The sequence below is a fragment of the Corallococcus sp. AS-1-6 genome (assembly GCF_020037015.1).
Taxonomy (GTDB): domain Bacteria; phylum Myxococcota; class Myxococcia; order Myxococcales; family Myxococcaceae; genus Corallococcus.
Window position 1 is genome coordinate 56,994 of record NZ_JAIQDE010000016.1, and the last position, 56,288, is coordinate 113,281.

A 56,288-nucleotide genomic window follows, 5' to 3' on the forward strand; every position below is an offset into this window, starting at 1 on the left:
GCTGTCGAGGGACCTTGAGGACCCGCGCCCTGCACGGTGGTGCCCTGGCCTCCGAAGCCCTGCGCGCCCGCGCCCTGCACGGTGGTGCCCGGTCCGCCAAAGCCTTGCGTCGCGGGACCCTGCGCGCCTCCGCCCTGCACGGTGGTGCCCGGACGGCCCGCGGCCTGTGGGGGCGTGGCGAACGCACCGGGCGCGGTGGGTCGACCACCCTGGGCGGAGCCCTGCGGCGCCGCGGCGGGCGTGCCGGCCGGACCCACGGGCAACAGCACGGGCACGGGCTGCGGCGGCGGGAGAGGACGCTCTCCCGGCGGATAGAGCGTCGGCGGCCCGGCGTTCGCTGCCGCGCCCCGGGTCGGGGCCTGCGTGGGCGCCGTGGCGCGCGCGGGCGTGCCCGGCATGTTCAGCCGCAGCGGCTCGCGCGTGTACGCGGGGGGCGGGATGTCCGTGGGCGTCGGCGGCGGGGTGGGGCGCTGGACCGCGCGCGCCGTCGTCACCGGCCCCGCGGAGGTGTTCAGGCGCAGCGGCTCGCGCACGTACGCGGGCGGCGGGATGTCGGCGGGCTCGGGCTCACGCGAGGCGGCGGGACGGGCCGCCGCGGGCACGGGCTCCTGGGCCACGTTGCGCGCCAACTGCTCCACCATGTCCACCGTCATCGACTCGTCGTCCGGCGGCGGTGGCGGAGGCGGCGTGAGCGCTCCGGCCTGCTGGGCGACCGCCTCGGCCAGTTGCACGAAGCGGGGCGGCAGCGGCTGGCGGTAGATGATGGAGATCCACTCGCGCACCCGCAGCTCGATGGCGACCCACAGCTCCAGCGGCTTGCCCAGGAGGAAGCCGACTTCGTCCAGCTCCTTCTTGGGCACCGGATAGGCGCACGCCACGTGCAGCGTGTTGCCGTCCAGGGACAGGGGGACGACGCTGAGGCGCTCGGCGATTTTCGGGGGGATGAAGCTGGCGACCTCGAGGTTGGGCTCGAAGTCCACCAGGTTCACGGGCCGGAAGCCGGAGACCTCGCCCAGCATCGCGAGGACATCCGCTTCGGAGAGGCCGCGCTCCAGGAGCACGGTGTCCACGTGGCCACCCTGGGCCTGGTGCAGACGCAACAACTCCCCGGCCTGCTCCTGGGTCAGGAGGGCGCGCGAGACGAGGTGCTGGGCAAGACGCGAAGGCATGAAGGCCGCGGCATCTTACGGCCGCGGCCGCAAGGCACAATGAGCCGGTTTCAGCTCGGTTGGACGACGAAGGTGGACGTCAGCTTGTCATGAAGCGTCTGTCCGCGCCGGTCGAACAGCGCCATCCAGAAGCCGCCCAGGAAGAGAACAAAGGAAAGCCCGGCGAGCAGCGCCCGGAAGATGGCCCGGCCCGGGGTGGGTGCCATGCCATGGGTGTCCACCAACCGCAGGCCCAGGAGCAACCGTCCCAGGGTGCGTCCATTCCACAGGAAGGCCGCGACCGCGCAGTACACGGTGGCGAGCACCAGCACCAGGACCACGCCCGGCAGCAGCACGGAGTGCAGCGCGCGCAGCCAGGCGACGAACGCGTCCAACCCGGTGAGTCCCGGCTGCGGCCCCTTCACTCCCGCGACCGACGAGGCCAGGGTGATGTAGGCCGCCGCCACGGCGCTGATGGCCGCGGTGTCGACGGTGAAGGACAGCAGCCGGCGCCACAGCGAGGCGGGCCGTGCGTGGACCTCGCCAGCGGCCGGGACCGCCGAGGGCGCGGGGGCCTTCGACTTCGCGGGGGCGGCGGGGGCGGGGACGGGCGAGGCTTCCATGCGGGACACTCCCGGAGCGGGCGCCGGGGACGTCGCGAAGGCCGGCGTCTCCAGCGGGGGCAGGATGGCCGGGTCCACCATGAGGGGAAGGCCCGGAGCGGCGTCCCGGTGAGCATCCATCAAGGGCAGGCCGGACGAGGCGTGGGCCGCCTCCCAGTGCTCGGCGGCCGACGGTCCGGGGGCGGCCGGATGGGGAAGACCGGACGAAGCCGCCTGCGGAAGACCGGAAGCGGGGGCCTGCGCGCCACCCATCCGGGGCAGACCGGGGGCCTGCGCGGGCGCGTCCATGCGAGGCAGACCGGGCGCCCCCTGGACGGGGTTGCCGCGAGGTGCACCCGAGGCGGCCTGCGCGTGGGGGCGAGGAACGTGCGGCTCGGTGCCGTAGGCCGGCGTGGGCGCGGAGCCCGGACGGGGCTCCATGGGAGCCACAGGAGGCGGCGCGGCGCGAGGCGCGGCGACGCCAGGGTTCTGGAAGCTCGCCTCGGACAGGGCCGAGGTGGGCGCGGCGCGCGGAGGCACGGGGGCGGCGGCCATCGGTGGCACGCCCGGAGGCGGCGCGGCGGGGCGCGGAGGCTGCACGGCGCCCGCGGGAGCGTTCCCGGCGGGAGGCGTGGCGCGCGGAGGCATGGGAGCCGCGGCCCGGGGTGCCTGCTGCGCGGGAGCTGCCGCACGAACCGTCGCATCGGCCTGGGGCGGAGCCGTACGCGCAGCGGGAGCCGCCGTGCGAACCGGCGCATCGGCCTGGGGCGAAGCAGGACGCGCCGCGCGAATCGTCGCATCCGCGTGAGCGGCATCGGCCTGGAGCGAAGCAGGACGCGCCGTGGGCGCCGCCGCGCGAATCGTTGCATCCGCGTGAGGGGCCTCGGCCTGGGGCGAAGCAGGACGCGCAGCGGGCGCCGCCGCGCGAATCGTCGCATCCGCGGGGCGAGCCACAGGCTGCGCGTTGGACGCGGCGGGGCGACCCGTCACGTCACCCTGGGGCGCGGACGCGCGCACGGCCGCATCCGTCGGTGGCACGGCGGCACGCGGCGCGGCGACCGGCGCCTGCGCGGGCGGACGTGGCGCGGCGGCGCGCGGCGCCATTCCCGGACGCACCGTCGGCGTCATGCCCGGCGGGGTGATGGGGCCGCGCGGCGGCTCCATCGCGAAGGCCGGCGTGCCGCGCAGCGTCTCCGGCTCCATCGGTTCGCTGTTCAACGTGATGGGGTCGTCGCCGCCAGCGTCCTGGGCCACACGGTCGCCGGACCTGCGGCGATCAATGTGGATGTCGCGGTCGAGCAGGCTGGGGACGGGGGCCACCGCGGGTGGGCGCGCGGCATTGGCGGCGCAAGCGGGGCAATCTCCGACCGGCGGCAGCGAGGCGCCGCACTTCAGGCACTTGGACAACGGATCCTCCCGGTGACGCGGACAACCGTCGCCATGAAAGGCCGCATTCAGGCCTGTAGCAAGAAAAGGACAAGCCCCCGCCGGTCCCTCGGCCGAGGAACCGTCAGGGGCTCGTTCGCACCAGCACCACCGCCCCTCGGGGAACGGCGCGTGTGGGGCGCCTCACGCTAGGCGTGGACGCGGCGCCGTCCCGCTGCTCCCACCAGGAGAAGCACGATGATGGATCCCACGACGGACATGATGATGCCCGAGGCATGCAGGTCGAACAGCCGGCCGTTGCGCTCGAAGAGCGAGCCGATGAGACCGCCCACCAGCGAACCCACCATGCCCAGCAGCGTCGTGGCCACCAGCCCCATGCTCTGCTTGCCCGGCAGGATGGCCCGAGCAATGAGGCCCGCGATGAGGCCGATGATGATGAATGCGATGATCCCCATGAGAGTCTCTCCCGTGTGAGGGACCCGCGAGGTCCCGAATGGCAGAAACGTAGGAATCACCACAAGGATCCGTGACCCGGGATGCAGGGAGGGACTGTCCGCCCGCCTGCTAACCGAGCGACCCGTCCAGGTGCTGCATCACCGCGAGCGCCGCCAGCGCCGCCGTCTCCGTGCGCAGGATGCGCGAGCCCAGCGTCACCGGCCGCGCCCCCAGCTCCCTCAAGCCCTCCACCTCCTCACGAGCGAGCCCGCCCTCGGGGCCAATCACCAGCGCCACCGGCGTCCCCGGCGCCACGCTCCGGAACGCCTCGCCCAGCGGCACCGCGGACTCCTCCTCATCCAGCACCAGCAGCAGCGTGCCCGGCGTCAGCGCACGCGCCGCGTCCAGCAGCGGCCCGGGCGGATGCACCACCGGCACGTCGTCGCGCCGGCACTGGCGCGCGGCCTCCTCGACGATCTTCGCCCACCGCTGGGTGCGCTCCCCGGCGCGCTTCGGCTCCAGCTTCACCACGCTGCGCGCCGTGGCCACCGGATGGAACGCGGTGGCGCCCAGCTCCGTGCCCTTCTGCAGCACCAGCTCCAGCTTGTCCCCCTTGGGCAGCCCCTGGAGCACGCGCATCTCCCGCGCGGGCGGCGTCACCCGCACGGCCCCCAGCACCAGCCGCACGGACTCCGCGCCAAGCCCGGTGACGCGCGCCTCGAAGGCGCGGCCCTTGCCGTCGAACACCTCCAGCGCGTCGCCGTCCGCCAGCCGCAGCACGTGGACGAGGTAGTGGCGGCGCTCGCCCGTCAGCGTCACGTCGGCGGGGGCGGGGTCGGGCAGGGGGACGAAGAGGCGGACCACGGCGGCTTCCTTGAAGGGGAGGGCGCCCGGAGGATAGCCCTCCATGCTATGGCGCGCGAAACGCCCATGGCCACCCTCGTCATCGAGTCCACCCGCTCCGGCTTCGTCGAGTCCCTCCACACCGTGTCCGTCGCGGTGGTGAACGCGGAGGGCGCGCGCGTCGCGTACGCGGGCGACCCGGAGCGCGTCACCTTCTGGCGCTCGGCGGCGAAGCCCTTCCAGTCCCTGCCCATGGTCCAGGACGGCGCGGCGGACCGCTACGGCTTCGGCCCGCGCGAGCTGGCGCTCTCCTGCGCGTCCCACTCCAGCGAGCCCGAGCACCGCGCCCTCGCCATGCGGATGCTGAGCGCCTCCGGCTGCGAGGAGCGCCACCTGGCGTGCGGCCCGCACCCGCCGCTGTCTCCCGCGGTCGCGGAGGAGGCGCTGAGGGCGGGCGTGGTGCTCACGCCCCGGTGGAACAACTGCTCCGGCAAGCACGCGGGGATGCTCGCGCTGGCGCGGCACCACGGCTGGGACGTCCACGGCTACGCCAGCGACGGCCACCCGGTGCAGGAGCGCATCCAGGACGAAATCGCGAAGTGGACGGGCCTGCCGCGCGACGCGCTGGTGAAGGCCGTGGATGGCTGCCTCGCCGTCTGCTTCGGTCTTCCGCTCAGCGCCATGGCCACCGCGTGGGCCCGCTTCGGCGTCTCGGAGGCGCCCGCGGCCCGGCGCCTGCGCGAGGCCATGCTCGCGCACCCGGAGCTGGTCGCGGGCAGGGGCCGCGCGTGCACGGACATCATGACGGCGCTGGGGGGCGAGGCCGTGGTGAAGATTGGCGCGGAGGGCGTCTACTGCGCCGCGCTGCCCCGGGCCCGCCTGGGCGTGGCCGTCAAGGTGGAGGACGGCGACGCCCGCTGCGCCGCGCCCGCCCTCCTCGCCGTGCTGCGCCTCGTCGCGGAAGCGCACGGCCTGTCCCTGCCCATGACGGGCCTGGAGCACCACGCGGAGCCGCGCATCCTCCACACCCGGAACGAAGTCGTGGGCTCCCTGCGCGCGGCCGGAACGCTCGCGTTCGTCTGAGGCCCGCTGTAGCGCGGAAGGTCACACGCGCCGCGCTCCCCGTAACCCGCCCCGCTACAACCGCGCCCGCGTCCTCTTGGAACGGCAAGGCCCCGGCGTCAGGCACGCGGGCTGCAATGTCCGCCAGGCACACGGCGGGACTCGCGAGGTCCTGACGCCAAGGGGGAAAGCCTCGCGAGTCCAGATGGGGTCGGGATGGCGAACCAGTTTTCGCCGCCCGACCCCCTCTTGTTTCTAGCGCTTCAAGTCGATGCGCACCCACTCGCCCTGCTGCGCGCCCTCCAGCACGGTGCACCCCAGGGCGCGGTACGCGGCCTCCACGTCCGCGCGCTGGTGCGCGAGCACGCCGGCCAGCACCAGCCGGTCCTTCGCCTTGGGGACGATGAGGGGCGCCAGCTCAATCAGGGTGTTGGCCAGGATGTTCGCGAGCACCAGGTCGAAGGTGCCCGGCACCTCCGTCAGCTCGCGCCCGGAGATGTCCAGGTCGGGCGTCTGGTTGTCCGCGCAGTTCTCCTGGGCCAGCTCCACGGAGGTGGGGTCATTGTCGGTGCCCACCACGTGGCCCGCGCCCAGCTTCTTCGCCGCGATGGCGAGCACGCCCGTGCCGGTGCCCACGTCCAGCACGCTCGCGCCCGGGTGCGTGGCCATGAAGTCATCCACCGCCGCCAGGCACAGCGACGTGGTGGGGTGGTCCCCCGTGCCGAAGGCCATCTTCGGCTCGATGACCAGCTTCACCTTGTCCGCGGGCGCGTTCGCCACGTCCCAGGGCGGGCCCACCCACAGGCGGCCCACCTGCACGGACTTGATGAGCGACTTCCACTCGTTGCTCCAGTCCTGCTGGGGCTGCTCGTCCAGGGACAGGCGCGCGGTGGGGTGGCTCTCCGCCACCGCGTCGCGGGCCTCCTCCGCGCTCTCGCGGTCCTCGAAGTAGGCCACGACGATGGACTCGCCCTTCGCGGGGGCGCGCACGCCCGGCATGGTGGGCGTCTCCGTGTCGCGGACCTCCAGGCCCAGGGCGCCGGCCTCATGGAGCAGGTCCTGGAGGATTTCGGAGGCCTCCTCCGCGATATCGACGGTGAGTGACAGGTAGGTCTGGGACATGGCGCCCCTTCTACCGCACCCGGTGCGGCGTGGAAGCGCCGTCGTCGTGACGCTTCCACGCTCGCGCCGCGGGCCTCAGGGCCCGACGATGGCCGTGGCCATGCGGTCGAAGTCGATGACCCGGCGGGCCACCTCCCGCACGTCCTCCGCCGTCACCTTCGCCACGCGCTCGGAGTAGTGCAGGAAGTTGTCCAGCCCGATGCCGTAGCAGGTGTCCAGCGCCAGCAGCGTCGCGCGGGCGCTGTTGCGCTGCAGGTCGATTTCATACGCCCCGATGATGTGCTGCTTGGCGCGCTCCAGCTCCGCGGCCGGAATCGGCTCGTCGCGGATGCGCTGCAGCTCGCGGCGCATGCCCTCCACCGCGGCGTCCACCTTCTCCGGGCTGGTGCCCATGTAGACGGCGAAGTAGCCGGGGTCCAACCCGTCCATGGAGAAGCTGCTCACGCTGTAGGCCATGGAGCGCTTGTCGCGCAGCTCGATGAAGAGCCGCCCGCCCTGGCCGGACAGCACCGTGGACAGCACGTCCAGCACCACGCGCCACGAGTCGGTCATCCGCGCCGCCTGGAAGCCCATCACCAGGTGCGTCTGCGCCCGCGCGAGCACCTTCTTCTCCGTGCGCGGCGCGGACGGAGGCGCCTCCGGCCGCACCTGCTTCGGGGCCACCGCGCCGCCGCGCGACTTGCCGAAGTACTCGTTCGCCAGCGCCCGCACCTGGTCCACGTCCACGTCGCCCACCACGCTGAGCGTCATCTGCGACGGGGCCATGTGCGCCCGGTGGTACGCGCGCAGTTGCTCGGGCCCCAGCGCCTCCACGGACGCCTTCTCGCCCAGCAGTGACAGCCGGTACGGGTGCTCCTGGTAGAGCGTGCGCGAGAACAGCTCGAACGCCATGCTCGACGGCTTGTCCTCGCGGGTGAGGATGTCCTGGAGCAGCAGCGCGCGCTCCCGCGCGACCTCCTCCTCGCGGAAGGCGGGGTTCACCAGCACGTCCGCGAACAGCCGGAAGCCGGGCTCGAAGTAGCGCGACAGGAAGTCCGCCTTCAGGCTCACGGAGTTGCGGCCGCCCTGGCCGGTGACGTTGCCCGCGTACAGGTCCCCCAACTGGCTGATGTCATCCGCGCTGAGCGTGGTGGTGCCCTTGGTGAGGGTGCGGCTGAGCAGTGTGGTGATGCCGTTGTCCTCGGGCGTCTCGTAGCGCGCTCCGCCGATGAAGGCCGCGCGCATGGAGAACAGCGGCACGTGCGGCTCCACGCGGATGATGAGCGTGGCGCCGGAGGGCAGCTTCTCCTGCACCACCTCCGAGCGCGCGGACGCGACGGCGCTCCGGGCCGGACGCGCCGGGGCCTCCGGGGGCGGCTGCTTCGCGGAGCGCTCCGGGGGCGTGAGGCCGGGGCCCTTCGCCGCTTCATCCAGCGCGGCGTGCACATGGGCCTCCGTCAGTTCCGCGGCGGGCGGCACCAGCGCGGTGACCACGGCGTGCTCCAGCCGCAGGTACTTCTGGGCCACGCGGCGCAGGTCCTCCGGCTTGAGGTTGCGGATGTCCTCCAGGTAGCGGGCCTCCGACTCCAGGCCGCCGGGGGACGTCTGGTACGAGCCCAGGTTGCGCGCCGTGCCCTGCACCGTCTCCTTGCGGTAGACGGACTCCGCCTCCACCACCGCCTGCACCGCGCGCAGCTCGTCCAGTGGCACCGCCGTGGTGCGCAGCGCCTCCAGCACGCGCGCCGTCTGCGTGAGCGCCTTCTGCGCCTTGTCGGGCGGCAGCGTCAGCGACACGGAGAAGATGCCGGGGTCCTTGGGCGTGTACGCGGACGCGTGCACGTCGTTGACCAGGTGCTGGCGGCGCTTCACCTCGCGCACCAGCCACGACGAGTTGCCCTGGCCGGCGATCATCGCCAGCACGTCCAGCGCGGGCACGTCCGGGTGCTCCAGCTCCGGGATGGCGAAGGCCAGGTGCAGGTAGGCCTCCTTCACGTCCTCCGTCTGGATGAGCACGCGGCGGCCCGTGGGGGCTGCGTCGCGAGGACGCTCCACCGGGCCCGCGTAGGGCCGGCCCCAGTCACCGCCGAAGATTTCGTCCACCCACTGGCGCAGCTCCGCCTCGTTCAGGTCGCCCGCGACGGACAGCACCAGGTTCTTCGGCGTGTAGTGCCGGTGGTAGAACTCCAGCACCTTCTCGCGGGTGAAGCTGCGCACGCTCTCCTCCGTGCCGATGACGGGCAGCCGGTAGGGGTGCGTCTGGAACGCGGCGGTGAACAGCCCCCGGGACGCGCGGCGTGACGGCGAGTCGTAGCTGCGCTTGATCTCCTCGCACACGACCTCGATTTCGCGCGCCAGCTCCTCCTTGTCGAACGCGGAGCGGCGGACGGCGTCCCCCAGGATGTCCAGGCCCGTGCGGGCGAACTGGCTGGCGATGACGATGTGGTAGACGGTCTGGTCGAAGGACGTCCAGGCGTTGATTTCGCCGCCGTGCGCCTCGATGTCCCGGGCAATCTCACCGGGCCCCCGGCGCTCCGTGCCCTTGAAGAGCATGTGCTCGTGCAGGTGGGCGAGCCCGGCCTGGTCCGGCCTTTCGTCCGCGCTGCCGGCCTTGACCCAGACCTGGAAGGCCGCGACCTTGGCGGCGTGCTGCTCCTCGAAGACGACGGTGAGCCCGTTGGGCAGGGTGTAGCGGATGGCCATAGGAGTGGTCCGAAGCTGTCATCCCCTCCCGAGGAGAGGCAAGGCGAGGTGTGATGTTTGCTCCATTGGCTAACGTCCCGCCCCCTCCACGTCGAGCGGACCGTGCCGTCCGCCTCCCACCAGGCAGGCGAAGCGGCGCGGCGGGCATCGCGTAACTGGTGGAAACCCCCCGTGGCCGGTAACCTGGGACGCGCACATGCCGTCTCCCCCGGACGAGGCGGATCCGCTCGCGGACCTGAAGGAACTGCTGGATGACGGCGACGCCCCGGTGGCGGCGCCCGCTCCGGCGTCCCCCAGGCCCCTCGCGGTTCCCAGGCCTCCCCCCTCCGCGCCTCCCCCCCTGCCGCCCCGGCGGCCCGCCGCAGGCTTGCCCGCATCCCCGGCCGCCGCGCCGGCCGCCCGGGTGCCCACGACCCCCGCGCCCATCGGCGGTGGAGGGTTGCCCACGACCACGCCACCGTCCCCGGCGGCCGCGGCGCGCAGCCCCGGCAAGGGGGACCCCTTCGCGGAGCCCGCCGAGCCCCGGCTGCCCATGGGCGGCTCGGCGGAGGACAAGCTGGAGTTCTTCCGGGGCATCCTGAAGCAGAAGACGGAGACCCTGGCCCGGGCGCGCGCGCTGTACGCCGAGCGCGAGGGCGAGCTCACCCAGCTCAAGGCCGCGCTGGAGAAGGCGCGCCGGGAGGGCGGCGGCGGGGGCGCACCGGCGCCGTCCGCGCAGGACGAGCAGCGGCTGAAGCAGGCCCAGGCGCGCATCGCCTCGCTGGAGGCGGAGCTCGCCGCGTCGGAGGCGGACCGCAAGGACCTCACGCGCGCGCTGGCGGAGGTGGAGTCGGAGGTCCCCCGGCTGACGGAGGAGCTCCACGCCGAGCGCGAGTCGCGCGGGGCGATGGCGGAGGAGCTGGTCGGCGCGAAGGAGGCGCTGGGGCTCGCGCAGGACCGCGTGGCGGAGCTGGCCTCCGGCAAGTCCGAGGCGCAGGGCGCGCTGGAGGCGGTCCAGGCGCAGTACCAGTCGGTGCTCGCGGACGTGGAGCGGCTGACCACGGAGCGCGACGCGCAGGCGCTGGCCATCAGCCAGTTGGAGACGGCGCTCGCGGAGGCGAAGGGCGCCATGGGCGCCCTGGAGAGCGAGAGCGACTGGTCGCGCAGCTCGCTGGAGGAGGCGCACGCCCACGCGAAGGGGCTGGAGGGTGAGCGGGACGCCGCGCGCCGGCAGCTCGCGGTGGTGGAGGACGGGCTCAAGACGCTCCAGACGCAGGTGACGGAGCTGGAGCGCGCGCTCGCGCTGAAGGACGCGGACGCGGTGGGCCTGCGCGCCGCGCTCACCGCGCGCACGGCGGAGGCCGCGGAGCTGCCCTCGCTGAGGAGCGCCCTGGAGGGCCGCGCCGCGGAGGCCGCCCGGGTCCAGGCGCGCGTGCGCGAGCTGGAGGCGGAGGTGGCCCAGGCGCGTGAAGCCGCGCGCGCCGAGGTGGAGGCCGCGGAGGTCCGTGCGCGCATGGCCGAGTCGGAGCTGGCCTCCCTGCGCGAGGTGCTGGAGGCCGCGGAGGTCGAGCAGGTCTCGCTGCGCGACCGCATGGAGTCGGACGCGGCGGCGCTCGGCGAGGCGGTGCACGAGGCCGAGGGCCGGGTGCACGAGGCGGAAGGCAAGGCCGCCGCGCTGGAGGCCCAACTGGCGGAGCTCGCCGCCCAGGCCGCGGCCGTGCAGGCCGAGCGCGAGGCGCACCAGGAGCAGCTCGCCGCCGTGGAGCGCAAGCTGGCCACCACGCAGGCGGAGCGCGTGGGGTTCTCCGCGCGCGCGTCCATGCTGGAGACGGCCGCGGGCCAGCGCGAGGCGGAGGTGCAGCGCCTGCAGGCCCTGGTCGCCAAGGCCCAGGAGGAGCTGGCGCTGGAGCGCGCCCGCCGCGAGGCGGTGGAAGCCGAAATCGCGGACGCCCGGGTGCAGGCCGCCGAGGCCGAGGGCCGCGCCGAGGCGCTGAGCGCGGGGCATGACGGCCAGCGCGAGGAGCTGGTCTCCCTCACCGAGCAACTGGAGGCGGCCCGCGCGGAAGCGGACAAGGTGGACCGGCTCCAGCAGCGCGTGAAGATGGTGGAGGGCGCGCTGGAGGCCTCCGAGTCCAAGCGGCGCGTCGCCGAGGCGCAGGCGGCCCGCGTGAAGGACGTCGAAGCGAAGCTCGCGTCGGAGCAAAGCGCGAAGGCCCTGCTGGAGGCCCGGGTCGCGCAGGCCGACGTCACGCTCCTGGAGGAGCAGGGCGTGAAGGCGGCGCTGGAGGCGCAACTCGAGGAGGCCCGCGCCGCGCTCGAAGCGGAGCAGGCGGAGCGGGCCGCGCTGGAGGCGAGGCTCGGCGAGTCCAACGCCCAGGCCCAGGGGGGCGACGCGGCGCAGGCGGACAAGGCCGCGCTGGAGGCCCGGCTCGCCCAGGTCAGCGCGTCGCTCAAGGCGGAGCAGGCGGCCCGTCAGGCGCTCGAGGCGAAGCTCGCGGCGGGGCCCACCGCTGGCGCGGACGTGCCCGCGGACTGGGCGGCGGAGCGCGAGCAGCTCAAGGCGGACGTGGCCTCCATGAAGCGCAAGCTGATGGCGGCCGAGGCAGCGCTCGAATCGGCTGCCAGCACCAAGGCGAAGGTGGCGCGGCTGGAAGCGCAATTGAAGGCCCTGAAGTAGAGGTTGGACCTCCATGTCCTTCGCCGCGCCCACGGACCCGTTGACGGGCATGCAGGCAGCCCGCTTCGGGCTGTACCTGCACTTCCCGTACTGCCTGGCCAAGTGCCCCTACTGCGACTTCGCGGTGGCGGTGGCGCGCCAGGTGCCGGAGGAGCGCTACGCGAACGCGGTGCTGGCGGAGCTGGACGCGCGCCTCGCCGCGGACCCGTCGCTGCGCGTGAAGCCGCTGGAGTCCCTCTTCCTGGGCGGCGGCACGCCGTCGCTGTGGCACCCCCGCTACGTGGCGCGCGTGCTGGAGGGCATCGCCGCGCGCCTGTCGCTCGCCCCCGGCCTGGAGGTCTCCCTGGAGGGCAACCCGGAGCGCGCGGACGCGGAGCGCTTCGCCGGCTACCGCGCCGCGGGCATCAACCGCCTGTCCCTGGGCGTGCAGTCCTTCCAACCCGAGACGCTGAAGGCGCTGGGCCGCGCGCACGACGCCGCCATGGTGGAGGGCGCGGTGGCCGCGGCGCGGAAGGCGGACTTCCCCGTGGTGGCCATGGACTTCATCTACGGCGTGCACGGCCAGACGGTGGCGCAGGTGGAGGCGGACGCGCGCCGCGCGGTGGCGCTCGAGCCGGAGCACCTGTCCACCTACGCGCTGACGGTGGAGCGCGAGGTGCTGGCGGAGTCCACGCCGCTGTCCAAGCAGCTTGAGCGCGGCGAGCTCTCCCTGCCGGAGGACGACGACGTGGTGGCCATGGCCCGCACGGTGCGCGACGTGTACGGCGCGCACGGGCTCACCCGCTATGAGGTCTCCAACCACGCGCGCCCCGGCTTCAGCTCCCGGCACAACGCGCTCTACTGGACCGGCGGCGAGTACCTGGCGCTGGGCGTGGGCGCCACCGGCATGCTGCTGTCCCCCGCGCCCCACCGCTACGTGAACCTCCGGAGCCCGGAGGCCTACCTGCGCACGGTGGAGGAGGGGAGGCTCCCGGAGGCGAGCCGCGAGGACCTGGGCCCCGAGGAGCTCTTCGCCGAGCGGCTGAGCATGGGCCTGCGCCTGGTGTCGGGGGTGGACTGGGAGGCCGTCTGTGAGCGATACGGCCAGCCCGTGGAGCCCCGGCGCGCGGAGGTGGAGCGGCTGGTGGCCCACGGCTTCGCCACGCGTCACGGCCGCAGGCTGGCCCTGACGGAGCGGGGGGCGGACGTGCACAGCGCCATCTGCGCGCGGCTGTTGTAGGCGGCTCGCCGTTGCAGGCGGCTCCAAGGAAGGACGACTCGACCGTGCTGACCAAGTGGTTGATGTGGATGGGGCTCACGATGCTGACGGGCAGCCCGCTCCTGTCCCTGGGGCTGTTGGCCGTGCTGCTGTTCGCGGCGGACCGCTTCACCCTGCAGGTGCTGCCCAGCCCCATGCGCGCCTTCAAGCGCTGGCAGCGCGCGGGCGAGCTCGCGGGCACCATCCTCACCAACACCCACGACCGCCGCGCCCGCGCGGAGCTGGCCGACCTGCGCGTGGGCCAGAAGCGCTACCAGGAGGCCGTGGACCTGCTGCGCCCCAACCTGGACGCGGGCGACGACGACGTGGACACCCTCTACCTGCTGGGCGTGGCCTACCTGGGCGCGGGCGATTCTCCCCGGGGCGAGCTGCTGCTCACCGAGGCCGAGCGCCTGGACGCCGACTACCGGCAGGGCGCCATCGACCTGGAGCGCGGCCGCTTCCGCCTCCTGCGCGGCGACTTCAAGGGCGCGCGCGAGGCCCTGGAGCGCTTCCTCCAGGTGCGTCAGGGCTCCGTGGAGGGGCGCGTGCTCCTGGCGCGCGCGCTGGACAAGGAGGGCCTGGACGTGGAGGCGCAGGAGGCCCGTGACGCCGCCTGGCGTGAGTACGCCGTCGCCCCGCGCTTCCAGAAGCGCCGCGACCGCTGGTGGGCGTACCGCGCCCGCCCGTCCCGCCCGCTGACGTACGCCGCCGTGGCCCTGGTGTTCATGGGCGTGGGGGCGTACCTGACCCGCTACCTGCCCACGCACGACACCTACGGTGGCCCCTACGGCGTCTACGAGGACGAGCCCTACGCCGCGGACGACATGGGCGGCGACGGCGCGGAGTAGTAGGCTTTCCGAGCATGTTCCCCCCGCCGTCCCAGGTGCTGCGCCAGCGCGAGGGCCTGCTGGCGGACACGCCGTTCCCGCTGCTGTTGCACGCGCTGATGGTGGAGGAGCGCACCTGCACGCTGGAGCTCAAGGTGCGCCAGCGCGAGAAGCGCATCACCTTCGAGGACGGCGCGCCGGTGGCGTGCCACTCCAACCTCCTGCACGAGACGCTGGGCAAGTACCTGGTGGAGAAGGGCCGCCTGACGGAGGGCGACTACCAGAAGGCCCTGGCGGAGAGCGTGTCCTCGGGCATGCAGTTGGGCGGGCTGCTCGTGCAGAAGGGGCTCATCAGCCCCTTCGACCTCTACAAGCAGCTCCAGGCGAACCTGGCGCACAAGCTGCTGGACTGCTTCCGCTGGACGGACGCGAAGTACCGCCTCATCGCGGACGTGGAGAACCCGGACGCCACCGTGCGCGCCAACACCGCGCAGCTCATCCTCACCGGCGTCTCCACCCAACTGCCCTTCGACACCGTCGCCACGCACTTCACCTTCACGGACGACCGCCGCTTCGGCCAGATGCCCGGCGTGGAGTCCGCGCCCAAGCTGTCCTCCAAGGACGCGCGCCTGTTCCAGGCCCTGCGCCAGCGGCCCACCTTCAACGAGCTGCTGGACCGCACCGGCTTCGACATGGACGCCGTGCTGCGCCGGCTCTACGCGCTGTGCCTGCTGGGCGTGGCCGGCTTCGTGGAGGACGTGGACGCGCGAGCCGAGGAGCTGGCCCGCAGGGCCCCCGCCACCCCCGTCCCCGCGCCGGAGCCCGTCCCCACGCCGGTGCCCGTGCCCACGCAGGCCCCGTCCGGCACGCCCTTCTCGGACGAGGACGAGGCCGCGCGCAACGCGCTGGTGGGCGCGTTCCTCAACCACCGCGGCATGGACCCCTTCGCGCTGCTGGACGTGCCGGAGGACGTGCAGCCGGTGGCGCTGCGCAAGGCGTTCCTCGCCGCCGCGGACCGCTTCTCCCCGCTGCGCTTCCAGACCGCGGAGCTGAAGGAGAAGGCGGAAGGGATGCTCGCCGCGTACGCGCGGGCCTACGGCATGCTGTCGGAGCCGGAGCAGAACGCGCTGTGGAAGAAGCGCCGTCAGGCGCACCGGGAGAAGGCGCGCAACAACACCGGCCGGCCCTCCACCGCGGAGCAGTTCCGCATCCGCACGGACCTGCTGGACGCCACCACCCAGTTCGACGAGGCCAAACGCCGCCTGGAGGCGCGCAACTTCGCGGGCGCCTTCGAGTACTTCGAATACGCCTGCGACATCGACCCCCGGCCGCTGTACCAGGCCCACCGCGCCTGGGCGCGCTACCTCATGAAGCCGGAGGCGCACGGCCGGCTGGCGCTCCAGGAACTCCAGGAGCTGGTGCGCCAGGAGCCCGGCCTGGAGGAGGGCTGGGCCTTCCTGGGCGACGTGGCCCGGGGCGAGGGCCAGTGGGCGCTCGCGGAGGACGCCCTGCGCAAGGCCTTCAAGCTGAACCCCCAGCAGCGCCGCTACGTGACGCTCATCCAGGAGATTGCCCGGCGGCGGTGACCAGGCCCGCCGCCGGACGCGAGGCGGTGCCTACAGCGCCTGCAGGGCGGCGCGGTCCGCCGAGGACAGCCCCTCGCCGTTGGCCAGGTGGGCGACGGCCGTCTGGATGGGGATGGCGTCCTGCGGCTCCAGCGTCTTGCCCGCGAGCAGGGAGTACAGCTCCTGGAACTCCTTGTACTGGACCGTGGGGCCCAGCTCGTACTTGTCGTCCGGACCCGTGGTGGAGCGGTCCTGGTTGGCGCAGTACAGGAACAGCGGCACGAAGAAGCGCTCGCCCGGCGGGACCTCGATGGTGACCGCCTGCACCAGCAGCCCGTTCTGCACGTCGTCATTGGTGGACACGAAGATGAGCCCCGGCGGCAGCGTCACCGTGATGGGCCCGCCCGTGGTGTTGCGGAAGATGAGGCACAGCGTCACCTCGTCACCGCTGCCCTTGGCGTCCTCCGGATAGATGTCGTCGCACTCCACCGGATCCTGCGGCGTGTAGCTGGTGATGGGGTTCTCCAGCGTCAGCCCCGCCGGCAGCGCGAACGGCGTCCCCACCGGGTTCTCCTTCGAGGTCCCCAGACCGGGGCCCGCGGACTTGGTGGTGTGGGTGCCTCCGTCGCCCTGGGTGCCGCCGTCCGGCTTGGCGTCCCCGCCCTCGTCACTGCAGGCCGCCAGCAACGCCACCGCCAACACCACGCCCATTCGCTTCGCCACGTGCCAGTTCATGGATTCGTCTCCCTGCGCTCAACGCGAAGGCCCGTGCCAACCATGGCATACGCACAGCGTCAAGCACCCCGGGCCCCGGCCCGCCCGATAATGTTCGCAAGCCCGGTGGCCGGGCCTGCATTCCCGGCCACTTGGCCGATTCCCGCCGAACCTACGGGCGGTATGGTAGCGGCACAATGGGTCGGGAAGACTCCCACCCTGGGGTATTTTCAGTACAGGGGCGAAGCATGAAGCGCGGCAACGAATCAGGCCAGGCGGCGGTGGAGACGGCCATCGTCTTGCCCCTGTTCGTGTTCATGCTGCTGGGCATCCTCCAGTTGGGGTTGATGCACCAGGCCCGGCTCCTGACGAAGTACGCGGCCTACAAGGCCGTGCGCGCCGGCTCCATCCACAACGCGGACATCCCCACCATGGAGAAGGCCGCCCTGGCGGTGCTCCTGCCCATGGTGAGCACGGCCGCCAGCGGGGGCGCGGAGATCATCAAGCCCATCACCAGCGCGGGTGACTTCAAGTCCAAGTTCGAGGGCGGCGACATCGGCAAGAACAAGATGGGGGACGCCTCCGGCCTGAAGTTCGCGGAGGTCACCATCTGCAACCCCCTCAAGGGGGACCTGGGCTCCGGCTCCCACGGCAACAAGGAGATGGACTTCGATGATCCGAAGGTCGCCTCCGGAGACGGCGGCTGGGCGGACAGCCTGCGCACCAAGCTGAGCGTGCAGGTGACGTTCAACTACCGCCTGCCCATCCCGTTCGCGGACGTCGTCATCTACAACATCGCGCGCGGCCGGGACCTGCCGTACGTGCTGCGCCTGGGCAAGGACTCGGAGCGGGACGAGTTCATCGTCAAGAAGATGTCCAAGTACGACGCCGCGGCGAACAACAAACTCTACATCCTGCCCATCCGCGCCACGTACATCATGCGGATGCACTCCAACCTCTACCTCACCCAGAAGGAACTTCCGGAGGAGAACGAATGCATCTTCACGTTCGAACCGTGAGGTCCGCCTCGCGGCCCAAGCGCGGCCACCGCGGCCAGGCCCTGGTGCTCGCGTGCCTGTCCTTCCTGCTGCTCGCGTTGATGACGACGCTGAGCTTCAACCTGAGCCACGCCCTGCGGGAGAAGATGAGCCTGCAGCAGCACAGCGACGCGCTCGCCTACTCCATGGGCGTCGTGGAGGCGCGCGCGCTCAACTACTACGCCGCCAGCAACCGGGCCATCGCGTCCACCTACGTGGGCATGACGTCCGCGCACGGCTACATGGCCGCCGCCAGCGCCACCGGCGACATGATGCGCGCCGGGCAGATGAGCTTCTTCATCATCGCCGCCCTGGAGGTCGCGCAGTGCCCGCCCTACAACTTCCAGCACTGCTTCGACGCGATTGAAGCGCTGATGATCGCCATGGACTACAGCTCCAAGGCCAGCGACTACGACTCCAAGGTCAAGGACGTGGAGGACAAGTTCAACAAGGTCATCCACGACCTGAACACGATGGCCAACGGCATCCACGACTCGCAGAAGTCCGCGCACCGCGCCGCGCGCAACGCCCTGCGGGACGGCCAGTCCGCCAGCCTGTCGGACATGACCGACTACAGCGTCCCCGGCGCCTCCTCGCTCAACTCCTCCGTGGGCAGCCTGAACGCGGAGGAGTTCGACTGCGCGGTGGACGGGATGAACTGCTCGCGCCAGGGCTCCAGCAACAAGGCCCGCGCGCAGGTGATGACGGAGATCTCCAACGCCTCGCGCCCCGGTTGGGCCGCCAACCGCAGCCTCCCGGTCATCATGAACGGGCTGCCCACCTACTACAAAAGCGACTTCATCAAGGACCTGCTCAAGGACATCCCGGGTGAAGGCACGCACGTCATCATGGGGCACAAGGGCACGGCCAAGGTCGCCCAGACCAAGAGCAACATCCACGGCCCCGGCCAGGTCACCGGCAACGAGGGCAAGGTCGTGGTCGCGGACGAGCACGGCACGCTCATGTCGCAGTGGCGCCACGGCTTCGGCGTGGGCACCTACAAGGCCGTGGTGGAGAGCAGCGAGAACGGCGGCAGCCACACCCCCGGCGGCGCCCACAACGGCCAGCACGACGAGTTCAAGGGCATCAACACCAAGGACCTGATGAGCTGCTCGGGCAGCGGCAACTGCTTCATGAAGTTCCGCGCCAACGACGACCCCAGCACGGACTGGGGCCAGCCGCACGTCTACAGCTACGTCACCAAGCAGTTCTTCGTGGGCGACAAGGACAAGGCGCCCTGGGAGCTCAACGACAGCGGCTCCTTCACGCTCACGCACGGCGCCCAGGGGGATGGCCAACTGCGGCTGGCGCCCGGCGAGGGCGCGGCGCTCTCCAAGGCGCTCGTCTACTACCACCGCCTGGGCCCCAACGGCTGGAAGGAGGCCCCGGGCCTCTTCAACCCGTACTGGCGCGTGAAGCTGCACCCGTTCACCGCCCAGGAGGCCGCGCGCGTGCTCAACCGCGCCGGCAACGGCGACGCGGCGGACCTCGCCAGCGCCAAGGACCTGGCCCTATGAGCACCGCGCACCCCCAGCGCCGCCGCGTCCGGGGCGCCGCCTCCGTGGAGATGGCGCTCTCGATGATCGTCCTCATCCCCATCTTCATGTACGCGCTCTTCCTGGACGACCTCCTGCGCTACTCGCTGGACGCGCAGGAGGCGGCGGTGACGACCATCTGGGACTTCACCACGCAGGACTACACCAAGGCGCTCAAGCAGAGCGGCGGCGGCGGCACCGGCCCCCAGGGCGGCAGCTCCAACGTGCAGCACAACGCCCGCCTCACCTACTGCGACCACGAGTCCGGCATCGACCGGCCGGACGTCATGTCCGGCAGCAACTACGCGGACTGCGAGGACACGGACCACCACCTGGCCGTCGTCGCCCACGTGTGCTGGATGAACAGCAACGCCAAGCAGGTCACGTGCGAGGCGCCGGACACCAGCGCCGGGTCGCTGGGCGGCGGCATCGCGGGCCAGTACCGCAGCCAGTTCTCCAACGGCGGCCTCATCCAGTGCTCCGCCCGCGCCGTGGTGGAGAACTACCTGCTGCCCGAGGAGTTCCTGCCGGAGTTCAGCAAGAACGAGAAGCTGACCAAGAAGAACTGGAAGCAGGAGGGCGTGGCCCAGGTCCACGAGAACGCCCAGCAGGGCACGGGCGGCGAGGACGGCAACGCGTACTTCCTCAAGGAACAGCGCATGGCCATCATCACGGACACGTGGGCGCTGACGGAGGACGCGGACATCTCCCCGTCGGACTCCAGCGGTGAGATGTATGACCGCACGGAGCTCGTCTACCAGCGGGTCCAGCCCGGCTACTCGGCCATGGTCAGCAGCATGCAGCAGTTCCGGTCCGCGCTCACCGAGGACCTGCTGGACAGCATGATGCTGTACGCCTTCGAGGACAGCCCGACGAAGCCGTACCTGTCCATCCACCCGCACCTGGCCAACATGCAGACCCCGTCCAACACCGTGGACCAGGAGGGCAGCACCCGCTACTTCAACCAGGAGTGGCGCGACTGGGACAACGACAAGAACCAGGACACCTACAAGCACTCGGACCGCGGTGAGTGGTACATGGGGTGCAAGGATCCGGAGTCGTGCTGAAGCAGTGGGTCTCGCATCCCGCCTTCCGCACCGCGTCGGTGCTGGTGTCGGTGGCGGTGGCGGGCATCCTCATCGGCATGGGCTGGGAGGAGGCGCGCTACGGCGGCGCCCGCACGGAGCTGGAGCGGGCGGAGGCCGCCGCGGACGAGCTGGACCAGGCGTCGCGGCCCGCCCCCAGCCGCTCCAAGCGGGACGAGGCCATCCTCGCGCGCACGCTGACGTACTTCCCGCCCTATCCCAACGGCGGCCGTCCGGAGGCGCTGGCCGCGGACTACCTGGGCCCGGACACGCCCATCGCGGTGGCGTGGTTCTCCACGCGGGACTCGTCGGACCAGGTGCTGCAGCACTACCGCCAGTTCCTCCTGGATGAGGGCCTGCCCGTCGTGGGCGTGCGCTTCAACGACAACGCCGGCTACGTGGGCTACTGGGTCCCCAAGGATGACGAGGTGCGGCTGATGTCCACGCTGCACCAGGGCGGCGAGACCGTCGTCTTCGTCTCCTCCGCGCGCATGCGCAACTACCTGGAGCGCGCGGGCCGCGTGCCCGCGGGCGTCCCGGTGCCCCGGAACCTGCAGGACATCGCCTCGCTGTCCCTGCGGATGGAGGGCGCCACCAACATCACCGTCTCCGGCCGGGTGCCGGACACGGCGCTCCCCGACGTGGAGCAGGCCTACCGCGCCCAGTTGCGGGACCAGGGCTGGAGCGTGTCGGAGGCCCGCCAGGAGGGCTTCCAGGAGACCGAGCTGACCCTGACGCGCCCGGGGCTGCGCGGACAGGCCACCTTGCGGCAACCTTCCGCGCAGCGCGTGGTGGACTTCCACCTGTCGCTGATGCGGTCCCAGGCCACGCCCTGAGCGCGGCACGCAGAGAGGGAACGATGAGCCGTTTCATGAAGCAGGTCCTGATGCTGTCGCTGGGCGCGGGCGCGCTGCTGTGGGGCCCGCGGGCCTCCGCCGGCGTCAGTTGCGAGCGCCGCTGCGCGGACGACAAGGCGAAGTTCGAGAAGGTGTGCAAGGAGAAGGCGAAGAACGCCGGCCCCTACTGCCTGAAGGTCGCCGGCCAGGCGCGCGACAAGTGCATGAACCAGTGCCGCACCGGCAAGAAGGGCGGCGGCGGCGACACGACGATGGAGGTGCCCGGTGAAGACGCGCACTAGCCTGAAGCAGGCCCTCCAGCGCGGCCAGGCCATGTCGGAGTACGGCGTCATCACGGCGGCGTTCTTCGGCTTCACCGTGATGAGCTGGCCGTTCCTCGTCCAACTGCTGCGGGCCCTCAACACCTACTTCCAGTCCATCTACTACATCATCCAGTCGCCCATCCCCTGACGCGCCGGGGACGGGCGGCCGGAGCGCGGCGTCAGGGCTTCACGGTGGTGACGAACACCGCCTTGCCGCCCTCCACCTTCATCACCACGGCCTGCTTCACCGCGTCGCGGTTGGCGTCCAGGTTGATGGTGCCCGCCACGCCCGGGAAGTCCTTCGTGGCCGCGATGGCGTCCCGCAGCGCGGGGCCGGACGTGTCCGGCGCGCGCTTCATCGCGTCCACCAGCAGGCGCGCGGCGTCGTACGCCAGCACCGCCACGCTGTCCGGCACGGCGCCGTAGGCGGACTTGTACTTCTTCAGGAAGTTCTGCACGACGGGGTCCGGGTTGTCCGGCGAGTAGTGGTTGGAGAAGTAGCTGCCCTCCAACGCGGAGCCGCCCAGCTCGTACAGCTTGTCGGAGTCCCAGCCGTCACCGCCCAGGAGCGGCACGCGCAGGCCCACCTCGCGCGCCTGCCTCGCGATGATGCCCACGTCCGTGTAGTAGCCCGGGACGAACACCGCCTCCGGCTTCAGGTTCTTGATGGACGTGAGCTGCGCGCGGAAGTCCGTGTCGCCCTTGGAGTAGCTCTCGTTGCCGGCGATGGTGCCGCCGAACTCCTTGAACTTCTGGTTGAAGACGTCCGCCAGCCCCACGGAGAAGGCGCTCTTGTTGTCCGTGAGCACCGCCACCTTGTCGAGCTTGAGGTTCTCCCGCGCGAACTTCGCCATCACCAGGCCCTGGAACGGGTCGATGAAGCAGACGCGGAAGATGTAGTCGCCCTTCTTCGTCACCTCCGGGCTGGTGGAGGTGGGCGTAATCATGGGCACCTTCGCCGCCTGCGCCTTGTCCGCCATGGCCATGGACACGGACGACGCGGCCTCGCCCAGGAGCGCCACCACCCGGTCCTGCGCGATGAGCCGCGTGGCGGCCTGGGCGCCTTCCTCCGGCCGGCCCTGGCTGTCGTAGACGCGCACCACCAGCTTCTGGCCGCGCACGCCGCCCGCGGCGTTGGCCTCCTGGAGCGCCAGGTCGATGCCGTTGCGCGCGGAGATGCCGAAGGTGGCCTCGGAGCCGGTGAGGCTGCCCACCTCGCCAATGAGGATGCTGCCCTCCGGCGGAGGCCCGGGAGGCGCGGCGGTGGCGCTGCCCCCCTGCGTGGCGGGCGCGGGCGCGGGGGCCGGGGCGGACTTCTTCTCACAACCCACCAGGGCCAGGGCCAGCGTGGTGAGCAGGAGGGGGAGGGAACGGCGCATCGGTAGGGCTCCTCGAGGGGGAGACGGACACGAAAAGCGGACGGCCCCACCCTAGCTCGTTGTGACCCGATTTGAATGTGGACTGCGATGGTCCAGATTACATAAGAGGCCGTCGCGGGCATCGGGCCCGCGGACAGTCCCGAGGAGACACCCACTCATGCTCCGGATGAGCAAGATGACCGACTACGGCATCGTGCTGATGACCGAGCTGGCGCGCGCGGACGGGGAAACCCGCACCACGCGAGAGCTGGCGGCGCGCACGCATGTCGCCCTTCCGTCCGCGAGCAAGGTCCTGAAGGGCCTCTTGCAGGCGGGCCTGGTGGTGTCGCACCGGGGGGCGAGCGGCGGCTACGGCCTGTCACGTCCGGCGGAGGCCATCTCGCTGGCGGAGCTGGTGTCCGCGCTGGAGGGGCCGGTGTCCCTCACGGAGTGTGGCCAGCACCCGGGCAAGCCCGCCGGGCCCTGTGAGCTGGAGTCCGTCTGCCAGGTGCGCGGCCACTGGCGCCTCATCAACCAGGCCATCCAGGAAGCGCTGGGGAAGCTGACGCTCGCGGACCTGCGCGCGCCCGCGCCCCGCATGCCGGAGCGGCTGGTGGGCCTGGGCCTGCCGGCGTCCGTCGGCGCGCCTGCTTCCGTCACGGGAGTCCGCTCATGAGCAGCACCGAGACCATCCAGGAACTCACCCGCAAGGGCTACCAGGCGGGGTTCGTCACCCAGGTGGAGGCGGACACGCTGCCGCCCGGCCTGGACGAGGACGTCATCCGCGTCCTGTCCGCGAAGAAGAACGAGCCGGCCTTCATGCTGGAGTGGCGCCTGAAGGCGTACCGCCACTGGCTCACGCTGAAGGAGCCGTCGTGGCAGGCGGTGAAGTACCACCCCATCGACTACCAGGCCATCCGCTACTACTCGGCGCCCAAGCAGAAGCCGAAGAAGGACAGCCTGTCGGAGGTGGACCCCGAAATCCTCCGCACCTACGAGAAGCTGGGCATCCCGCTGGAGGAGCAGAAGCGCCTGCAGAACGTCGCGGTGGATGCCGTCTTCGACTCCGTGTCGGTGGCCACCACGTTCCGGGAGAAGCTCTACAAGGCGGGCGTCATCTTCTGCTCGTTCTCCGAAGCGGTGCGCGAGCACCCGGAGCTGGTGGAGCGCTACCTGGGCACGGTGGTGCCCTTCTCCGACAACTTCTTCGCGGCGCTCAACTCCGCGGTCTTCAGCGACGGCTCGTTCTGCTACGTGCCCAAGGGCGTGAAGTGCCCCATGGAGCTGTCCACGTACTTCCGCATCAACGCGGCGGACACGGGCCAGTTCGAGCGCACGCTGCTCATCGCGGACGAAGGCGCCTCCGTGAGCTACCTGGAGGGCTGCACCGCGCCCATGCGCGACACCAACCAGTTGCACGCGGCGGTGGTGGAGCTGGTGGCGCTGGACGGCGCGTCCATCAAGTACAGCACGGTGCAGAACTGGTACCCGGGCGACGCGGAGGGCAAGGGCGGCATCTACAACTTCGTCACCAAGCGCGGCATCGCGCACCGGGGCTCCAAGATTTCGTGGACCCAGGTGGAGACGGGCTCGGCCATCACCTGGAAGTACCCCAGCGTCATCCTCAAGGGGGATGACTCGGTGGGCGAGTTCTACTCGGTGGCGCTCACCAACCACCGGCAGCAGGCGGACACGGGCACGAAGATGGTGCACATCGGGAAGAACACCCGGTCCACCATCGTGTCCAAGGGCATCTCCGCCGGCCGCGGGCAGAACACGTACCGGGGCCTGGTGAAGGTGCTCAAGAGCGCGGCGAACGCACGCAACTACACGCAGTGCGATTCGCTCCTGCTGGGCGACAAGTGCGGCGCCCACACGCTGCCGTACATCGAGGTGAAGAACGCGACCGCGCAGGTGGAGCATGAAGCGTCCACGTCGAAGATTGGCGAGGACCAGCTCTTCTACTGCCGGCAGCGCGGCATCTCGCAGGAGGACGCGGTGTCGATGATCGTGAACGGCTTCTGCCGGCAGGTCTTCAAGGAGCTGCCCATGGAGTTCGCCGTGGAGGCGCAGAAGCTCTTGGGCGTGAGCCTGGAAGGGAGCGTGGGGTGATGGCGTCGTTGCTGAGCATCCAGGACCTGCATGCCCGCGTGGGCGGCAAGGACATCCTGAAGGGCATCAACCTGGAAGTCGGTGCCGGTGAAGTGCACGCCATCATGGGGCCCAACGGCTCCGGCAAGAGCACGCTCGCGGGCGTGCTGGCGGGGCGCGAGACGTACGAGGTGACGAAGGGCTCCGTGCTGTTCGACGGCAAGGATTTGCTGGGCACGCCGCCGGAGGAGCGCGCGAAGGCGGGCGTGTTCCTGGGCTTCCAGTACCCGGTGGAGATTCCGGGCGTGGGCAACCTGCACTTCCTGCGCACGGCGCTCAACGCGCAGCGCCGCGCCAAGGGCGAGGAGGAGCTGGACGCGATGGACTTCCTCTCCCTGGCCAGGGAGAAGGCGAAGCTCGTGCAGTTGGACGCGGCGTTCATGAGCCGCTCCGTGAACGAGGGCTTCTCCGGCGGAGAGAAGAAGCGCAACGAGATCTTCCAGATGGCGGTGCTCCAGCCCCGGCTGGCGCTGCTGGACGAGACGGACTCGGGCCTGGACATCGACGCGCTGCGCGTCGTGGCGGGCGGGGTGAACGCGCTGCGCTCGAAGGACCGGGCGATGGTGGTGATTACGCACTACCAGCGGCTCCTGGACTACATCGTGCCGGACCACGTGCACGTGATGGCGGCGGGCCGCATCGTGCGCTCGGGTGGACGCGAGCTGGCGCTGGAGCTGGAGGAGAAGGGCTACGGCTGGATTGGCGCGGAGGGCGCCGGCAAGGCGAAGGAGGCCCGGCCATGAGCGCTTCCCACTACGTGGAGGTGGCCCGGGCCTTCCAGGCGCGCGCCGCGGCCCCCGCGTGGCTCCAGGCGCTGCGTGAGGAGGGCTTGAGCCAGTTCCAGGCGCGCGGCCTGCCCACGTCCAGGGACGAGGAGTGGAAGTACACGCCCGTGGCCACGCTGTCGTCGCACCCGTTCCAGCCCGCGCGGGACGTGCCCGCGGGCGAGGACGTGGTGCGGGCGGTGGCGCGGCTCTCGCTGCCCGGCCCCCGGCTCGTGTTCGTGGACGGGAGCTTCGTGCCGGCGCTGTCGGTGCTCACCGGCCTGCCGCGCGGCGTGGTGCTCAAGCCGCTGTCGCAGGCGCTGCGCGAGGACGGGGCGCTGCTCCAGGAGACGCTGGGCCGGTTCTCCCGGCCGTCCGCGCATGCCTTCACGTCGCTCAACGCGGCGCTGCTGGAGGAAGGCGCGCTGCTCACGCTCGCGCCCCGGGCCTTGAGTGAAGTTCCGGTGCAGTTGCTGTTCCTCGCGCGCGGCGGCGACGGGCCGGTGCTGGCCAGCCCGCGCGTCGTCGTGGTGGCGGGCGAGGGCAGCGAGGCCACGCTGGTGGAGACGTACGCGGGCCTGGGCTCGGGCGCGACGTTCACCAACGCGGTGACGGAGGTGTCGCTGGGGGACAACGCCAGCCTGCGCCACTTCAAGCTCCAGGCGGAGGGCGACACCGCGCTGCACCTGGGCGGGCTGTATTCGCGGCAGGGGCGGGACAGCCGCTTCCAGTCGCACGCGTTCTCCTTTGGCGGAGCACTGGCTCGCAACGAAGTGCACGCGGCCTTCGCGGGCGAGGGCGGCGAGTGCGTGCTCAACGGCCTGTTCGTGGGCCGGGGCACGCAGCACCTGGACAACCGCACGGACCTGGACCACGCGGTGCCGCACTGCTCCAGCCGAGAGCTCTACAAGGGCGTGCTGGACGACCGCGCGCGCGGCACCTTCCACGGGAGGATCCGCGTGCGCGAGGACGCGCAGAAGACGGACGCCAGCCAGCAGAGCCGCAACCTGCTGCTCTCCGAGGGCGCGCAGGTGGACGCCCGGCCGCAGTTGGAGATTGAAGCGGATGACGTGAAGTGCGCCCACGGCACGGCGGTGGGCCGGTTGGATGACAACGCGCTGTTCTACCTGCGCTCGCGCGGCATCCCGAAGGTGGAGGCGGAGCGGATGCTGACGCGGGCGTTCGCCAGCGAGCTGGTGCGCGCGGTGCCGGAGGGTCCGGTGCGCGCGCGGGTGGAGGCCTTGCTCGCGGAGAAGCTGCCGGGGACGGCGGAGGTGATGGGATGAGTGGACCTGGATTCGACCTCGCGCGGGTGCGCGCGGACTTCCCCATCCTCCGGCAGGAGGTGCGGGGCCGGCCGCTGGTGTACCTGGACAGCGCCGCCACGGGACAGAAGCCGCAGGCGATGCTGGACGCGCTGACGCGCTACTACACGCACGACAACGCCAACGTGCACCGGGGCGTGCACATCCTCTCCGAGCGCGCCACGCAGGCCTTCGAGGACGCGCGCGAGACGGTGCGCCGCTTCATCCACGCGAAGGACGTGCGTGAGGTCATCTTCGTGCGCGGCACCACGGAGGCCATCAACCTGGTGGCCGCCACCTACGGCCGCAAGCACGTGGGCCCGGGGGACGAGGTGCTCATCTCCGCCATGGAGCACCACTCCAACATCGTGCCCTGGCAGATGGTGTGCGACGCGGCGGGCGCGAAGCTGCGCGTGATTCCCGTGGATGACCGTGGCGAGCTGCGCATGGACGCCGTGGACGCGCTGCTCACGGAGAAGACGCGCCTGCTGGCGATTACCCACGTGTCCAACGCGCTGGGCTCCGTGAACCCCATCAAGGAGCTGGTGGCGAAGGCGCACGCGAAGAACATCCCGGTGCTGGTGGACGGGGCGCAGTCGGTGACGCACTTCCCGGTGGACGTGCAGGACCTGGGCTGTGACTTCTACGCCTTCAGCGGGCACAAGCTCTTCGGGCCCACGGGCATCGGCGTGCTGTACGGCAAGCTGGCCATGCTGGAGTCGCTGCCGCCGTACCAGGGCGGCGGGGACATGATCCTCTCCGTGACGATGGAGAAGACCGTCTACAACCGCGTGCCGCACCGCTTCGAGGCGGGCACGCCGGACATGGCGGGCGCGGTGGGGCTGGCCGCGGCCATCCGCTACCTGGAGGCCCTGGGCATGGAGAACGTGTCCCAGCACGACCAGTGGCTGCTCGCGTACGCGACGGACGCGCTCCAGTCGATTCCGGGGCTCAAGCTGGTGGGCACGGCGCCGCGCAAGACGGGCGTGCTGTCCTTCACGCTGGAGGACGTCCACCCGCACGACGTGGGCACCATCCTGGACCAGGAGGGCATCTGCATCCGCACCGGGCACCACTGCGCCCAGCCGCTGATGCAGCGCTTCGGGGTGGCGGCCACGTCGCGCGCGTCGCTGGCGCTCTACAACACGACGGAAGACGTGGACGCGCTGGTGAAGGGCCTGCACAAGGTGAGGGAGGTGTTCGCGTGAGCTCGGACCTCAAGGACCTGTATCAAGAGGTGGTGCTGGAGCACTCCAAGCGCCCGCGCAACTTCCGGGTGGTGGAGGGCGCCACCTGCGCGGCGGAGGGCTACAACCCGCTGTGCGGCGACCAGCTCTCCGTGACGCTCAAGCTGGAGGACGGCGTCATCCGCGACATCGGCTTCCAGGGCCAGGGGTGCGCCATCTCCAAGGCCTCCGCGTCGCTGATGACGGGCGCGGTGAAGGACAAGACGCGGGAGGAGGCGCAGGCCCTCTTCGAGCGCGTGCACACGCTGGTGACGGAAGGCCCGGACAAGGTGGACGTGGAGGCGCTGGGCAAGCTCGCGGTGCTGTCGGGCGTGAGCGAGTTCCCGGCCCGGGTGAAGTGCGCGAGCCTGGCGTGGCACACGCTGAACGCGGCGCTGGATGGCCGCACCACGTCGGTGTCGACGGAGTAGGGAGGGGTCATGCGAGGCGCGATGACGGTCATCGAGCGCGACGTGGACGCGATGCTCATCCCCAGCGGGGACAAGGTGTTGCTGCCGGCGGGCTCGGAGTTGACGGTGGTGCAGACGCTGGGCGGCAACGTCACGGTGCAGGACCCGTACGGCCAGTTGTTCCGCATCGACGAGAAGAACGCGGACGTGCTGGGCGAACAGTACGCCGCCAAGGCGAAGCCGCCCGAGGCGAGCGTCACGCCCGGCGAGTTTCACGAGGAGCAGGTCTGGGAGCAGCTCCGCACGGTCTACGACCCGGAGATCCCGGTCAACATCGTGGAGCTGGGGCTGGTGTACACGTGCAAGGCCACGCCGCTGGACGAGGGCGGGCAGCGCGTGGACATCGAGATGACGCTGACGGCGCCCGGCTGCGGCATGGGGCAGGTGCTGGTGGAGGACGTGCGCTCCAAGGTGTCCGCGCTGCCCGGCGTGAAGGAGGCGAACGTGGAGCTCGTCTGGGAGCCCCAGTGGGACCAGAGCCGCATGTCGGACGTGGCGCGGCTCCAGTTGGGCTGGATGTGAGCGCCCGGCGTTAGGCCAGGGCCTTGCGGCCCCGTGCGACCAGGCCCAGCGTGGCCGCGGCGGCGAGCCCGCCCGCGAGCCACCGGGGCCAGCGCGGCGCGGCCTCCGTGGGGGCGCGGCGGGCGATGGCGGGCGACATGCGCTCCGCGAAGAGCTCCACCAGGGCGTGCTCGAAGGCGAGCAGGTCGTGGGGCCCTCGGCTGGACACCCAGTTGCCGTCGCGCACCACGGGCTCGTCCGTCCAGTGCGCGCCCGCGTTCTCCAGGTCGTTGCGGATGCCCGGCCAGGACGTCAGGTGCCGGCCCTCCAGCAGCCCCGCCGACGCGAGCAGCCACGGCCCGTGACAGATGACCGCGATGGGCATGTCCAACAGGTCCGCGTCCTTCACGAAGTCCAGCGCCAGGGCGCTCTGCCGGAGGAAGTCCGGGTTCATGAAGCCGCCGGGCAGGAGCAGCGCGTCGAAGTCCGCGGCCTTCACGTCGCGCAGCGTCGCGTCCACCCGCACCTTGCGGCCGGGCACCAGCAGGTTCATGCCCCGGATGCGGCCCTTGTGGAGGGAGACGATGGTGACGTGCGCGCCCTCTCGCTCCAGGCGCTTCACCGGCCGCGTCAGCTCCACCTGCTCGAAGCCATCCGCCGCCAGCACGGCCACCTTCATCCCCTTCAGCTTCTTCATTGCCCCGTCCTCCCGGATGTCCTGCTGTCTGGCGCTGCCTACAGCCCGAACCTGCACGGTGCACATGCCCCGACGGGAGGGGAAGCGGAGGGCAGGCGGACAGGCAGGCGCTCGGGGTGATGCCCTCTCGTTGGCGTATGCGGCGCGGCACCCGGCGGCGCTGGACGCCCTGGAGGAACGGCTTTACGACAAGGGGAGCCCGCCCGAGCGCGGGCCTCATTGGAGGCGCACGGCATGTTCCCCTCGTTTTCTTCCCGGATGCATCGCGGCCTGCTCGCGAGCACCGCGCTGCTCCTGGCCCCGCTGGGCTGCGCCACGTCGTCGCAGGTGGGCGCCGCGCGTGACGAGGCGGCCTTGCGCACGGACGAACCGCCGCGCGTGAAGCCGAAGTGGGGGCTGGTCATCCACGGCGGCGCGGGCGTGATTTCACGTGAGAACCTGTCCCCGGAGCGCGAGGCCGCGATGCGCGCCGTGCTCACGGAGGCGCTCCAGGCGGGGCACGCGGTGCTGGTGAAGGGCGGCCGCGGCATGGACGCGGTGACGGCGGCCATCCGCGTGATGGAGGACTCGCCGTACTTCAACGCCGGCAAGGGCGCGGTGTTCAACCACGACGGCGTGAACGAACTGGACGCGGCGGTGATGGACGGCAAGACGCGCATGGCCGGCGCGGTGGCCGGCGTCCATCACATCCAGAACCCCATCGACCTGGCGCGGCTGGTGATGGAGAAGTCGCCGCACGTGATGATGGTGGGCGACGGGGCGGAGGCCTTCGCGAAATCGCAGGGCGTGCCCCTGGTGGACGCGAAGTACTTCTACACGGAGGAGCGCTGGCAGGGCCTCCAGCGCGCGCTGGAGCAGGAGAACGCGAAGGGGGCACCGCCCGCGGAGCAGGGGCAGCCGTCCACGCCGGGCCAGTCGCCCGCGCAGCCGCAGCCGCAGCCCGGCTCGTCGCTGACGCCGGGGGTGGACCCCATCACGGGGGACCACAAGTTCGGCACGGTGGGCGCGGTGGCGTTGGACATGGACGGCAACCTCGCGGCGGGCACGTCCACGGGCGGCATGACCAACAAGCGCTTCGGCCGCGTGGGGGACTCGCCCATCATCGGCGCGGGCACCTACGCGGATGAGCGCTGCGCCGTCTCCGCCACGGGCCACGGCGAGTTCTTCATCCGCTACACGGTGGCGCGCGACATCTGCGCCCGCGTCGAGTACCAGGACCTGCCGCTCCCGGAGGCCGCCAACTTCGTCATCCACGACGTGCTGGTGAAGGCCGGCGGCGAGGGCGGCGTCATCGCCATGGACCGCCAGGGCCACGTGGCCATGCCCTTCAACTCCAGCGGCATGTACCGCGGCTACATCGGCGAGGACGGCACGCCCACCGTCGCCATCTTCCAGCAGCCGTAGGCAGGCGGCCGGGCCCTGCTCCGCGCACCACGGACGTGGCGCGCGGAGGCGGCTCGAAGGCTACTGCTTCACGAGGAACAGCTCGCGCACCTGGAGCAGGTCCACGTCACCGGCGAAGCCGGAGAACTTCTCGTACTCCGCCGGCAGGATGCGGGCGCGGGGCAGGTTGAAGGACTCGGAGATGGTGAGCGTGCGCCCGTCCTGCTTCTCCGTCCGCGTGTAGTGGCCGAACTGGCTGTCCACCTTCAGGCCCGCCTGCGGGTCGCTGAGCTTCCAGCCCTGGGGCAGGGTGACCGCGACGTTCGTGCGGCTGGCCTCCGTGTCGTCGATGTAGAGCGGCGTGGTGCGCGAGGACAACTGCACGTAGCGCCGGCCCAGCAGGGCGGGGAAGGTGAGGGGGCCCAGCGCCATGCGGCTGTCGCCCTCCATGCGCCCGAAGCGCGGCACGGTGAACGCGTAGCGCAGCACGAAGGGCGCGCCCACCTCCTCCTGGTGCTCCAGCTTCACGGACGACAGCTCCGCGCCGCCGAAGTAGCGCGCCACCGCGCCCTGGAGCGCCTGGTTGCGGCTCTCCGCGGAGAGCTGCTCGAAGGCCTCGGCGATTTGAGCGGCCTCGAAGCCGGAGTAGACCTCCTCGCCCTGGCCCTTGAGGCTGCCGTCCGCGCCCAGCTCCAGCGTGAGCTTCACGTCCTTGCCCGCGCGCGGCTTGAGCGGCGGCGTCTTCACCTTCTGCAGCGGCTTGCCGGGCTCCGGCAGCAGGTACGCCTCGCGCTCGCCCATGGCGGTCTCCGGCAGCTCGCCGAAGGGGCCATAGCGCACGGACGTGTCCAGCCACACCGGCTGCTCCCCCGGCACCTCCACGCGCAGCGCCGCGTAGGGCAGGAGCGCGTCCGCCGGGAAGAGGTACGGCGCGGGGTCGGTGTTGAAGGTGCGGATGGCCGCGATGCGCGACGGGATGCCCAGCGTCTCCAGGCCCGCCTTCATCACGGTGAGCCGGCTGCCCCGGTCCTGCGCCACGGTGGACGCCGCGGACTGCGCCAGGCTCGCGTCGCGGCCGGAGAAGCGCTTCATCACCGCCGCGTGCAGCGCCTTCACCGCCTCCAGGCCCTTCTTGCCCTCCGTGGCCTGGCGCGCGAACGCCTCCACCTCCGAGGTGCGGATCCACCGGTCCTGGAACGCGTCTCCGTACACGCGCGCCAGCCCGTCGTTGCCCGTCTCGCCCGCGCCCACCATCACGAAGGGCAGGTACTCGTTGCCGGAGGGCGGCGCGTCCGGCTCCGGGATGAACGGCGGCACGCGGCGCGCGTCGTAGTGGAACACCTCCGCGTCGCCCTTCACCTCCGGCGGCGGCGCCTTCATGCCGTGCGCGTCCACCTTCATGCCGCTGCCCTTGGGGGCCACGACGGTGTACGTGCTCCACGCGTTCGGCTGGTTGGCGATTTGAAAGTAGAACGCGGACGCGGTGAAGCCCGGCTGCGCGGGGCCCCGGTCGCTTTCGGGCAGCAGGTACTCCACCTCCACGGAGTCACCGACCTGCACGCCGGGCAGGCTCATGGTGTCCTTGCCCTCGATGTTCTCCGGCTCCAGCACGCGGCCGTCCGCCTTGAGCGTGCGCAGCGCCAGCACCTGGGCGCCGCGGGGGATGTTCACCTCCGCGATCTCCTGCACGCCGGACTGCTCCAGCGCCTTCTGGATGGTGTGGATGCGGTTGACGAGCGAGCCGTCCGGGTAGACCTGCACCGCCGCCGCGTCCAGCACGTACGCCGCCGCGCTGCCGCCCGTCACGGGCGCCGCCTCGTAGGCCTTCAGCGCCTCCTTGCCGTCGATGGCGTACGCCGCCAGCAGCTCCTTGCCCGTCTTCGCCCGCTCCACCGCGCGGCGCAGCGCCAGGTCCGTGCCGTCCAGCTTCAGCGCCTGCTCGCGCAGCTTCAACGCCTCCGCGCCCTGGCCCGCGTACTCGCGCACGTCCGCCAGCCGCTTGAGGATCTCCGCGTTGCGCGGCCACACGGTGGACAGCGTCTGGAGCACCTTCGCCGCGTCGTCGTAGCGGCGCTGGCTCACGTAGACGCCGGAGAGCGCCGCCGCGGTGGTGAGGTTGTCCGGGTCCTGCGCGAGCAACTGCGTGTAGCCCTTCGCCGCGCCGTCCAGGTCGCCGCGCGTGCGCAGGTGGTCCACCCGCCGCGAGTCCGCGCCGGGGCAGCCCTCCTGGGCCTTCACCAGCTCGTCCGTGCGGGCCACCGCGTCGCGCCGGCGCGCCAGCGAGTACTGCAACCCCAGCGCCTCGCACAGGCCCGGCTGGGCCTCCAGCGCGGCGGCGAGGGCCACCTCCGCCTGCGCGTCCACGTCCAGCGCCAGCGCGGCGCGGGCCATCAGGATGTGCACCGGGAAGCCCGCGGGCTTCACCGCGTCGCGCGCCGTCTTCAGCGTGTCCAGCGCGGTGGCCGGCTGGCCGTCATCCAGGAAGAGGTCCGCGCGCAGCAGCAGCGCGGCCACGTTGCCCGGGTCCTTCGCCAGCGCCGCCTCCAGGTCGCGCGTGGCCCGGCCTCGCGCCACCTTGGACGGGATGCCCCGGTCCTGCGCGGCCTGCTCCGCGCGCAGGGTGAGCAGCGCGGGCGTCGTCGCCTCCAGCTTCGCCATCAGCCGGTGCGTGCCGTCCAGGTCGCGCGCCAGGCCGTCGCGCACCGCGAGGAAGGTGCTCAGCGTCTCGCCGGCCTCGCCCTGGAGCGCCTGGGCCAGGTCCTCCGCGCCCGGGTACAGGTCCGGGGCCTCCACCTCGCCCGGGGCGCTCGCGTTCCAGCGCGGCGCGGGCCCGGTGGCGGCGGTGAGGCGCACGCCGGAGGGGCTGCCGTCCGCCTTCGCCAGCGCGAAGGAGAGGCCGCCCTGCGTGTTGTCGCGGGACATCTTCACCACGAAGCGGTGCTTGCCGGCGGGCAGCTCCAGCGCGCGCACGCTCACCGTGGACGCGGTGCGCGCCCAGTCGCGGCGCTCCAGCACGGGGGCGCCGTCCATCAGCACGCGGTGCGACGTCTGGCTCACCGTGCGCAGCACGTAGACGCCGGCCTGCGCGACCTCCGCGTCGATGCCCAGCGCGTACATGTCCCCGTGGCCGGGCTCGCCGCCCAGGTCCAGCCGGCCGTCCGGCGAGCGCAGCGTGCGCACCGCCAGCGGGCCGTACGCGCCCGTGAAGGGGCCCGCGAAGGAGCCGTCCTTCTCCGGCGCGATGGGCTCGTCGATGGCCAGCACGTGGAAGGGGGAGAAGGGGCCCACCAGCGTGGCCTCGCTGGCGCCGCCCAGGTCCTTGAGCGTCTGGGCCTGGGTGGCCGCGTCCCCGCGCAGGCTCGCCACGGACAGGCGCGCGGCGCGCAGCAGGTAGGCCGTCTCACCCCGGGCGCCCGCGGCGAGCCCCGCGTCCACGCCCTTGAGGATGGTGTCGTCCTCCGCGCGCGAGGTGCCCACGCGGTCCAGCACGTAGCGCGCGGCGATGACGGCCACCGGGTGCCGGGGCGCGCGCTTCACCAGCTCCAGGGACGCGGCGAGCGCGCGGTCGGACTGGCCGTTGCGGCGGGCGAGCAGCGCCTGCCCTTCCAGGGCGTACGGGTCGCCCGGGTCCTTCTTCACGGCGGCGTCGAAGCGCTCCTGGGCGAGCTTCGCGTCACCCGCGACGAGGTAGGCGTGGAAGCCCGCGAACGCGAGCGTGCGCGCCTCCGTGTCACCCTGGCCGGCCCGCTCGGCGGCGGACTCGAGCACGTGGGGCGCGACGACGGAGGAGGGCCGGGGGCAGCCGGTGAGGCCGGCGACGAGGGCGAGCGCGGTCAGGCCGCTGCGGAAGGTGCGCATAGGGGAGCCGAGGGATAATGCAATCCCCCCGGAGAGGCCATATTCCCCTTGCGGTGGCTGTTCGGCGCCGACCCCGCCCGGTCCCCTAGCGGCGCTTCGGGGTGGGCTTGGCGGGGGCCGCCTTGACCGGCGGGCGCTTGACCGGGGGCGGCGGCGGGGCGGGCTTCTTGGCCACCACGGCCTTCGCCGGCACCGTGTTGGCGGCCACCGTGCGGGGCGGCTGCTGCGGGACGACGACCACCGGCGAGGACGTGACCTCCGTCACGGGCGCGGGCTTGTCCACCGTGTAGGTGAGCCCCTCGACGGTGCACGTGCCCTCGATGCAGCCGATGACCGGCGCCGGGGCCTCGCCGAAGTGGGCCTGCCAGTCCGGGCCCAGGTTCAGGGGCTCCGCGATGGGGCGCTGGTCCTTGCCCTGGCCGACGAAGGCCTGCATCACGCCGTCCTCGGTGACGAACAGCTCCAGCCGCACCTCGCCCTCCGGGGACGCGAGGCCCAGCATGGCGCCGCCGCGCTCGCCCAGGGACCACTCCAGGGTCAGCGGCGCGCCCGCGCCGTGGTGCACGAGCGTGACGTAGCGGCCGTCCCGGCCCATCAGCCCCAGCGAGGCCACCGGCTCCGGCGGCGGGCCGTCCCAGAGCTCCTTCAGGCGGCGCTTCCACGTGGCCGGCGGCGCTTCGGCGCGTACGCGCGCGGTCAGCCGGGCCACGCCGCCCACCAGCCCCAGCACGTCCACGCGCGCGCGGCCCACGTGCGACGCGTTCTTCTCGTCGTCCACGGGCGGGAAGACCAGGGCCTTGTTCTCGAAGTTCAGCGTGCGGCCGGCCACCAGCATCTGCGGCAGGTCCGGGCCGTCCCCCATGGTCACGCGGCGCTTGTCCGGGGTGACGTCCTCCACCCGGCCCGGGCCGTTGCGGGGCGAGTCCCGCAGCGCCTGGTCCATGATGGCCTTGCTCGGCAGCGGAAGCTGGACGCGCACCTGCCCGCTGCGGTTGTACGCCACGCCCAGCACGCCCACGGCGGCCAGCACCGTCACGCCCGCGGCCGTCTGCGCCGTCACGCGCGCCGCGCGGCGCATGGCCGCCTTCGCCCGCTGCCAGCGCGTCAGCCGCAGGGGCGGCATGGACAGGAGGCTGCCGGGGACCAGCGGCTCCAGGTCCGCGATGAGCGCCGTGACGGACGGGTAGCGCTCGTCCGGATCCGGCTTGAGGCACCGCATCACGATGGCGTCCACGCGCGCGTCCAGGCCCGGGCGCTTGCGCGACGGCGGATCGAAGGTGCCCAGCGGCACCTCGCCGGTGAAGGTCTCGTAGAGGATGACGCCCAGGGAGAAGATGTCCGCTCTCGCGTCCGCGCTCTTCGCGTCCACGCGCTGCTCGGGCGCCATGTACGAGATGGTGCCCATGGACACGTGCGTGGACGTGAGCGCGAAGCGCGACGCCGCCGACGCGTCGTCCAGGAAGGACGCCAGCCCGAAGTCGGACACCTTCGCGATGCCGCCGGCCTGCTGATCCAGCAGGATGTTCTCCGGCTTCAGGTCACGGTGGATGACGCCCCGGCCGTGCGCGTACTCGATGGCCCGGCAGATCTCGAGCATCCGGCGCAGCAGCACCGGCGTCTCCATGGACGGGCTGCGCATGAGCTCGCGCAGGGACGGCCCGTCCACGAACTCCATCACCAGGTAGTAGGTGTTGTCCGTCTTCCCCTTGTCGACGATGGCGACGACGTGGGGGTGGCTCAGCGTCGCCAGCGCCGCGGCTTCCTTCTGGAAACGCGCGATGAACGACGGGTCCTTGGCCAGGTCCGGGTTCAGCAGCTTCACCGCGACCGTACGGCCGAGCGAGAGCTGGGTGGCCTTGTGGACCTCTCCCATGCCTCCGGCGCCGACGAGCTTCTCCAGGCGGTAACCGCTGACGAGATCAGGAGGCCGGGAACGACTGATGGCGGTGGGCTCGAACGAGGACATGGGCGGGGAACAGGGCGGCGAGGGTAGCAGAAACGGGACGCCGCGTTACCGCTCCCCAGCGACCCTCCCGGCCCCCTCCCGCCCGCCGGGGGGGCGGGCGGCCATGACCCGGCCGGGTCCGGTGTCGGCTCAGGTGTCCCCGGCGACGGGGCGCAGCACGCTGGTGAGGTTGGTGCGCACCTGCGACAGCGAGGAGCGCATGTTCGAGTGCCGCACCGACGCGCCAATGGCCCGCGCCAGCGACTTGAGCAGGGAGATCTCCTCCGGGCGCCACAGCCGCGCCTGGCGGCAGTCCTCGAACGCCACGAACCCCCACCACTGCTTGGCCGGGACGATGGGGCACAGCAGCACGGACTGCACGCCCTGGCGCTCCAGCAGCTCGCGCATCATCGGCGGCGCTTCCCGGGTGGTGCAGGAGACCACCATCTGCGCCTCCAGCATGTCCGCCCACGCCATCGCGTAGTCGCGCATGGGCAGCGAGCGCAGCACCGGGTGCGCCAGCGGGGACACCACGCCCGGCTCCGCCCACGCGTAGCGCAGGTCCGTGAGGAACCGGCCCGCCAGGTTCGTGGTGCGGTTCTCGAAGAGGCACGCGCGGTCCACCTTCAGCGGGCGGGCCACCATGCCCAGCGCATCCGAACCCGTGGCCGGGCACAGGCCCTTGTCCAGGAGCAACCGCGACGCTTCGGACACCTTCGTGAACGCTTCCACCATGACCGTCTCGCTTGAAGGGGGGGAGGGGGACACCCCTTCCTGTCGTGGATGAGCCGTCATCCACACATGTCCTGTTATGCGCGATTCCTCTGTTCCTGTCAAATGGTGGTTTTACTGAAAACCCAAGAAGGAGCGAGGTGCGGTGGACCCGGGGCCTGGAAACGCGAACAGGGGCGCCCTCCTCATGGAGAGCGCCCCTGCCCGGGCACGACGTGGGGTGCATCCCTTGGAGGAGGGACGCGGATTACTGCGCGGACTTCTGGGAGGCGGGGGCCTTCAGGGGCTTCTTGCCGCCGGTGCCCTGCATCATCGTCTCCGTGCGGCCGGAGGGCGCGGCCTCCGTCGTCGCCTCGGTCTTGACCTCGGTCTTCGCGGGCGCGTGGGGGTCCGCCTGCACGTCGGTGGACGCGGGGGCCTTCGTCTCCGCGGCGGGCGCCTTGGCGGGGGCGGGCTGGGTGGGGGCGGCGATGGCGGCGGTGGCGGACAGCAGGGCGGCGACGAGGAAGGTCTTCATGGTGATGGGCTCGGAGTCTTGACGGCGGCCCGCGCTGGAGTGCGCCGGGCATCGTCATCGCGCCTTCAGATGGGGCGCGGGGTTTGTTTATTCACCCTGCGTCACGTGGCGCCGCTCGCGCGCGCGCCGGATGAAGGACCGCTGGAGTGACAACGATTCCGCTCCCACGCGCAAACGACAACAGGGGCGCCCTCGTGAGGAGAGCGCCCCTGCCGGGACCGCCTCCTGTCCGTCCCTTGGAGGCGGACAGGGCGCGAGTGAAGCGAGGGATCAGCCCTCGGTCTTCGTCTCGGTGGTGGTCTTCTTCTCGGTCTTGGTCTTCGTGCCCTTCTTGGTGGCCTTGCCCTCGTGCTTGGTCTCGGTCTTGGACTCGGTCTTCATCTCACCCTGCATCTCGGCGGCGGGGGCGGCGGCCTCGGTCTTCGCCTCGGCGGCGGGGGCCGGCTGCGCGGCGGGGGCGGCGGCGGGAGCCGGGGTGTTGGCGAACGCGGTGGTGGCGGCGAAGAGGGCGGCGACGATGACAGTCTTCATGGATGGCTCCGGGGACGACACGCCGACGCGGGATTGCATCGGTTGATGCCATGGCCCTTGAGCACCCGCCGTGCCAGCACCCGTTTCAAGCAACTTCGCGGGGTTCTCCGGGTGGGAGCGGATCCGCCATGGGGAGAATCTCCTCAGTTGCGATTGCAACAATGGGTGCAAGCTCCCCAGGCAGGCGCACGTTGCTTTGACGGCAACGACGCTCTTCTGCAAGCTGCACCGCGACCTTCCGTCCCGAGCGCCACGCGCCGTGACATGAAGGGGAGCATGAAGCCCGGATGTCCTCGTCGTGCATGTCGCGCGGCCAGGTGTCGGGAGAGATGGCGTATGCGGCACCTGCTGGTGGCATGGAGTGTGGCGTGGCTGGGAGTGGGATGCGCCGCGACCATTCCCCCCGAGCGCCTCCAGGCCCAGGTGACGGAGACGGAGCGCTGGCAGCGCGAGTACCAGGCCGAGCGCGAGCGCACCGAGGCGCTGGCGGCGAAGCTGGCGGCGCTGGAGTCCGCGCTGGAGGAGCTGGCGCAGGAGCGCGCGGAGGCGGAGCAGGCGCGCGCGGAGGCGGAGCAGGCGCGCACGGCGGCCACGGAGGAGCTGGCGCGGCTGGAGGCGGAGCGCCACACGCTGGAGGAGCACAACGCGCAGTTGTTGGCGCGGCAGCGCGAGCTGGCGGCGCTGCACGAGGAGCTGTCGGACGTCTGGTACGAGTCCGCGCTGGAGCGCGCGCGGCGGCGCACCCAGCCGCCCCTGCCGGGCGCCACCTCCACCGAGGCGGCCGGGCCGGTGCCGTGAGTCTCGCGCGGGCGTCCGTGACGGGACGCCCGCGGTTTCTTTCCCTGTCGACCCAAGGAGCGTCCCCGTGGCGATGAACTCGCGGACCCCCATCCGTGGATACCGCGCGGGTTTCTTCTTCGTGGTGACGCTCTTGTCGGGCGTCATCGGCTTCATGCTCTGGACGGAGGTGCGCACCGGGCATCAGGTGGACGCGCTGGTGCTGGAGGCCCTGGAGCGCGCGAGCCTCATCGGCCGCATCCGCGTGGACGTGATGTCGCTGGAGTCCGCCATCGAGGCGCACGTGCGCTCCAGCGGGGACGCGGAGCGCAAGGAAGCCGACGCGGTGATGGAGGACATCCTGGGCAGCATCCGGCAGTCCTCGGAGGCGTACATGCGCCACCTGCCGCCCGGCGAGAAGGAGATCTGGCTGCGCTTCAACGGCGCGTGCCAGGGGCTGGCGGACCAGGTGCGCGCGGCGGCGGTGTTCTCACGGCAGCGCGACGCGGAGCGCGCCCGGCGCCACCTGGTGGAGAGCATCCGCCCCCTGGCGGCGGAGGTGGACCAGTTGGCGGGACAGTTGGCCACGGAGAACGCGTCCGACGCGCGCGTGCTGGTGGGAAGGCTGGGCACGCTGCGGGTGCGCAACACGGCCCTGGGCGCGGCCACCACGCTCCTGGCCATCCTGCTGTCCATGCTGGTGGGCTGGCACATCATCTCCCTGCTCAAGCGCCAGGACGCCACCATCCAGGGACAGTTGGAGGAGCTGGGGCGGCACAACCAGGAGCTGGATGCGTTCACCCGGCGCGTGGCGCACGACCTGATGGGCCCGCTGTCCCCGCTCAAGGGCTACCTGACGCTCATCCGGCGCTCCGGCGCGGTGAAGGACCCGGGCGCGCTGGAGATGATTTCGCAGTGCGAGTCCAGCGCGGTGCGCATGGGCGAGCTCATTGAAGCGCTGCTGCGCTTCTGCCGCGCGGGCACGCGGGGCGACGGGACGATGGGGGAGCTGGACACGGCGGTGAGCACGCTCTTGCTGGAGGTGAGCCAGACGGCCACGGCGCTGGGCGTGTCGCTGGAGCGCGAGCTGGAGCCGGGCGTGCTGGTGGACTGTCCGGCGCAGTTGCTCCAGGTGGTGGCGCGCAACCTCCTGTCCAACGCGGTGAAGTACACGGCGGGGCGGCCGGATCCGCGCGTGAAGGTGCGGGTGGCGACGGAGGGGGCGGACGCGGTGGTGGAGGTGACGGACAACGGGCTGGGGATGAGCGCGGCGACGCAGGCGTCGCTGTTCCAGCCGTTCTTCCGGGCCGCGGAGGTGCGGGGCATCCCGGGGCACGGCCTGGGGCTGGCGACCACCCGGCGCGTGGTGGAGGCGCACGGCGGCACGCTCACGGTGCATTCAGAAGAAGGCAAGGGCACGCGGATCCGCGTGCGGTTCGCACGTGCGGCGCGCACTCCGGCGCCGCTTGTGGTGGAGTCCGGGGCGCAGCGCGACGCCTCCTCCATCCGCAAGGCCTCATGAGCACAGCCCGAATCCTCGTCGTCGATGATGATCCGCATGCGCGGGACCTGCTCCAGCGCCTCCTGGGCGTGCTGGGCCCGGTGACGCAGGCGCCGGACCCCAAGGGCGCGGCGGAGCGGATGGGCGAGCAGTCCTTCGACCTGGTGCTCACGGACATGGCCATGCCCGACCCGGGCGACGGCCTGAAGGTGCTCCAGTTGGTGAGGCAGCACCTGCCGGACACGCCGGTGATTGTCGTGACGGCGTTCGGCAACATCGAGGGCGCGCTGGACAGCATCCAGCAGGGCGCCTTCGACTACCTGTCCAAGCCGTTCGACGTGGACGCCATCATGCGGGTGGCGAAGCGGGCGCTGGAGCAGAAGCGGCTGGTGGAGGAGAACCGCACGCTGCGCAAGCAGGTGGAGCGCACGTCGCTGGTGGGCCGCAGCCAGGCGCTGCTGGAGGTCTACAAGCAGGTGGCCCGCGCGGCGACCAGCAACGTGCCGGTGCTCATTACCGGCGAGACGGGCACGGGCAAGGAGATGGTGGCGCGGGCGCTGCACAAGCGCTCGGCGCGCACGTCCGGGCCGTTCATCCCGGTGGACTGCGGCGCCATCACCGAGTCGCTGATGGAGAGCGAGCTGTTCGGCCACGCGAAGGGCAGCTTCACGGGGGCCTCCGGGGCGCGGCGCGGCCTGTTCGAGGAGGCCAACGGCGGCACGCTGTTCCTGGACGAGATTGGCGACGTGGGGATGAAGGTCCAGTCGCAGCTCCTGCGCGTGCTCCAGGAGGGGGAGATCCGCCGCGTGGGCGAGAGCGTCCCGGTGAAGGTGGACGTGCGGGTGCTGGCGGCGACGAACAAGGACCTGAAGGCGCGGGTGGCGGAGGGGACGTTCCGCGAGGACCTGCTCTACCGGCTGGACGTGGTGCACCTGCACCTGCCGCCCTTGCGCGAGCGGCGCGAGGACATCCCGGCGCTGGTGGAGCACTTCGCGTCGCTGCACGCGCGGGGCGGGGTGCGGCCGGTGGTGACGGCGGACGCGATGGCGCGGCTCACGGTGTACGACTGGCCGGGCAACGTGCGGCAGTTGGAGAACGTGATGGCGCGGGCGCTCGCGCTGAACGTGACGGGCGTGCTGGGGCCGCCGGACTTCCCGGAGCCCATCGGTGACGCGCCCAAGCGGCTGACGGGGCTCGCGGGGGACCTGCCGCCGCTCGCGGAGCTGTCCAGGCGCTACGCGGCGCACGTGCTCCAGCACGTGGGGGGCAACAAGAGCGAAGCCGCGCGGCTGTTGGGCGTGGACCGCAAGACGCTCTACAAGCTCCTGGAGGCGCAGGAGACGCCCGAAGGGATTCCGCCCACGGAGGGCCGGAGCTGATCCGCGGACGCACTTTCCGCCGTTCGTGGCAATCGCCGTTCAGGGCGCAAGGACTGCCCACCCGTGCGTAGGAGATCGCACCTGGGCCGACGTTGAGGATGTCAGCGCGGACCCGTACCGTTGCGGTCTGTATGCGCCGCCGCTGGTTCCCCCTCGGACTCCCCCTGTTGTTCTTCGCGTGCGCTCCGGTGGAGCCCCCCGCTCCCGCCGCGCTGGTGGATGCGGGCACCGTGACGGCGCAGGCCTCCGCGCCCGACGCGGAGGCCACGCCGCCGACGGAGTCCGCGCAGGCGCTGCGCTCCGCATGGCAGGCCACCGCGCCCGAGCCGGCCGATGGCGGCGGCGTCACGCATGCCACCGCGCCGGCCCTGCTGAGCGCCGTGGACACCACGGAGGACGCGGGCAGCGCGCTGTCGCTGTCGCTGGAGCCCTCGCTGTCGCAGTCCACCGAAGCCCTGCCCGGCGAAGAGGAGCCCCAGGTCATCACCGAGTCCGAGGTCCCCGTGCTGGAGCTGGGGCCAGACGGTGAGCCGTTGATCGACGCGGACGATGACGCCACCGCGACCGGAACGGAGGCCCTCTCGCAGGACCTGGACGGCGGGAGCGCTGTCGCGAACGCGGGCGCTGACGGTGACGAGGACGCGGTCGCGGAGGCACCGCTCGCGGAGGTCGACGCGGGCATGGAGCCCTACGCCATCCCCTATGCACCGGATGCGGGCTCGCTGCGTGTGCGCCGCTCCATCGCTGTTCGCTCCGAGCCCCGGCAGGACTCCCCTTCGCTGGGCACCGTGGCCCAGGACATGCGGGTGCGCTGGAAGGGCGCGATGCGCGGACCGGACTGCGAGACGTGGGTGGAGCTGGAGCCCCGTGGCTGGGTCTGCGAGCGCTACCTGGAACAGAACTTCCGCGAGCCCCGCGTCCGCCCGCTGCCCCGGGTCGAAGAGGGCGCGCTCACCCCCGGCGTCTACGCGCGCGTGGTGGGCCACCGCGTGCGCGCCTATCCGAGCCTCGCGCTCGCCCGGAAGAGGCGGCAGGGCGTGCTGCTCAAGGGCTCCGTCACCGTGAAGCTCCTGGGGCAGGTGAAGGTCGGCCGGCGCACCTTCTGGCGCACCTCCGACGGTCAGTACTTCGAGGCGCGCGTGCTGCGCGAGCACCGCCCCTCCGACTTCAGCGGCCTGGACGCGGAGGCGCTCGCGTCCCTGCCCATGCCCTTCGGCTGGGCCCAGTCCCGCGCCGCCCCCCGCACCGACGTGGTGGTGCGCAAGGCCCCGGACGCGAAAGCGGAACGAGAGACGACCCTCCCGCCGCGCACGCTCGTCTCCGTGAAGGAGCTGTCCCCCAACGGCCAGTGGGTCCGCATCGCGGAGGACCACTGGGTGGCGCGCGACGACCTGCACGTCGCGTGGTCACTGGCGTCCCCGTCCATCGTGGAGCCCGGCGCGCGCTGGTTGGACGTGGACCTGGAGGCCCAGACGCTCATCGCCTACGAGGGCGACCGCCCCGTCTACGCCACGCTCATCTCGTCCGGCAAACCCGGCACCGACACGCCGGAGGGCCTCTTCCGCATCTGGGTGAAGTTCGCGGAGGCGGACATGACGGGCACCATGGGCAACGCCAGCTACCGCGTGGCCACCGTGCCGTGGACCATGTTCTTCGAGGGCGACTTCGCCCTGCACACCGCCTACTGGCACGACCGCTTCGGCGAACCCGTGAGCCACGGCTGCATCAACCTGGCGCCCAGGGACGCGCGAGCCCTCTACGCGTGGACCACGCCGGAGGTGCCCACCGGCTGGTCCATGGTCCACGCGATGCCGGACGACCCCGGCACCTGGGTGCGCATCCGAGGCCAGGCCCATGAGGCGCCGAAGAAGCGCCGCAAGGGCGCCCCCGTCGTCGCCGCCGTGCGGGACCTCTAGCCGCCCAGCACGGACACCGTGAGGCGGCGGCGGTGCGGGGACGTGCGGTGCTCCCAGAGGTAGACGCCCTGCCACGTGCCCAGGTCCGCCTCTCCGTCCTTCACCGGGATGCTCAGGGACACCTGCGTCAGCACCGTGCGCACGTGCGCCGGCATGTCGTCCGGCCCCTCCGCGTCGTGCTGGAACAGCGGGTCGCCGTCCTTCACCAGCCGGGAGAAGAACGCCTCCAGGTCGCGCTGGACGACAGGGTCCGCGTTCTCTCCGATGATCAGCGACGCGCTCGTGTGGTGCAGGAACAGCGTGCACAGGCCCTCGCGGATGCCCGTGCCCTTCACCGCCTTCCGCACCTCACCGGTGATGTCCACCAGGCCCCGGCCTCGCGTGGACACCGTCAGCTCCTTCGCCTGATACACCTGGAAGCCCTCCGTCTCCGGCGGTCAGCGCCCGTCCAGCCGCTTCACGAGGAACGCCGCCAGCAGCTCCAGCTCCTCCGTGATGATGGTGTGCCCACCGTCGAAGGGCAGGAAATCCACCGGCATCCCCGCGCCCGTCAGCAGGTCACGCAGGCGCTCGCCCTCCTGGAAGGGCAGCACCGGATCCTGCCGGCCGTGTCCCTGGAACACCGGCAGCGACGGCCGGGCGCGGACCCGGGGCTCCCACTCCTTCCCGGCGACCATGGCCCCGGACAGGAGGCACAGGCCGGCGGGGCACTCGTCCAGCCGCAGCGCCACGTCCGTGGACATCATCGCGCCCTGGCTGAAGCCTCCCAGCACCACGCGGCCCATGGGCACCGGGAGCGCCGCCACCACGCTCATCAGCGCGCGGCGCGCGGCGGGCATCCCCGGCGGCACCGCCTGCGAGTAGTGCGCCCAGTCCCGGCCCTGGCCCATCAGGATGGCCATGGGGAGCTCGAACCACGCGCGGCCCCCGGGCATGCCCAGCGCGTCCAGCGACAGCGGGGCCTCCGGGAAGACGAACCGCACGCCCTGCGCCAGGCGGGGCGCGGCCATCATCAGCTCCGGCGCCAGCGCCACCAGGTCCGTGCCCGGCGCGCCGAAGCCGTGGCTCAGCACCACCACCAGCTCCGGCGTCGCGCCCTCGGGGAGCGCGTCCACCACGTGGCAGTCCAGCTCCCCCAGCTTCGTGCGCACGTGGCGCGGGCGGAGGCTCACGGCTGCGTGTCGCTGATGGTGACGTGCTGGATGACCATGTCCGTGTCCGGGCGGTCCTGCCGGTTGCGCGGCGTGTTGGCGATCTTCTCCACCACGTCATAGCCCTTCACCACCTCACCGAAGATGGTGTGCCGGCCCTTGAGGAACTGCGGCGTGGACGTGGTGATGAAGAACTGGCTGCCGTTGGTGCCCGGGCCCGCGTTGGCCATGGCCAGGAGGCCCTTCTTGTCGAAGTCCCGGTTGCTCTTGAACTCGTCCTCGAAGCGGTAGCCCGGGTCGCCCCGGCCGGTGCCCGTGGGGTCGCCGCCCTGGATCATGAAGTCCGGGATGACGCGGTGGAAGATGACGCCGTCGTAGAGCGGCTTGCCCTCCACGCGCTCACCCGTCTTGGGGTTGATCCACGCCTGCTCGCCGGACGCCAGGCCCACGAAGTTCGCCACCGTCTTGGGCGCGTCCTTGGAGAAGAGCTTGAGCACGAGGGTGCCCTGGTTCGTCTCCATCGTGGCCCAGAGGTCCTGGCCCTCCAGGGCCTTCTTCTGGAAGCCCTTCGCGGAGGCGGCGTCCGTCTGCAGGCTCACCGTGCGGGTGGCCGGCGCGGAGTTGGAGGGAGCCTTCGCGGCCGGCGGCTGCTCCTTGTCCTTGGAGCACGCGGTCAGGGCGAGGCAGAGGAGTCCAGCGGTCAGGAATCGGGTGCGCATGGGGTGCGCATCCTAGCGGCTTTCGACCCGGCTCCAGCGTGTTAAAGAGGGTCTCCACTCCCGGAGGTTTCCCCTGTGACAACCGGACAGGAATGGCTGGTTGACGCGAGCGGCTGCGCGCCGGAGCGGCTCAAGGACGCGGCCGCGCTGGCGGCGCTCTTCGAGGAGCTGGTCGTCCTGATGGACCTGAAGGTCGTGGGCCAGCCGCAGTGGCACGTCTTCCCGGAGCCCGGCGGCGTCACCGGCCTGGCGCTCCTGGCCGAAAGCCACCTGGCCATCCACACCTTCCCGGAGCACGGCTTCGCCGCGCTCAACGTCTACTGCTGCCGCACCCGCGCGCGACCGGACTTCGACGCGCTGGCGGCGAAGCACCTGGGCGCCACGTCGTGCCGCGTGCGCGAGCTGTCGAGAGGAGTGGAGGCGTGACGCAGGGGGCGTGTCCGTCGTGTGGCGCGAGCGTGGAGTTCTCCGCCGGGTCGGCGCAGGTCGTGGTGTGCGGGCACTGCCAGACGATGGTGGCCCGCGTGGGCGCGGAGCTGGAGGACCACGGCAAGGTGGCCCGCATCGTGGAGACGGACTCTCCGCTGCGGCTGGGCCTGGAGGGCCGCGTCAACGGCACCGCGTATCAAATCGTGGGGCACCTCCAGAAGGACCACGGCGCCGGCCCCTGGGACGAGTGGTACGTGGAGATGTCCGACGGGCGCACCGGCTGGCTCAGCGAGTCCGAGGGCGCCTTCCACCTGCTCTCCGACGCGGGCGTGGAGGAGGGCATCGAGCTGGAGCACCTGCACCCCGGGGACCGGCTGCGCCTGCGCAACCGCCCGCTGGTGGTGGAGGAGCGCGGCCACGGGCGCGTCGTCGCCGCGGAGGGCCAGCTCCCCAGCGACGTGGACCCCCAGGCGGACAGCTACTACGTGGACGCCACCGGCCCGCGCGGCCTGTTCGTCACCCTGGACTTCGGCACGCGCGACCGCGACCCGGAGGTCTTCCTGGGGCAGCGGCTGGAGCTCAAGCAACTGGGCATCCCCGCGGGGGAGCTGCGCCCCCGCGTGCGCAAGGCCCAGCTCCAGCAGGCGCGCTGCACCAATTGCAACGGCCCCCTGGAGCTGCGCGCGCCGGACCAGACGCTGCGCGTGGCGTGCCCGTACTGCGGCGCGCTGATGAGCGTGGCCCAGGGCAAGCTGGCCTTCCTCAAGCTGCTCCAGAAGCCGGAGCTGCCGGCCGCCATCCAACTGGGGCAGAAGGGCACGCTCGACGGCACGGAGTGGATCTGCATCGGCTACCAGGAGCGCTCGTGCGTGGTGGAGGGCACGCGCTACCCGTGGATGGAGTACCTGCTCTACCACCCGGCGCGCGGCTTCACCTGGCTGATGGAGTCCAACGGCCACTGGGTGTTCCTGACGCCCATGGCCGCCGGTGACGCGAACGTCGTGCCGCAGGTGTCCGCCCACTACGGGGGCCGCCGCTACAAGGCCTTCCAGTCCGTCACCGCCGTCACCGACGCGGTGGTGGGCGAGTTCTACTGGAAGGTCTTCCAGGGCGAGAAGGCGCGCGCCACGGAGTACGTCGCGCCGCCGTACTCGGTGAACGAGGACGCCACCGACAATGAAGTCACGTACACGCACGGCGAGTACCTCACGCCGGAGCAGGTGCGCGACGCCTTCAAGCTGAAGGAGCCGCTGCCCGGGCCCCGGGGCATCGCGCCCAGCCAGCCCAACCTGCGCCGCGAGTCGATGCTGCGCACGCTGCGCTGGTCCGCGGTGTGGCTGCTGGGCCTGTTCGCGCTGGCGGCCGTGTTCCACATGCGCGCGCTCAACGCGCGGGTGCTGGACCTGCAGGTGACGCTGCCCCGGACCGCGAACTCCGGCACCGCCGACGCCATGCACTTCAGCGAGCCCTTCGAGCTCCAGCGGGACGGCAACGTGCGGGCGCAGATCCACATGTCGCAGGCGCTGAACAACGCCTGGGTGGGCGTGCAGGGCGACCTGGTGAACCAGGACACGCAGGACGTGGTGAGCTTCTACGAAGAGGTGAGCTTCTACCACGGGCGCGACAGCGACGGCTCCTGGAGCGAGGGCAGCCAGAACGGCAGCGTGTTCCTGTCGTCGCTGCCCAAGGGGACGTACGTGCTGCGGACGACCACGTCGTTCGACCCGGCCCTGAAGCTCAAGGGGCCCCAGTTGGGGCCCGTCGTCAGCTACCAGGTGGTGCTCACGCACGACACGCCCAACGAGAGCTGGTTCGTCATCTCGCTGGTGCTGCTGCTGGTGATTCCGGCGCTGTCGTTCTTCTTCGCCAACGCCTTCGAAACCGAGCGCTGGAAGGAGAGCAACCTGTGAGCGGACAGGGAGGTGGACGATGAAGTACCTGGGCGGACTGGTGCTCGTGGCGTACGCGTGGGCCACCTATACGGGCTGGGCCCCTTTCAGTGACGAGGAGCGCGGCAGGGTGACCGGCGACGTGAAGCGCGGTCCCGGCGGCGTGCTCTTGTGGACCGGTGGATTCATGGGAGGCAAGTGATGCTGTTGCTCGGAGTGGTGGTCACCCTGCAGGGAGTGCTGGCGAGCGTCATCTATTCGCTCATCGGCCTGGTGGTGTTCGTGGCCGGCTTCTACGTCATCCGCCTCATCCTGCCGTACGACGTGCACAAGGAGATTGAAGTCGACCAGAACACCGCGCTGGGCATCGTCATCGGCTCGTTCATCCTGGGCCTGGCCATCATCATCGCGGCGGCCATCAGCGGCTGAAACACGTGACGCTTTGAACAAGACGCTGCTCTTCCTCACCGTCCTCGTCATCGCGACGTGCGGGCTCATCTACGAGCTCATCGTCGGGACGCTCGCCAGCTACCTGCTGGGGGACAGCATCACCCAGTTCTCCACCGTCATCGGCGGCTACCTCTTCGCCATGGGCATCGGCAGCTACCTGTCGCGCTTCGTGGAGCGCGGGGTGGCCCAGCGCTTCGTGGAGATAGAGCTGGCCGTGGCCCTGGTCGGCGGGCTGTGCGCGCCGATGCTCTTCCTCACCTTCACGCTCACCAGCGTGTTCCCCGTGGTGCTCTACGGCAGCGTGCTCGTCATCGGCACGCTGGTGGGGCTGGAGATCCCCCTCCTGCTGCGCATCCTGCAGGACCAGCTCAAGTTCAAGGACCTGGTCAGCCAGGTGCTGACGTTCGACTACCTGGGCGCGCTCGCGGCCAGCGTGGCCTTCCCGCTGCTGCTGGTGCCGAAGCTGGGGCTGGTGCGCACGTCGCTGCTCTTCGGCCTGCTCAACGCGGGCGTGGGGCTGTGGAGCACGTGGCTGCTCGCGCCCGTGCTGGCCAACCCCGTGCGCCTGCGCGTCAAGGCGGTGGCGCTGTGCGCGGGGCTGCTGGTGTGCTTCGCGCTGGGGGACCGGCTCACCACCTTCTACGAGGACCAGCTCTACGCGGATGACGTCGTCCACGCCACCAGCTCCCCGTACCAGCGCATCATCGTCACGCGCGGCAAGCGGGGCTTCTCGCTGTTCCTCAACGGCAACCTCCAGTTCGCCAGCATCGACGAGTACCGCTACCACGAGTCCCTGGTGCACCCGGCCATGGTGCGCGCGCAGAAGGTGGAGCACGTGCTCATCCTGGGCGGCGGGGACGGGCTCGCGGCGCGCGAGGTGCTGAAGTATCCGGAGGTGAAGTCCGTCACGCTGGTGGACCTGGACCCCGCCATCACCGGGCTCGCCATGAACTACCCGGAGCTGGCGGCGCTCAACCACCACTCCATGACGCACCCGAAGATGCGCGTCATCAACACGGACGCCATGCAGTTCCTGGCGGAGGGCGCCAACGCCTGGGACGTCGTCATCGTGGACTTCCCGGACCCCAACAACTTCGCGCTGGGGAAGCTGTACACGACGGGCTTCTACAAGATTCTGAAGAAGCGCCTGGCGCCGGGCGGCGTCGCGGTCATCCAGAGCACCAGCCCCCTGTTCGCGCGGCGCTCATTCTGGTGCGTGGAGACCACGCTGAAGGCGGCGGGCTTCTGGACGCAGCCGTACCACGCGCTGGTGCCGTCCTTCGGTGAGTGGGGCTACGTGCTGGTGGCGCAGGAGCCGGCCAGCCGCCACCGCGCGCTGCCGGAGGGGCTGGCCTTCCTGGACGAGGACACGCTGGAGGGGCTCACGCGCTTCTCCCCGGACATGTCCCCGCTGCCGGCGGAGGTGAACCGGCTGAACAACCAGGTGCTGGTGCACTACTACGAAGAGGAGTGGCGCCGGTGGAACTGACGCGGCGCGAGCTGGTGGCCGCGTTCCTGGGCGCCTCCGTGGCGAGCGCCTGTACGCGGCAGGCCGCTCGCGCGCCGGTGCCGGGCGCCATCGTGGACCGGGCGGTGGACACCGGCCACAAGTTGCGCACGGGGCCGCTGCCGCGCGCGCAGGACTTCGAGCGGGTGGACGTGTTGATTGTCGGCGCGGGCGTGGCCGGGCTGTCCGCCGCGTGGCGCCTGTCCGCCGCGGGCGTGAAGGACGTGCGCGTGGTGGAGCTGGAGGCGGAGGCCGGGGGCACGTCCCGCTCCGGCCGCAACGCCGTGTCCGCGTTCCCGTGGGGCGCGCACTACCTGCCGTCCCCCCTGGAGGACAGGGGGCCGGTGATGCGCCTCTTGCGGCAGATGGACGCCGTCACCGGCGTGGACGCGGAGGGCCACCCGTCGTTCGCGGAGGAGCTGCTCATCCAGGAGCCCGACGAGCGCGTCTTCTACCGGGGCCACTGGTACGAAGGGCTGTACCTGCGCGCGGGCGCGAGCCCCGAGGACCTGGCGGAGCTGGAGCGCTTCGACGCGCGGATGAACGCCTTCGCCGCCGCGCGCGACGCGAAGGGGCGCAAGGCGTTCGCGGTGCCGGGGGCGCTCTCCAGCGACGACGCGGAGTGGACCGCGCTGGACGCGCTGAGCATGGCGCGATGGATGGAGGCGGAGGGCTTCCGCTCGCCCCGGCTCCGGTGGTTCGTGGACTACGCGTGCCGCGACGACTACGGCACCACCGCCGAGCACGTCTCCGCCTGGGCGGGCATCTGGTACTTCGCCGCGCGGCAGAACGGGAAGGGGGAGCGCAGCGACGGCTTCCTCTCCTGGCCCGAGGGCAACGGCCGGCTGGTGAGGCAACTGGCGTCGTCGCTGGGCCCGCGCCAGTTGGAGACGCAGGTGCTGGTGCACACGGTGGAGCCGGGCGAGGACGGCTGCCGCGTGCACGCGCTGGATGCTCGCACCGGGGCGCCCCGGGCCTTCCACGCCCGGCAGGTGGTGCTGGCGTGCCCGCGCTTCGTCGCCGCGCACGTGGTGGCGCCGTGGCGCGAGGCGCGCCCCGCGTGGATGGACGCCTTCGTCTACAGCCCGTGGGTGGTGGCGAACCTGACGGTGTCCGCGCCCCCGGCGTCGCGGGGCTTCCCGCTGGCCTGGGACAACGTCTTCTACGAGAGCCGGAGCCTGGGCTACGTGGTGGCCACGCACCAGTCGCTGCGCCAGGACGCGCGCGGGCCCACGGTGCTCACCTGGTACCTGCCCATGGCCGGCGCGGACGTGAAGGCGGAGCGCAATCAGGCCCTCTCCGCGACGTACGGGGACTGGGAGGCGCTGGTGATGGCGGACCTGCTGCCGGCGCACCCCGGGGTGGGCGCGCTCGCGCAGCGGCTGGAGGTGCAGCGCTGGGGCCACGCCATGGTGCGGCCCCAGCCGGGCTTCCTCTGGGGCGAGGCCCGCCGCGCCGCGCAGCAGAGCCTGGGGCGGCACCTGCACTTCGCGCACACGGACCTGGGCGGCATGGCCCTCTTCGAGGAGGCCAACTGGTTCGGCGTGCAGGCCGCGGAGCGGGCCCTGGCGGGAATGGGGCTCAAGAGCGCCAGTTGGTTGTAGCCATCCGAAGCGGGAGGGAAGGGCACATGAAGGACAGTCGCTTCAGCCGGGCGGAGTTCCTCGCACTCACCAGCCTGCTCGCGGGCTCCACGCTGTTTCCGGGGCGGGGCGACGCGGCTCCGGACGGGGGCACGCCGTCCCTGCGCACCACGAAGTCGCCGGGGCTCGCGGGCGTCCCCGCGGCGAACGCGAACGCGGCGGCGCCCTCCGCGGCCGAGTACGAACAACTGCGCAAGGGCTGCACCGCGTCACTGCCGGTGGCCTCCACGTCCGATGACGGCGCGGAGTACGTGCGCATTGGCGAGTGGATGCAGCGCCAGAAGCTGTCCAGCGACTTCTACGGCAACGGCGACTTCGTGCAGGCCTTCGAGAAGAAGCTCGCGGACCTGCTGGGCTTCGAGGACGCGTGCTTCATGCCCACGGGCACCATGGCGCAGCTCATCGCGCTGCGCATCTACGCGGACCAGGGCAACCTGCGCACGGTGGGCGTGCACCCGTCGTCACACCACGTGCTGCACGAGGACGACGCCTACTCCGTGCTGCACCAGTTGCGCGCGGTGAACCTGGGGCCGTGGACGCGGCCGCTGCTGGCGGAGGACGTGGCGCAGGCGCGCGACGCGCTGGGGAGCGTCAGCGTGGAGCTGCCGGTGCGCTGGCTGGGCGGGCAGCTCCAGACGTGGGAGCAGCTCCAGGAGCTCAAGCGCACCTGCCGCGACAAGAAGGTGAAGCTGCACATGGACGGCGCGCGGCTGTGGGAGAGCCAGCCCTTCTACGGCCGCTCCTACGCGGACATCTGCAAGGGCTTCGACTCCGTCTACGTGTCCTTCTACAAGATGGTGGGCGGCATCGGCGGGGCCATGCTGGTGGGCCGCCGCGACTTCATCCAGGAGGCGCGCGTGTGGCGCCACCGGCACGGCGGCAACCTGTTCCACCTGGCCCCGCTGGTGGCCTCCGCCGCCATGCGCTTCGACGCGGCGCTGGCCGCCATCCCCGGCTACGTGAAGCGGGCGAAGGCGCTCACCGCGCTCATCGCGGCGGACCCCCGCGTCACCGTGCTGCCGCAGCCCGTGCAGACGAACATGTTCCACGTGTTCCTGCGCGGCTCGCCCCAGGCGTACGTCCGTCAGCGCGACCGCATCGCGCGCGAGGACCGCGTCTGGGTGGCGGGGGGCTTCGGACAGACGCGCGTGCCCGGCGTCGTGTCCACGGAGCTGCAGGTGAGCGAGGGGCTGGGCCCCATCAGCGACGCCGACGCGGCCCGCGCCTTCCTGCGCCTGCTGGAGGCGGCCTGAGGCGTTGGCCGCCAACCCTGACGTCGGGTGTCAATGTCAGACACCCGACGTGTGAAACACAGCCTCGGCCGTGCGTCAGGCCGCCTTCTTGATGCTGTACTGCGGCTCCTGCTCCTGCGCCTTCAGGAAGAACTCCGAGTCGAGCAGCATCACGATGCGGCCCTTGTCGTCGTGGAACGCGATGGGGCCGTGCGCGGTGAAGTGCACGAGCGACTCCTCCAGCGCGGTGGTGGCGGGGTGCTCGGCGCCCAGCGGCTCGAACTCGTAGTCGCCCGCGCGGGTGATGCCCAGGCGGTCCTGCGTCGAGCCGGAGAGGATGAAGATCTCCGCCGGGCCCAGGTGCTTGTGCGGTGCGAAGACGGCGCCCTTCTCCATCTTCAGGATGGCGCTCCACACGCCCGTCTCCGCGCTCACGCGCAGCAGCCGGTAGGACGTTCCAGGACCGAGCGGCTTCCACTCGAGGTCGGCGGTGTGAACCAGTCCATTCATCATCGACATTCCGGACATGAAAGCCTCCACGGTCGGCCCTGCGTCTGTGTGTCTTCAGCCATGATAACGCCCAGGAAGGAAAACCTTGCAAGTTAGTCGCACGTGTCGGGTTGTTGTCTTTGACGCATCTCCTTGTCTCAGGAAGTTTTCACGGCGGCTGTCCGCCACCGCCGCTGCCGGTCGCATTTTCTGATCAGACAGAAAGAGCCCGGTGCTCGAGGACCCTCGTGGAAACCGCAGCGGACGGTGTCGTGGGCGGGCAGGAAGCTAGACAGGCCCGCCCGTCGCATCGTCCGGAGGCACGGCGCTCTCCGCCTTCGCGTCATAGGCGCGGCGCGCGGCCTCCACCTGCTCACGGCGCGCGAGCGCCCATTGGGCCAACGCGTTGAGGGGCACCAGCACGTCGCGGCCCATCTCCGTGAGCGCGTAGTCCACGCGCGGGGGGATGGTGGGGGTGACGGTGCGGGTGAGGTAGCCGTCGCGCTCCAGCCCGCGCAGCGTGGCCGTGAGCATCTTCTGCGACACGGTGCCGATGGACCGGCGCAGCTCGCTGAAGCGCAGCGGGTGGTCCGCCAGCATCACGATGACCAGCACCGACCACTTGTCGCCGACGCGGCCGAGCACGTCCCCGACGGAGCGGCAGACCTCCGAGGGGAGGTCGAGGTGACCGAGTTTCATGAAGGTGCCTTCTTGAAGTGCGTCGAAGTTACCAACATATACCCACTCTCCTTTTGAAACCTACTCCCCCGGGAGCAGGACGAGGTGGGTTGGACCATGCGCGTGGACTCGAAGGCCGAGACGGTGCTTGTGACCGGGGGCTCCGGCTACCTGGGAGGTTGGACGGTGGTGGCCCTGTTGAAGCAGGGTTACCGGGTCCGGACCACGGTGCGGAGCCTGGCGAGGGAGGCGGCGCTCCGGGCGGACATCGCCCGGCAGGTGGACCCGGGAGACCGGCTCTCCGTCTTCGCCGCGAACCTGCTGGCGGACGAGGGCTGGGCCCGGGCGGCGGACGGGGCGGACTTCATCCTGCACACCGCGTCTCCCATGGGGGTGGGCGAGTTCAAGGGCCAGGACCTCATCCGCCCCGCGCGTGAGGGCACGCTGCGGGTGTTGGGGGCGGGCGCGAAGGCGGGCGTGAAGCGGGTGGTGATGACGTCGACGCTGATGGCCGCGCTTCCGTCCGGGCCTCCTGGCGACGGGGCCCCGCCCACGGATGAGACCGTGTGGACGGACCTCACCCGGAAGGGCGTGAATCACTACACGCATTCAAAGACGCTGGCGGAGCAGGACGCGTGGGCCTTCGTGAAACAGGCGGGCGGCGCGATGACGCTGAGCACGGTGCTGCCCTCCCTCATCCAGGGGCCGGTGATGGGCAGGGACGTCTCCGGCTCGCTGGAGCTGCTGGCGCGGATGCTGCGCGGACAGATGTCCCGGCTGCCGAGGCTGGGCTTCACCCTCGTGGACGTGCGCGACCTGGTGGACCTGCACCTGAGAGCCATGACGGCGCCGGAGGCCGCGGGGGAGCGGTTCGCCGCGACGAGCGGCTTCCTGTGGCTCTCCGACATCGCGCACGTGCTGCGGGAGCACCTGGGCGCACGCGCGGCGAAGGTGTCCACGCGGATGGCGCCGGACTTCCTGGTGCGCTTCGGCGCCCTGTTCGACCCGGAGCTCCGCCAGCTCGTGAGCGAGCTGGGCGTGCGGCGCGAGGTCAGCACCGCCAAGGCGGAGCGGCTGCTGGGCTGGCGTGCGCGCCCCGCGGCGGAGGCGGTGCTCGCCAGCGCGGAGGGGCTGGTGCGCGAAGGGCTGGTGTGAGGGCCCCGGGGGAACGCGTGTCGCGGGAGGGCTGGTAGGCTCCCGGGCCCGATGCCCCGTCTCCTCTCGCCCGCGCAGGCCTGGCTGTTCGGCCCTGGCGTGGACCTCACCGTGTTCGCCGGCAGCGCGCTGCTGTCCGTGGCCTTCGTGCTGGCCGCGCCGTGGCTGGGGGCGGCGGGGGACACGCCCGCGTGGGCGTGGCTGCTGTTCGTGGTGGGCGTGGACGTGGCGCACGTCTGGTCCACGCTGTTCCGCACGTACCTGGACGGCGAGGAGGTGTCGCGCCGCCCGGGCCTCTACGTGGGCGCGCCGCTCGCCGCGTACACGGCGGGCGTCTTTGCGTACATGGTGTCCCCGGCCGCGTTCTGGAGCCTGTTCGCGTACGTGGCGCTGTTCCACTTCATCCGCCAGCAGTACGGCTGGGTGGCGCTCTATGACCGCAAGGCGCGCGCGTCCGCCTTCGAGCGGCGCCTGGACGCCGCGGCCGTCTACGCCGCCACGCTGGGCCCCGTCGTGTGGTGGCACGCGAACCTGCCCCGCGCCTTCTGGTGGTTCGTGGAGAACGACTTCCTCTCCGGCCTCCCCCGGTGGGTGGGCACCGCGGCGCTGGGCGCGCACGCGGCGGTGCTCACGCTGTGGGCCGGCTTCCAGGCGTTGCGCATCGCGCGCGGCGAAGGCGTGCAGGCCGGCAAGGTGCTGCTGGTGGCGGCCACGTGGGTGGCGTGGTTCGGCGGCATCGTGCTGGCGCGGGACGACTTCGCGTTCACGGTGATGAACGTGATGCTGCACGGCGTGCCGTACTTCGCGCTGCTGTTCCGCTACGCGCGCGGGCGCCACGCGG

51 protein-coding genes (2 of these 51 cut by a window edge) are annotated in these 56,288 nt (G+C 71.6%); 32 read left to right on the forward strand and 19 right to left on the reverse strand.

The features are described from left to right. The 4 genes from K8612_RS22130 to K8612_RS22145 form a co-directional block, all read right to left on the reverse strand. A protein-coding gene (locus tag K8612_RS22130; RefSeq protein WP_223763760.1) for a FrgA protein crosses the window boundary here: on the reverse strand, positions 1-1,169 show its start. 1,864 nt of this gene lie to the left of the window's left edge; only the first 1,169 of its 3,033 coding nucleotides appear in the window; it begins with the start codon at positions 1,167-1,169; its stop codon lies off the left edge, out of view. 50 nt (positions 1,170-1,219) lie between these two features. Next, positions 1,220-3,157, reverse strand: coding sequence for an RDD family protein (locus K8612_RS22135; RefSeq protein ID WP_223763761.1), 1,938 nt, complete (start codon positions 3,155-3,157; stop codon positions 1,220-1,222). Between the two features lie 167 nt (positions 3,158-3,324). Continuing rightward, entirely contained in the window at positions 3,325-3,591 is a 267-nt protein-coding gene (locus K8612_RS22140) for a GlsB/YeaQ/YmgE family stress response membrane protein (RefSeq protein ID WP_120561959.1), read from the reverse strand. A gap of 109 nt (positions 3,592-3,700) precedes the next feature. Continuing rightward, on the reverse strand, positions 3,701-4,435 hold the full coding sequence (locus tag K8612_RS22145; protein ID WP_223763827.1) for a 16S rRNA (uracil(1498)-N(3))-methyltransferase: 735 nt from the start codon (positions 4,433-4,435) through the stop codon (positions 3,701-3,703). Positions 4,436-4,501: 66 nt separating this feature from the next. Between K8612_RS22145 and K8612_RS22150 the strand changes: the two genes are divergently transcribed. Continuing rightward, positions 4,502-5,497, forward strand: a complete 996-nt coding sequence (locus K8612_RS22150) for an asparaginase (protein ID WP_223763762.1) — start codon at positions 4,502-4,504, stop codon at positions 5,495-5,497. 234 nt (positions 5,498-5,731) lie between these two features. On the opposite strand, the gene K8612_RS22155 is transcribed toward K8612_RS22150, so the two are convergent. Next, positions 5,732-6,598, reverse strand: coding sequence for a 50S ribosomal protein L11 methyltransferase (locus K8612_RS22155; RefSeq protein ID WP_223740621.1), 867 nt, complete (start codon positions 6,596-6,598; stop codon positions 5,732-5,734). A 75-nt stretch (positions 6,599-6,673) separates the two neighbouring features. Continuing rightward, on the reverse strand, positions 6,674-9,277 hold the full coding sequence (locus K8612_RS22160) for a pitrilysin family protein (protein ID WP_223763763.1): 2,604 nt from the start codon (positions 9,275-9,277) through the stop codon (positions 6,674-6,676). A gap of 196 nt (positions 9,278-9,473) precedes the next feature. Between K8612_RS22160 and K8612_RS22165 the strand changes: the two genes are divergently transcribed. The 4 genes from K8612_RS22165 to K8612_RS22180 are packed head-to-tail and all read left to right on the forward strand — an operon-like array spanning position 9,474 to position 15,586. After that, positions 9,474-11,933, forward strand: coding sequence for a plectin 1 isoform 8 (locus K8612_RS22165; RefSeq protein ID WP_223763764.1), 2,460 nt, complete (start codon positions 9,474-9,476; stop codon positions 11,931-11,933). A 13-nt stretch (positions 11,934-11,946) separates the two neighbouring features. After that, positions 11,947-13,152, forward strand: a complete 1,206-nt coding sequence (hemW, locus tag K8612_RS22170; RefSeq protein ID WP_223763765.1) for a radical SAM family heme chaperone HemW — start codon at positions 11,947-11,949, stop codon at positions 13,150-13,152. 47 nt (positions 13,153-13,199) lie between these two features. Next, a complete protein-coding gene (locus K8612_RS22175; protein WP_223740800.1) occupies positions 13,200-14,021 on the forward strand; it encodes a lipopolysaccharide assembly protein LapB in 822 nt (273 codons plus the stop codon). A gap of 14 nt (positions 14,022-14,035) precedes the next feature. Then, on the forward strand, positions 14,036-15,586 hold the full coding sequence (locus K8612_RS22180) for a DUF4388 domain-containing protein (RefSeq protein ID WP_223740617.1): 1,551 nt from the start codon (positions 14,036-14,038) through the stop codon (positions 15,584-15,586). A gap of 30 nt (positions 15,587-15,616) precedes the next feature. On the opposite strand, the gene K8612_RS22185 is transcribed toward K8612_RS22180, so the two are convergent. Further along, positions 15,617-16,300, reverse strand: coding sequence for a hypothetical protein (locus K8612_RS22185; RefSeq protein WP_223763766.1), 684 nt, complete (start codon positions 16,298-16,300; stop codon positions 15,617-15,619). Positions 16,301-16,527: 227 nt separating this feature from the next. Between K8612_RS22185 and K8612_RS22190 the strand changes: the two genes are divergently transcribed. The 6 genes from K8612_RS22190 to K8612_RS22215 are packed head-to-tail and all read left to right on the forward strand — an operon-like array spanning position 16,528 to position 21,243. Beyond that, positions 16,528-17,298, forward strand: a complete 771-nt coding sequence (locus tag K8612_RS22190; protein ID WP_223740615.1) for a TadE/TadG family type IV pilus assembly protein — start codon at positions 16,528-16,530, stop codon at positions 17,296-17,298. Further along, positions 17,295-18,833 carry a hypothetical protein gene (locus K8612_RS22195; protein WP_373692126.1) on the forward strand — a complete coding sequence of 513 codons (1,539 nt, stop codon included), beginning with the start codon at positions 17,295-17,297 and terminating at the stop codon, positions 18,831-18,833. The genes K8612_RS22190 and K8612_RS22195 overlap by 4 nt, the downstream gene beginning before the upstream one ends. Then, complete coding sequence (locus K8612_RS22200; protein ID WP_223740613.1) at positions 18,830-19,918, forward strand: hypothetical protein; 1,089 nt, start codon at positions 18,830-18,832, stop codon at positions 19,916-19,918. The genes K8612_RS22195 and K8612_RS22200 overlap by 4 nt, the downstream gene beginning before the upstream one ends. Beyond that, positions 19,912-20,772, forward strand: coding sequence for a hypothetical protein (locus tag K8612_RS22205; protein WP_223763768.1), 861 nt, complete (start codon positions 19,912-19,914; stop codon positions 20,770-20,772). Before K8612_RS22200 ends, K8612_RS22205 begins: the two co-directional genes overlap by 7 nt. 35 nt (positions 20,773-20,807) lie before the next feature. Then, the gene (locus K8612_RS22210) at positions 20,808-21,074 is read left to right on the forward strand and encodes a hypothetical protein (protein WP_223763769.1); all 267 of its coding nucleotides are present in this window, start codon (positions 20,808-20,810) and stop codon (positions 21,072-21,074) included. Beyond that, complete coding sequence (locus tag K8612_RS22215) at positions 21,058-21,243, forward strand: hypothetical protein (RefSeq protein WP_223740807.1); 186 nt, start codon at positions 21,058-21,060, stop codon at positions 21,241-21,243. Before K8612_RS22210 ends, K8612_RS22215 begins: the two co-directional genes overlap by 17 nt. Before the next feature lie 31 nt (positions 21,244-21,274). On the opposite strand, the gene K8612_RS22220 is transcribed toward K8612_RS22215, so the two are convergent. Beyond that, positions 21,275-22,474, reverse strand: a complete 1,200-nt coding sequence (locus K8612_RS22220; protein ID WP_223763770.1) for an ABC transporter substrate-binding protein — start codon at positions 22,472-22,474, stop codon at positions 21,275-21,277. A 157-nt stretch (positions 22,475-22,631) separates the two neighbouring features. Between K8612_RS22220 and K8612_RS22225 the strand changes: the two genes are divergently transcribed. The 7 genes from K8612_RS22225 to sufT are packed head-to-tail and all read left to right on the forward strand — an operon-like array spanning position 22,632 to position 28,890. Next, positions 22,632-23,129, forward strand: coding sequence for an SUF system Fe-S cluster assembly regulator (locus tag K8612_RS22225; RefSeq protein ID WP_223740609.1), 498 nt, complete (start codon positions 22,632-22,634; stop codon positions 23,127-23,129). Continuing rightward, positions 23,126-24,565, forward strand: coding sequence for a Fe-S cluster assembly protein SufB (sufB, locus tag K8612_RS22230; protein WP_223740608.1), 1,440 nt, complete (start codon positions 23,126-23,128; stop codon positions 24,563-24,565). Before K8612_RS22225 ends, sufB begins: the two co-directional genes overlap by 4 nt. Beyond that, a complete protein-coding gene (gene sufC / locus K8612_RS22235; protein ID WP_223763771.1) occupies positions 24,565-25,347 on the forward strand; it encodes a Fe-S cluster assembly ATPase SufC in 783 nt (260 codons plus the stop codon). Before sufB ends, sufC begins: the two co-directional genes overlap by 1 nt. Further along, entirely contained in the window at positions 25,344-26,654 is a 1,311-nt protein-coding gene (sufD, locus tag K8612_RS22240) for a Fe-S cluster assembly protein SufD (protein ID WP_223763772.1), read from the forward strand. Before sufC ends, sufD begins: the two co-directional genes overlap by 4 nt. Further along, the gene (locus tag K8612_RS22245) at positions 26,651-27,880 is read left to right on the forward strand and encodes a cysteine desulfurase (RefSeq protein ID WP_223763773.1); all 1,230 of its coding nucleotides are present in this window, start codon (positions 26,651-26,653) and stop codon (positions 27,878-27,880) included. The genes sufD and K8612_RS22245 overlap by 4 nt, the downstream gene beginning before the upstream one ends. Next, a complete protein-coding gene (sufU, locus tag K8612_RS22250; RefSeq protein ID WP_223740604.1) occupies positions 27,877-28,329 on the forward strand; it encodes a Fe-S cluster assembly sulfur transfer protein SufU in 453 nt (150 codons plus the stop codon). The genes K8612_RS22245 and sufU overlap by 4 nt, the downstream gene beginning before the upstream one ends. A 9-nt stretch (positions 28,330-28,338) precedes the next feature. Then, a complete protein-coding gene (gene sufT / locus K8612_RS22255; RefSeq protein WP_223740603.1) occupies positions 28,339-28,890 on the forward strand; it encodes a putative Fe-S cluster assembly protein SufT in 552 nt (183 codons plus the stop codon). A gap of 10 nt (positions 28,891-28,900) precedes the next feature. On the opposite strand, the gene K8612_RS22260 is transcribed toward sufT, so the two are convergent. Further along, a complete protein-coding gene (locus K8612_RS22260) occupies positions 28,901-29,566 on the reverse strand; it encodes a type 1 glutamine amidotransferase domain-containing protein (RefSeq protein ID WP_223763774.1) in 666 nt (221 codons plus the stop codon). A gap of 234 nt (positions 29,567-29,800) precedes the next feature. Between K8612_RS22260 and K8612_RS22265 the strand changes: the two genes are divergently transcribed. Further along, a complete protein-coding gene (locus K8612_RS22265; RefSeq protein WP_223763775.1) occupies positions 29,801-30,970 on the forward strand; it encodes an isoaspartyl peptidase/L-asparaginase family protein in 1,170 nt (389 codons plus the stop codon). A 60-nt stretch (positions 30,971-31,030) separates the two neighbouring features. On the opposite strand, the gene K8612_RS22270 is transcribed toward K8612_RS22265, so the two are convergent. The 5 genes from K8612_RS22270 to K8612_RS22290 form a co-directional block, all read right to left on the reverse strand. After that, positions 31,031-34,807, reverse strand: a complete 3,777-nt coding sequence (locus K8612_RS22270; RefSeq protein ID WP_223763776.1) for a tetratricopeptide repeat protein — start codon at positions 34,805-34,807, stop codon at positions 31,031-31,033. A gap of 85 nt (positions 34,808-34,892) precedes the next feature. Further along, positions 34,893-36,773 (reverse strand): serine/threonine-protein kinase, encoded by a 1,881-nt coding sequence (locus K8612_RS22275; RefSeq protein WP_223763777.1) that lies wholly within the window; start codon positions 36,771-36,773, stop codon positions 34,893-34,895. A gap of 129 nt (positions 36,774-36,902) precedes the next feature. Then, positions 36,903-37,487: a GAF domain-containing protein gene (locus K8612_RS22280; RefSeq protein ID WP_223740598.1), complete on the reverse strand. Its 585-nt coding sequence runs from the start codon at positions 37,485-37,487 to the stop codon at positions 36,903-36,905. 244 nt (positions 37,488-37,731) lie between these two features. Beyond that, a complete protein-coding gene (locus K8612_RS22285; RefSeq protein ID WP_223763778.1) occupies positions 37,732-38,001 on the reverse strand; it encodes a hypothetical protein in 270 nt (89 codons plus the stop codon). A gap of 270 nt (positions 38,002-38,271) precedes the next feature. Next, complete coding sequence (locus K8612_RS22290) at positions 38,272-38,532, reverse strand: hypothetical protein (protein WP_223763779.1); 261 nt, start codon at positions 38,530-38,532, stop codon at positions 38,272-38,274. A 336-nt stretch (positions 38,533-38,868) separates the two neighbouring features. On the opposite strand from K8612_RS22290, the gene K8612_RS22295 reads away from it, so the two are divergent. The 4 genes from K8612_RS22295 to K8612_RS22310 all read left to right on the forward strand — a co-directional run bounded on the left by K8612_RS22295 (position 38,869) and on the right by K8612_RS22310 (position 44,105). Next, positions 38,869-39,330, forward strand: coding sequence for a hypothetical protein (locus tag K8612_RS22295; protein WP_223740595.1), 462 nt, complete (start codon positions 38,869-38,871; stop codon positions 39,328-39,330). A 73-nt stretch (positions 39,331-39,403) separates the two neighbouring features. Further along, a complete protein-coding gene (locus tag K8612_RS22300) occupies positions 39,404-40,831 on the forward strand; it encodes an ATP-binding protein (RefSeq protein ID WP_223763780.1) in 1,428 nt (475 codons plus the stop codon). After that, on the forward strand, positions 40,828-42,189 hold the full coding sequence (locus tag K8612_RS22305; protein WP_223740593.1) for a sigma-54 dependent transcriptional regulator: 1,362 nt from the start codon (positions 40,828-40,830) through the stop codon (positions 42,187-42,189). The genes K8612_RS22300 and K8612_RS22305 overlap by 4 nt, the downstream gene beginning before the upstream one ends. A 131-nt stretch (positions 42,190-42,320) precedes the next feature. Then, the gene (locus tag K8612_RS22310) at positions 42,321-44,105 is read left to right on the forward strand and encodes a L,D-transpeptidase family protein (RefSeq protein WP_223763781.1); all 1,785 of its coding nucleotides are present in this window, start codon (positions 42,321-42,323) and stop codon (positions 44,103-44,105) included. Here the strand turns inward: K8612_RS22310 and K8612_RS22315 are convergent. Genes K8612_RS22315 through K8612_RS22325 form a run of 3 tightly spaced genes read right to left on the reverse strand, consistent with a single transcriptional unit; the run spans position 44,102 to position 45,975 of the window. Continuing rightward, positions 44,102-44,518 carry a secondary thiamine-phosphate synthase enzyme YjbQ gene (locus K8612_RS22315; RefSeq protein WP_223763782.1) on the reverse strand — a complete coding sequence of 139 codons (417 nt, stop codon included), beginning with the start codon at positions 44,516-44,518 and terminating at the stop codon, positions 44,102-44,104. The two genes, K8612_RS22310 and K8612_RS22315, sit on opposite strands and share 4 nt — an antisense overlap. 24 nt (positions 44,519-44,542) lie before the next feature. Next, entirely contained in the window at positions 44,543-45,277 is a 735-nt protein-coding gene (locus K8612_RS22320) for a phospholipase (RefSeq protein WP_223763783.1), read from the reverse strand. Beyond that, positions 45,274-45,975 (reverse strand): peptidylprolyl isomerase, encoded by a 702-nt coding sequence (locus tag K8612_RS22325; protein WP_223763784.1) that lies wholly within the window; start codon positions 45,973-45,975, stop codon positions 45,274-45,276. Before K8612_RS22325 ends, K8612_RS22320 begins: the two co-directional genes overlap by 4 nt. A 75-nt stretch (positions 45,976-46,050) precedes the next feature. Here K8612_RS22325 and speD point away from each other — a divergent pair, with 75 nt between their 5' ends. The 7 genes from speD to K8612_RS22360 are packed head-to-tail and all read left to right on the forward strand — an operon-like array spanning position 46,051 to position 53,146. Then, positions 46,051-46,401: an adenosylmethionine decarboxylase gene (gene speD / locus K8612_RS22330; RefSeq protein WP_120525197.1), complete on the forward strand. Its 351-nt coding sequence runs from the start codon at positions 46,051-46,053 to the stop codon at positions 46,399-46,401. Further along, positions 46,398-48,314: a DUF4178 domain-containing protein gene (locus K8612_RS22335; RefSeq protein WP_223740587.1), complete on the forward strand. Its 1,917-nt coding sequence runs from the start codon at positions 46,398-46,400 to the stop codon at positions 48,312-48,314. The genes speD and K8612_RS22335 overlap by 4 nt, the downstream gene beginning before the upstream one ends. Positions 48,315-48,333: 19 nt before the next feature. Beyond that, positions 48,334-48,495, forward strand: a complete 162-nt coding sequence (locus K8612_RS22340; protein ID WP_014393983.1) for a hypothetical protein — start codon at positions 48,334-48,336, stop codon at positions 48,493-48,495. Beyond that, positions 48,495-48,722: a DUF350 domain-containing protein gene (locus K8612_RS22345; RefSeq protein WP_014393984.1), complete on the forward strand. Its 228-nt coding sequence runs from the start codon at positions 48,495-48,497 to the stop codon at positions 48,720-48,722. Before K8612_RS22340 ends, K8612_RS22345 begins: the two co-directional genes overlap by 1 nt. Before the next feature lie 13 nt (positions 48,723-48,735). Then, positions 48,736-50,232, forward strand: coding sequence for a polyamine aminopropyltransferase (locus K8612_RS22350; RefSeq protein ID WP_223763785.1), 1,497 nt, complete (start codon positions 48,736-48,738; stop codon positions 50,230-50,232). Continuing rightward, positions 50,223-51,854, forward strand: a complete 1,632-nt coding sequence (locus tag K8612_RS22355; protein WP_223763786.1) for an FAD-dependent oxidoreductase — start codon at positions 50,223-50,225, stop codon at positions 51,852-51,854. Before K8612_RS22350 ends, K8612_RS22355 begins: the two co-directional genes overlap by 10 nt. A gap of 26 nt (positions 51,855-51,880) precedes the next feature. Then, positions 51,881-53,146, forward strand: a complete 1,266-nt coding sequence (locus K8612_RS22360; protein WP_223763787.1) for a low specificity L-threonine aldolase — start codon at positions 51,881-51,883, stop codon at positions 53,144-53,146. Between the two features lie 75 nt (positions 53,147-53,221). Here the strand turns inward: K8612_RS22360 and K8612_RS22365 are convergent, their stop codons facing one another. Then, on the reverse strand, positions 53,222-53,653 hold the full coding sequence (locus tag K8612_RS22365; RefSeq protein ID WP_223740583.1) for a cupin domain-containing protein: 432 nt from the start codon (positions 53,651-53,653) through the stop codon (positions 53,222-53,224). Between the two features lie 249 nt (positions 53,654-53,902). Continuing rightward, positions 53,903-54,313 (reverse strand): helix-turn-helix domain-containing protein, encoded by a 411-nt coding sequence (locus K8612_RS22370; protein WP_223763788.1) that lies wholly within the window; start codon positions 54,311-54,313, stop codon positions 53,903-53,905. Between the two features lie 96 nt (positions 54,314-54,409). Here K8612_RS22370 and K8612_RS22375 point away from each other — a divergent pair, with 96 nt between their 5' ends. Then, the gene (locus tag K8612_RS22375) at positions 54,410-55,447 is read left to right on the forward strand and encodes an NAD-dependent epimerase/dehydratase family protein (RefSeq protein WP_223763789.1); all 1,038 of its coding nucleotides are present in this window, start codon (positions 54,410-54,412) and stop codon (positions 55,445-55,447) included. Between the two features lie 51 nt (positions 55,448-55,498). Next, positions 55,499-56,288: the 5' portion of a hypothetical protein gene (locus K8612_RS22380; RefSeq protein WP_223763790.1), read on the forward strand. The gene runs 353 nt beyond the window's last position; only the first 790 of its 1,143 coding nucleotides appear in the window; it begins with the start codon at positions 55,499-55,501; its stop codon lies off the right edge, out of view.

Bases quoted from the DNA above. Each gene is read 5' to 3' on its own strand.
- K8612_RS22140 (WP_120561959.1), bottom strand. From the start codon at position 3,591: ATGGGGATCATCGCATTCATCATCATCGGCCTCATCGCGGGCCTCATT.
- K8612_RS22150 (WP_223763762.1), top strand. From the start codon at position 4,502: ATGGCCACCCTCGTCATCGAGTCCACCCGCTCCGGCTTCGTCGAGTCC.
- K8612_RS22155 (WP_223740621.1), bottom strand. From the start codon at position 6,598: ATGTCCCAGACCTACCTGTCACTCACCGTCGATATCGCGGAGGAGGCC.
- K8612_RS22160 (WP_223763763.1), bottom strand. From the start codon at position 9,277: ATGGCCATCCGCTACACCCTGCCCAACGGGCTCACCGTCGTCTTCGAG.
- K8612_RS22165 (WP_223763764.1), top strand. From the start codon at position 9,474: ATGCCGTCTCCCCCGGACGAGGCGGATCCGCTCGCGGACCTGAAGGAA.
- hemW (WP_223763765.1), top strand. From the start codon at position 11,947: ATGTCCTTCGCCGCGCCCACGGACCCGTTGACGGGCATGCAGGCAGCC.
- K8612_RS22180 (WP_223740617.1), top strand. From the start codon at position 14,036: ATGTTCCCCCCGCCGTCCCAGGTGCTGCGCCAGCGCGAGGGCCTGCTG.
- K8612_RS22185 (WP_223763766.1), bottom strand. From the start codon at position 16,300: ATGAACTGGCACGTGGCGAAGCGAATGGGCGTGGTGTTGGCGGTGGCG.
- K8612_RS22190 (WP_223740615.1), top strand. From the start codon at position 16,528: ATGAAGCGCGGCAACGAATCAGGCCAGGCGGCGGTGGAGACGGCCATC.
- K8612_RS22200 (WP_223740613.1), top strand. From the start codon at position 18,830: ATGAGCACCGCGCACCCCCAGCGCCGCCGCGTCCGGGGCGCCGCCTCC.
- K8612_RS22210 (WP_223763769.1), top strand. From the start codon at position 20,808: ATGAAGCAGGTCCTGATGCTGTCGCTGGGCGCGGGCGCGCTGCTGTGG.
- K8612_RS22220 (WP_223763770.1), bottom strand. From the start codon at position 22,474: ATGCGCCGTTCCCTCCCCCTCCTGCTCACCACGCTGGCCCTGGCCCTG.
- K8612_RS22225 (WP_223740609.1), top strand. From the start codon at position 22,632: ATGCTCCGGATGAGCAAGATGACCGACTACGGCATCGTGCTGATGACC.
- sufB (WP_223740608.1), top strand. From the start codon at position 23,126: ATGAGCAGCACCGAGACCATCCAGGAACTCACCCGCAAGGGCTACCAG.
- sufC (WP_223763771.1), top strand. From the start codon at position 24,565: ATGGCGTCGTTGCTGAGCATCCAGGACCTGCATGCCCGCGTGGGCGGC.
- sufD (WP_223763772.1), top strand. From the start codon at position 25,344: ATGAGCGCTTCCCACTACGTGGAGGTGGCCCGGGCCTTCCAGGCGCGC.
- K8612_RS22245 (WP_223763773.1), top strand. From the start codon at position 26,651: ATGAGTGGACCTGGATTCGACCTCGCGCGGGTGCGCGCGGACTTCCCC.
- sufT (WP_223740603.1), top strand. From the start codon at position 28,339: ATGCGAGGCGCGATGACGGTCATCGAGCGCGACGTGGACGCGATGCTC.
- K8612_RS22260 (WP_223763774.1), bottom strand. From the start codon at position 29,566: ATGAAGAAGCTGAAGGGGATGAAGGTGGCCGTGCTGGCGGCGGATGGC.
- K8612_RS22265 (WP_223763775.1), top strand. From the start codon at position 29,801: ATGTTCCCCTCGTTTTCTTCCCGGATGCATCGCGGCCTGCTCGCGAGC.
- K8612_RS22270 (WP_223763776.1), bottom strand. From the start codon at position 34,807: ATGCGCACCTTCCGCAGCGGCCTGACCGCGCTCGCCCTCGTCGCCGGC.
- K8612_RS22275 (WP_223763777.1), bottom strand. From the start codon at position 36,773: ATGTCCTCGTTCGAGCCCACCGCCATCAGTCGTTCCCGGCCTCCTGAT.
- K8612_RS22280 (WP_223740598.1), bottom strand. From the start codon at position 37,487: ATGGTGGAAGCGTTCACGAAGGTGTCCGAAGCGTCGCGGTTGCTCCTG.
- K8612_RS22285 (WP_223763778.1), bottom strand. From the start codon at position 38,001: ATGAAGACCTTCCTCGTCGCCGCCCTGCTGTCCGCCACCGCCGCCATC.
- K8612_RS22290 (WP_223763779.1), bottom strand. From the start codon at position 38,532: ATGAAGACTGTCATCGTCGCCGCCCTCTTCGCCGCCACCACCGCGTTC.
- K8612_RS22295 (WP_223740595.1), top strand. From the start codon at position 38,869: ATGCGGCACCTGCTGGTGGCATGGAGTGTGGCGTGGCTGGGAGTGGGA.
- K8612_RS22300 (WP_223763780.1), top strand. From the start codon at position 39,404: ATGAACTCGCGGACCCCCATCCGTGGATACCGCGCGGGTTTCTTCTTC.
- K8612_RS22305 (WP_223740593.1), top strand. From the start codon at position 40,828: ATGAGCACAGCCCGAATCCTCGTCGTCGATGATGATCCGCATGCGCGG.
- K8612_RS22310 (WP_223763781.1), top strand. From the start codon at position 42,321: ATGCGCCGCCGCTGGTTCCCCCTCGGACTCCCCCTGTTGTTCTTCGCG.
- K8612_RS22325 (WP_223763784.1), bottom strand. From the start codon at position 45,975: ATGCGCACCCGATTCCTGACCGCTGGACTCCTCTGCCTCGCCCTGACC.
- K8612_RS22340 (WP_014393983.1), top strand. From the start codon at position 48,334: ATGAAGTACCTGGGCGGACTGGTGCTCGTGGCGTACGCGTGGGCCACC.
- K8612_RS22345 (WP_014393984.1), top strand. From the start codon at position 48,495: ATGCTGTTGCTCGGAGTGGTGGTCACCCTGCAGGGAGTGCTGGCGAGC.
- K8612_RS22360 (WP_223763787.1), top strand. From the start codon at position 51,881: ATGAAGGACAGTCGCTTCAGCCGGGCGGAGTTCCTCGCACTCACCAGC.
- K8612_RS22365 (WP_223740583.1), bottom strand. From the start codon at position 53,653: ATGTCCGGAATGTCGATGATGAATGGACTGGTTCACACCGCCGACCTC.
- K8612_RS22370 (WP_223763788.1), bottom strand. From the start codon at position 54,313: ATGAAACTCGGTCACCTCGACCTCCCCTCGGAGGTCTGCCGCTCCGTC.
- K8612_RS22375 (WP_223763789.1), top strand. From the start codon at position 54,410: ATGCGCGTGGACTCGAAGGCCGAGACGGTGCTTGTGACCGGGGGCTCC.